The following is a 56,867-nucleotide window of genomic DNA, read 5'->3' on the forward strand; positions in this document are numbered from 1 at the left end:
AACGTCCAGAACTGAGGTTCGACGCCAAGCAGTACCGCGAAGCCCGGCTCACGCCGGGCTTCGTTTTTTCCGGGATGTGGCGATGTTCATGTTTTACATTAAGAATCGCCCGCAAGGCTTGTTCGAATCCGGCGGCGCACCTACACTCGCGGGCACCGAAGAGAGGGTGTCCGACATGCGCAGAACGGTTGTGTCCCTGGTATTGCTGCTGGCCGTGCCCGGCCTCGTGCAGGCAGCGGTGGAATGTCCCGGCACCACCGTGCCGCAGGCGACGCCGGTGCGTCCGACCGTCATTGCGCCGGTATCGAGCGACCTGGCCGCGGCCTCCTACCAGCTCGGCACTCAGGCCAGCGTGCTGACCCAGGCCTACGACGAATCACAGTCGGCCGACCAGGTGCTGCTGCGCCTGCGCATCGAGGGCTGTCAGGACGTCGCCAAGGCGATGCCGGCGCCGAGTGCGATCAATCCCAACGATCCGGCGGCCTACAAGCCGCAGACCGAATTCGACAACACGCCGTGGCGTTTCGACATGAGCCAGGGCGGCAAGCGCATGACCGCCGACGAGTTCAGCGCGTGGATGGAATCGCGCGGCGTGCGCGTGGCGAAGGGCAGCGCGCCGGCACCGGTCGCCGCCATCCCGGTGGCAGTCGACGGCACGGTCGTGCCACCGGCGGCGGTGCCCGCCGGCAGTGAGGTTGTTCCCGTGCAGGCGCCGCCTGCGGAAAGCGCCCAGTCCGAGCCGCAGCCGGCCGAAGGCGCCCAGCCCGAGCCGAAGCCGGCCGCCGAAGTCAGCGAGTCCGGCACTCCCTGAACCGGCTCGCGCCGGTTTCCCGGCGTAGATCCCCGTCCGGCCGGAGCGGCAGTGGCCGCTCCCACGGGTACTCAGCCCTTCAGCACGCCCAGTTCCCGCCCGATGCGGGTGAACGCGTCGATCGCGCGGTCCAGGTGTTCGCGCGTGTGCGCGGCGCTGAGCTGGGTCCGGATGCGTGCCTGGTCCCTGGGCACGACGGGGAAGAAGAAGCCGATCGCATAGATCCCTTCCTCCAGCAGGCGCTGCGCGAACTTCTGCGCCAGCGGCGCGTCGTACAGCATCACCGGGCAGATCGGATGCACGCCGGGCTTCACGTCGAAGCCGGCGACGGTCATCTTTTCGCGGAAGTAGGCCGTGTTGTCCGCGAGCCGTTCGCGCAGGTCGCCGGCGGCATCGAGCATCTCGAACGCCTTGATGCCCGCCGCGACCACGTGCGGCGGCAGCGAGTTGGAGAACAGGTACGGACGCGAGCGCTGGCGCAGCAGTTCGATCACTTCGCCCGACGCGGTCGTGAAGCCGCCCAGCGCGCCGCCCATCGCCTTGCCCAGCGTGCCGGTGATGATGTCGATGCGGTCCAGCACGCCCTTGACCTCGGCCGAACCGCGCCCGGTCGCGCCGAGGAAGCCGGTCGCGTGGCATTCGTCGATGTGCACCAGCGCGCCGTACTTCGCCGCCAGCGCGGTGATCTCGTCGAGCGGGGCGATGAAGCCGTCCATCGAGAACACGCCGTCGGTGGAGATCAGCTTGGTCCGCGCACCCGCGGCGTCGGCGGCGTGCAGCTGCTTCTCCAAGTCGGCCATGTCGCAGTTGGCATAGCGGAAGCGCCTGGCCTTGCACAGGCGCACGCCGTCGATGATCGAGGCATGGTTGAGTGCGTCGGAAATGATCGCGTCTTCCTCGCCCAGCAGCGGCTCGTAGAGGCCGCCGTTGGCGTCGAAGCAGGCAGCGTAGAGGATGGTGTCCTGCTTGCCGAAGAAGTCCGCGATCGTCTTCTCCAGCTGCTTGTGCAGGTCCTGGGTGCCGCAGATGAAGCGCACCGAGGCCATGCCGAAGCCGTGGGTATCGAGTGCCGCCTTGGCCGCCTCGATCATCGCCGGATGGTCGGCCAGGCCGAGGTAATTGTTGGCGCAGAAGTTCAGCACCGTGCGGCCGTCTTCCAGCGTGATCTCCGCCGCCTGCGGACTGGTGATGATGCGTTCGGCCTTGAACAGGCCGGCGTCGCGGATCTCGTCGAGGGTGTCGGCGTAGCGTTGGGTGAGGGTCATTTGGGTGATCGCATGGTTCAGGCGGGCCTGTCCATTCTAGCGCCGCCCCGTCGCCGGCCCGGTGCCGGGCCACCGCCCACGGAACAGGAATCCGAAGATGCGCACCGTTGCCGCCACGCTTGCTGCCATCGCGATCCTCGCCGCTTCGGCGTGCAGGCCGGAGGAAACTCCGGAGCCCCGGGCCGACGCATCGATCGCAGCGAAACCGGGCGTGGAGAAGGAGAAGACGAAGCCGGTTGAAAGCAAGGCCCTGTCAAAACCCGAGGTCCCGGCCGAGGACCAGCGCCAGGCCCTGCGTTTCGACATGACCAGCCAGGGCCAGGCGCAGACCGCCGAGAATTTCGATGCCTGGATGGTGCAGCAGGGCGTCAGCGTGGCGAAGGGAGCGCCACCTGCGGACGCGCCGCCCGACGGCGGCGCGAAATCCGGTGGATCTGCGGGGCAGGGTGCTTCTTCTTCCCGCGAATGACGGCGCGGTACCGCCGGCGCCTCAGTTCCAGCTGAGCACGACCTTGCCCGACTTGCCCGATTCCATCAGGTCGAAGCCCTTCTGGAAGTCGTCCGCCGGCAACTGGTGGCTGAGCACCTTGCCCAGCGGGAAGCCGTCGAGCACCAGCTGGGTCATCTTGTACCAGGTCTCGTACATGCGCCGGCCGTAGATGCCGTGCAGGGTCAGGCCCTTGAAGATGATCCGGTCCCAGTCCACGCCCGCGCCCTTGGGCAGCAGGCCGAGCAGGGCGACCTTGCCGCCGTTGTACATGCAGTCGAGCATGTCGTTGAACGCGCGCGGGTTGCCGCTCATCTCCAGGCCCACGTCGAAGCCTTCCATGTGCAGGTCGGCCATCACGTCCCTGACCGACTGGTTGGCGACGTTGACCACGCGCGTGGCGCCCATGTCGGCGGCAAGCTTGAGGCGGTAGTCGTTGACGTCGGTGACCACCACGTTGCGCGCGCCGACGTGCTTGCAGATGCCGGCGGCCATCACCCCGATCGGGCCGGCGCCGGTGATCAGCACGTCCTCGCCGACCACGTCGAACTCCAGCGCGCAGTGCGCGGCGTTGCCGTAAGGGTCGAAGAACGCGGCCAGCTCCGACGGGATCTGGTCGGGGATCGGCCACAGGTTGCTGGACGGCATCACGATGTACTCGGCAAACGCCCCGTCGCGGTTGACGCCGATGCCGACGGTGTTCGGGCACAGGTGCTGCTTGCCGGCGCGGCAGTTGCGGCAGTGGCCGCAGACGATGTGGCCTTCGGCCGAGACGCGCTGGCCGATCGCGTAGCCGCTCACGCCCGGGCCGATCTCGACGATGCGGCCGACGAACTCATGGCCCACGACCAGGCCCTGGCGGATGGTGCGCTGCGCCCACTCGTCCCACAGGTAGATGTGCAGGTCGGTGCCGCAGATGGCGGTCTTCTCGACCCGGATCAGGACCTCGTTCGGCCCCGGCTGCGGGACCGGGACTTCCTCCATCCACATGCCCTTGGCGGTTTCGCGCTTGACCAGCGCCTTCATGGTCGAGGGGATCTGCGGGCTGGCGGTGGACATGGACGGGCCTGGGTGCGGACGGGATGTGCGATTGTACCGTCCGGCCCGCCACCGGACCGCGCCCTGGCCATCGGCATTTGCCAACGTGGCGGGGTCTTGCCTATGGTCACAGGGTTTGCCCGCCACCATCCCGATCCGAGGAGTCCCCGTGTCCCTGCGCCTGTTGCCCGCGGCCCTGGCCGTCGCCCTGTTGTCCTCCGCCGCCAGTGCCGACGAGGGCATGTGGGAACCCCGCCAGATGCCGGAGCTTGCCGACCAGCTCAAGGCCCGCGGCCTGGAAATGGACCCGGCGTCGCTGTCCAACCTGGCCGGCAAGCCGCTCGATGCGGTGATCAGCCTCGGCGGCTGCACAGCCAGCTTCGTTTCCCCCAAGGGCCTGGTGATCACCAACCATCACTGCGTCTACGGTGCGGTCGCCTACAACTCCACGCCCGAGAACGACCTGCTGGCCAACGGGTTCGTCGCCGACGGCTTCGCCGCCGAGCTGCCGGCGCAGCCGAACGCCCGCGTCTACGTGACCCAGGCGATCACCGACGCCACCGACCGCATCGTCGATGGCCTCGATGGCATGGACGGCAAGGGCCGGTACGACGCGATCGAGGCGCGCAGCAAGGCGCTGGTTGCCGAGTGCGAGGCGCCGGGCGGGCTGCGCTGCAACGTCTACAACTTCAATGGCGGGCTGCAGTTCTCGCTGATCCGCCAGCTCGAGATCCAGGACGTGCGGCTGGTGTACGCGCCGGCCGCGTCGATCGGCAAGTACGGCGGCGACGAGGACAATTTCGAGTGGCCGCGCCACACCGGCGACTGGGGGTTCCTGCGTGCCTACGTGGACAAGGACGGCAAGCCGGCGCCGTATTCGAAGGACAACGTCCCCTACCAGCCCGAAAGCTGGCTCACCGTGTCGCAAACGCCGCTGGAGGCGGGCGACTACGTGATGGTCACCGGATACCCGGGCCGCACCAACCGCTATCGCCTGGCGTCCGAGGTCAGGGACACGATCGAGTGGGGCTATCCGGAGTCGGTCGCCTATTTCAAGGATTCACTGGCCACGATCGAGCGCACCACCCGCGGCGACAAGGCGGCGGCGCTGAAGTACGCATCGACCGTGGCCGGGATCAACAATGCGCTCAAGCTGTACCAGGGCCAGCTCGACGGCTTCGCGCAGATGGACGACCCGGTCGGCATGAAGCGCGCGCGCGAGGACGCGCTGAAGGCGTGGCTGGCCGGCCGCGGCGCGGAAGGCAAGGCGCAGGTCGAGGCGCTGGCCGAACTGGAGCGCGAGCTGGCCGCGACCGAAGCGACCCGCGAGCGCAACCGCTGGTTCCCGGGCGTGGCCTCCGGCGGCCTCGCCGGCACGGCGGTGCAGCTGTACCGCAACGCCATCGAGCAGGCCAAGCCCGATGCCGAGCGCGAGAGCGGCTATCAGGCGCGTGACGCCGCGCGCCTGCAGGGCAACATGAAGTCGATGGACAAGCATTACGACGCCGGGGTCGACAAGGCGCTGATGAAACTGCGCATCGAGCGCTACCTGGCGCAGGTGCCGGCCGGACAGCGGGTGCCGGAACTCGACCGCTGGCTCGGCATAGACGCCGGCGACAAGGCTGTGCCCGGCCTCGACGCGAAGCTCGACGCGCTCTACGCCGGCAGCAAGCTCGGCGACGAGACCGTGCGCCTGCAGCTGCTCGACGCCGACCGCGCCGCGATCGAAGCCTCCGACGACCCTGCGCTGCAGTTCGTGGTGCAGGTGATGCCGGCGCTGCTGCGGCTGGAGGACGAGGGCGAGGCGCGCAGTGGCCGTATCTCGGCGCTGCGCCCGAAGTTCATGCAGGCGATGATCGATTTCAACGCCTCGCAGGGAAAGCCGGTGTACCCGGACGCGAACTCGTCGCTGCGCATCACCTTCGGCACCGTGCGCGGCTACTCGCCGCGCGACGGCGAGCAGATGACGCCGTTCACCACGCTGGCCGGCATCGTCCAGAAGGACACCGGCGTCGAGCCGTTCGACGCGCCGAAGGCCGAGCTCGATGCGATCGCGGCCGGCCAGGGCGCGCAGTACCGGATGGCGTCGCTCGGCGACGTGCCGGTGAACTTCCTCAGCGACGTCGACACCACCGGCGGCAATTCCGGTTCGCCCACGCTCAACGCGAAGGGCGAGCTGGTCGGCCTGCTGTTCGACGGCAACTACGAGAGCCTGAGCGCCGACTGGATCTTCAACCCCGAACTGACCCGCTCGATCCACGTCGATACGCGCTACATGCGCTGGGCGATGGACGAGGTCGACCACGCCGAGCGCCTGCTCGAGGAAATGGGACTGCCGCATGACTGATCGCAAGGGAGCAACGACCATGGCACTGCGCAACGCGCTGCTGGTATCGATCGCCGGGCTGTCGCTCGGTGCACACGCCGACGAGGGGATGTGGATGCCCTCGCAACTGCCGGAAATCGCCGCGCAGCTCAAGGCCGCTGGCTTCAAGGGCGATCCGAAGGACCTGGCCGACCTGACGAAACCGCCGATGAGCGCGGTCGTCTCGCTCGGCGGCTGCACCGCGAGCTTCGTTTCGCCGCAGGGCCTGGTGGTCACCAACCACCACTGCGCGTACGGCGCGATCCAGCTCAACTCCACGCCCGACAACAACCTGATGGCGAACGGCTTCAACGCCGCCACGCGCGAACAGGAAGTCTCCGCCGGCCCCGCAGCGCGGGTGCTGGTGACCGAGTCCTTCGATCGCATCACCGACCGCATCCTCGAAGGCGCGCGCGGCAAGACCGGGCGCGACTACTACGACGCGGTCGATGCGGCGAGCAAGGCCGCCGTGGCCGAGTGCGAGCAGGACGCGGGCTACCGCTGCTCGGTCGCCAACATGTACTACGGCACCGATTTCTACCTGGTCAAGCAGCTGGAGCTGAAGGACATCCGCCTCGTCTACGCGCCGCCGGAGGCGATCGGCAACTACGGCGACGAGATCGACAATTTCATGTGGCCGCGCCACAGCGGCGACTTCGCGTTCTACCGCGCCTACGTCGGCAAGGACGGCAAGCCGGCGCCGTTCTCGGCCGACAACGTGCCCTACAAGCCCAGGGCCTTCCTCGAAGTGTCGACCGACCCGGTCGCCGAGGGCGATTTCGCGATGCTGGCCGGTTATCCGGGCCGCACCTACCGCCACCGCAGCGCGGCCGAGTTCGCCGACCAGGTGCAGGTGGCGCTGCCCGGGCGGATCGACCTGTACGGCGCGTTGATCGACACCGTCGAGGGCGCGGCGAAGGGCGACGCCGAGGCCGGGGTGCGCTACGCCTCGCAGCTGGCGGGCCTGAAGAACAACCTCAAGCGCGCGCAGGGCGAGCTCGACGGCCTGCGCCGCAGCGACGCGGTCGGGGTGAAGGCCAGGGACGAGGCGGCGATGCTGTCCTGGCTCGACGCGCAGCCCGACGCCGCCGGCAGCCGCGCCGACATCGACGCGGCGGGCGCGGTGATCGCGCAGTCGCACGCCACCCGCGAGCGCGACACGCTGTTCGCGACCATGCGTTCGCAGACCCAGCTGCTCAAGTCCGCGCTGCAGCTGCAGCGACTGGCCGCCGAACGCGGCAAGCCCGACGCGCAGCGCGAGCGCGGCTACCAGCAGCGCGACGAAGCGCTGATCGAAGCCTCGCTGAAGCAGGTGCAGCGCCGCTATTCGCCGGCGGTGGAGAAGGCCGTGCTGGGCGAACTGCTGTCGCGCTACTACAAGCTGCCGGCCGACCAGCGCATCGCCGAGGTAGACGCCGTGTTCGGTGGCGACATCGCGCAGGCGAAGGCGGCGCTCGACACGCTGTACACGGGCACGACACTGGGCGACGAGGCCGAGCGCCTGCGCCTGCTGGCCGCCGCGCCCGCGGACGTGTCCGCATCGACCGATCCGCTGATGCAGGCCGCGGCGAAACTGCTGCCGGCCGAGCTGCGCATCGAGGACGCGGACAAGACGCAGGAGGGCGAACTGCTGCGCCTGCGCCCGGCCTACATGCGCGCGCTGGTCGGCTACCGCGAGTCGCAGGGCCAGGCGGTGTATCCCGATGCCAACTCCACGCTGCGCGTGAGCTACGGCAAGGTGAGCTCGCTCGATCCGCGCGACGGCGTGCACTACACGCCGCTGACCACGGTCCAGGGCATCGTCGAGAAGCACACCGGCGAGGCGCCGTTCGACGCGCCGAAGCCGCTGCGCGACGCGATCGCCAAGGGCGACTTCGGCAGCACCGCCGACCCCGCGCTGGGCACGCAGACGGTCAACCTGATGACCAACCTCGACACCACCGGCGGCAACTCCGGCTCGCCGGTGATGGACGCCAACGGCCGCCTGATCGGGCTCAACTTCGACAGCAACTGGGAGGCGGTCAGCGCCAGCTGGATGTACGACCCGCGCTACAAGCGCGCGATCCACGTCGACGTGCGCTACCTGCGCTGGCTGCTGGCCAAGGTCTATCCCGCGCCGCAGCTGCTGCAGGAAATGCGGCTGCCGGCCGAATAGGCGCGCCCGCCGGGCCGCCGATCGATTCGAACGACATGATTTTGCAACGCAGGAAAACAACATGCGAATGACGATTCTGGCCGCGGCGACCGCCGCGGTGGCGACGCTGGCGGCGACCGCGCCGGGCACGGCCCGCGCGGGCGAGGGCATGTGGGTGCCGCAGCAGCTGCCGGAGATTTCCAGGACCCTGAAGAAGGCCGGGCTGAAGCTTGATCCCGACGACCTGGCCGACCTGACCGGCGACCCGATGGGCGCGGTCGTGTCGCTCGGCGGCTGCACCGCGAGCTTCGTCTCGCCCGAAGGCCTGGTGATCACGAACCACCACTGCGCCTACGGCGCGATCCAGCTCAACTCCACGCCCGACCGCAACCTGATGAGCGATGGCTTCAACGCCGCCAAGCGCGGCGACGAACTGTCCGCCGGCCCCAACGCGCGCATCTATGCGCTCGAGTCGATCGAGGACGTCACCGGCAAGGTCAACGCGGCGATCACCGCCGCGCCGGACGCACTCGGTCGCGCCAAGGCCCTGGACGACGTCGAGAAGCAGCTGGTCGCGGCCTGCGAAGCAGGCGGCGGCTACCGCTGCCAGCTCTACAGTTTCTCCGGCGGCAACACCTACCGCCTGTTCAAGAACCTGGAGATCAGCGACGTGCGCCTGGTCTACGCGCCGCCGGGCAGCGTCGGCGCCTTCGGCGGCGACATCGACAACTGGATGTGGCCGCGCCACACCGGCGATTTCTCTTTCTACCGCGCCTACGTCGGCAAGGACGGCAAGCCGGCCGCCTATGCCGAGGACAACGTGCCCTACAAGCCGAAGCACTGGCTGAAGTTTGCCGACAAGCCGCTGGGCGCGGGCGACTTCGTCATGGTCGCCGGCTATCCTGGCCGCACCGCCCGCTACGCCTTGGCCGACGAGTTCGACAACGCCGCCGGCTGGAGCTATCCCGCCATCGCGAAGCACTACCGCGAGCTGGCGGCGCTGGTCGATGCGGCGGGCATCAAGGACCCGGACATCGCGGTCAAGTACGCCAGCACCGTGCGCGGCTGGGAAAACACGATGAAGAACTACACCGGCCAGGTGGAGGGCTTCGAGCGCATCCATGCCGCGCAGCGCAAGCGCGAGGAAGAAGCGGCCGTGCTCGACTGGCTGCGCAAGCAGGGCAGCAAGGGCCAGCCCGCGCTGGAGGCGCACGACAAACTCGTCGCGCTGGCCGCCGACGCGCGTGCCACGCGCGAACGCGACCTGGTGGTCTCGCGCTTCAACGACACCGGCGTGATCGATGCCGCGATCACGCTCTACCGCCGCGCGATCGAGCACGAAAAACCGGACGCCGGGCGCGAGGCCGGCTACCAGGACCGCGACGACGCCCGCATCGAAGGCGGGATGAAGCAGATGGAGCGCCGCTACGTGCCGGAGATGGACCGGCAGCTGCAGCGCTACTGGCTGGAGCAGTACATCGCGCTGCCCGAGGGGCAGCGGATGGAGGCCGTCGACGCCTGGCTGGGCGGCGATGACGAGAGCCACGTCGAACGCGCCATCCAGTCGCTGGCGAAGACCAGGCTCGGCGACACCGACGAACGCCTGCGCTGGATGCAGGCCTCGCCGAAGGACTTCGAGGCGAGCAAGGATCCGGCGATCCAGTACGCGGTGGCGATGATGCCATCGCTGCTCGAGCGCGAAGCCGAGCGCAAGGCGCAGGCCGGCGACGCGCTGCTCGCGCGCCCGGTGTACCTGCAGGCCGTGGCCGACTACCGCAAGAGCAAGGGCGAGGCGGTGTACCCGGATGCCAACAGCTCGCTGCGCATCACCTTCGGCCACGTGCAGCCGTACACCAAGCTCAATGGCGCGAAGCAGCTGCCGTTCACCACGCTCGAACAGGTTGCGGCCAAGACCACCGGCAGGGAACCGTTCGATTCGCCGCAGGTGCTGGTCGACGCGATCAAGGCCAAGCGCTACGGCGGCCTCGCCGACAAGCGCCTGGGCACGGTGCCGGTGAACTTCCTCTCCGACCTGGACATCACCGGCGGCAACTCCGGCTCGCCGGTGATGGACGCGCGCGGGCGACTGGTGGGCCTGGCGTTCGACATGAACTGGGAGGCGGTGGTGTCGAACTGGGTGTTCGACCCGGACATGACGCGGATGATCGCGGTCGACGGCCGCTACGTGCGCTGGATCATGCAGGAGGTCTACCCGGCGCCGCAGGTGCTGGCGGAACTCGGGCTGGCGCCGGCCGCGAAGAAGTAGGCGGCGTCGTCATCGCGAAGCGAAAAGCGGCGGCCCTCCGGTCGCCGCTTTTTTATGCGCTGCCGCCCAGCGCCAGCCGCTGCCTTGGCGAGGGCAGCTTGAACCCGCAGGCGATCCACTTGTCGAACATGGCCTGGCTGTTCAAACAAACGGGGCCAGTTCTTTTCGTGCGTATACGCATGGGAGTTTCCCGTGGTTGGTGTAGAAGGCGCGAGCCGGGCGTGCCCCGTCGCTCCCGCACCGGTAACGCACCACCCGCGCTTGGCTTGCCCGGTCACGATGCGATGCGAACTTCCGGCCAGTCACGGCGATGCCGGCACGCCGTGCGCCAGTGCGTGCGCGAGTGCCTGCAGCGACGCCGTGATCTCCTCTGCATCGATCGTGCCGTAGCCGAATGCCAGCGCCGGAACGCGCTCCAGCGATGCGAAACATCCGATGTCCACCGCGCCGGGTGCGTGCCGCTGCACCAGTGCGGCTACGCGCGGCGCCCTGTCCGCATCGCGGATGCGCGCCGCCAGGTGCAGGCCGGCCTCGGAGGGAATCGGCTCGAACCACGCCGTCATCGCCTCGAGTCCGTCGAGCAGCGTCAGGCGCCGCGTGGCGTACACCGGGTGCATGCGCCGCACGTGGCGCGCGAGGTGGCCGTCATGGATGAAGGCGGCCAGCGTTGCCTGCGCGACCATGTCGCCGTGCGGATCGGCCACCTGCTTGACGTCGAGCAGCCCGTCGCGCGCCCACGCCGGCGCGACCACGAAGCCCTTGCGGATCGACGGAAACAGGCTCTTGGAGAACGTGCCGACGTAGAACACGCGGCCTTCGCCGTCGAGCGTCTGCAGGGCGTCCAGCGGGCGGCCGCCGAAGCGGAACTCGCCGTCATAGTCGTCCTCGACTACCACCGCGCCGCACCGGTCGGCGAATTCCAGCAGCGCGCGGCGGCGTGGCATCGACATCGCCGCGCCGGTGGGTGACTGGTGCGAGGGGGTGACGCAGACGATCCCCACGTCGCCGGGCAGCAGGTCCACGCGCAGGCCTTCGTCGTCGACCGGCACCGGGACCAGCTGCGCCCCGGCGGCGATGAAGGCCGCGCGCGTGGGCGGATAGCCGGGATCTTCCACCGCCACGCGCGTGCGTCCGGGCGTGACCAGCAACTGCGCCAGCAGGTGGTGCGCCTGCTGCGCGCCGGAGGTCACCAGCACGTCGCCCGCACCACAGGCCACCGCGCGCGAGAACGCGGCGTGCCCGGCGATCGCCTCGCGCAGTGCCGGCAGGCCGTCGGCGGGTGGATAGCGGAACGGCGACCGCGCGAACTCGCGCAATGCCCGCGCCGACAGCCGCCGCCAGGCATCGTGCGGGAAGCCGCGGCTCTCCGGCATGCCGAGGCGGAAGCTGCGCGTCGGCAGCGCGCGCGGTTGTTCGCGCGCCAGCGCCGGCTGCAGCCAGCGCCGCGGGATCTTCCCGGGCACGGCCGCGCCGCGCGTCGCATGCGCCAGCCGCCGGGTCGCGACGTCGGCGACCACCGCGCGCGCCGCTGTACGAGGCAGCACGTAGCCCTCGGCGACCAGCAGGTCGAACGCGGTGACCACGGTGTTGCGGGCGACGCCAAGCGCGGCGGCGACCCGTCGCGTGGAGGGAAGCACCGTGCCGGCAGCCAGGCGGCCATCGAGGATCGCCGCCCGCAGCTGCTGGTGCAGGGCACCGGCGAGCGTGCCGGTGGCGCGACGGGAGAGGTCGAGATCGAACGGGAAAACTGGCTCCATTTCATCTCCATGAACTGGCTCAATCGGTGGGCCAGATTCGAGAGAGCATAGCGCCACCCCAGCAGCCGCCGTCACCGGCAAAGAGGCCCCCATGTCCCATCCCATCTGCGAAACCTGCGGCACCCAGTTCGAGGCTGCCGACCCTCCCCCGGAGCGCTGCCCGATCTGCGAGGACGAGCGCCAGTACGTCGGCTGGCAGGGCCAGCGCTGGACCGACATGGCCGCGCTGCGCGCCGGCAAGCGGCTGCGCATCGAAGAGGACGCAGGGCTGCTCGGCATCGGCGTGGTCGACTTCGCGATCCCGCAGCGCGCGCTGCTGCTGGCCACCGACGCCGGCAACCTGCTCTGGGAATGCGTGCCCCTGGTCACCGACGCGGCCGTGGAGGCGCTGCGCGCCCGCGGCGGCGTGGACGCGATCGCGATCTCGCACCCGCACTTCTACTCGTCGATGGTCGAGTGGAGCGAGGCGCTGGGTGGCGTGCCGATCCTGCTGCACGCGGCCGACCGCGGCTGGGTGCAACGTGCCTCGTCGCGGATCGAATTCTGGGAAGGCGACATCAACCGCCTGTCCGACGACGTGACCCTGGTGCGCACCGGCGGCCACTTCGACGGCAGTACCGCGCTGCACTGGCGCAGCGGGCCGCACGGCGGCGGCGCGCTGTTCCCGGGCGATGCGCCGCTGGTGGCGATGGACCGTCGCCACGTGAGCTTCATCTACAGCTTCCCCAACCACGTGCCGATGCGCAGCAGCGACGTGCGCGCGATGCAGGCGCGGCTGCACGGCTTCGAGTTCGAGGACGTGTACGGCTTCACCTGGGGCCGCAACATCCGCGGCGGCGGCCGAGCCGTGGTCGATGCCTCGTTCGCGCGCCATCTGGCGCGGGTGGCGTCGTGACATCCCTTTCGCCTCGCCCGTGGAGATCCCCGTGATGCAAACCATGACGACGCGCGGCCGTCCGCGCACCAGCGTTCCCGACATCGATGCGCTGCCCTGGGTGCCGGCCGGCACGCCCGGGAAGTGGTCGCGGCCGCTGCGCTTCCTGCCCGGCGACCGCGGTTTCGTCGAGCTGCTGCGCATGGAGCCCGGCGTGCTGATGCCACCGCACCGCCACACCGGCGACGTGCATGCGTGGAACCTGTCCGGCTCGCGCCAGCTCGACACCGGCGAAGTGATCGGTCCCGGTGGCTACACCTACGAACCACCGGGCAACGTCGACTGGTGGCGGGCGGTCGGCGACGAACCACTGGTGGCGCTGGTGGTGGTGATGGGCACGGTGGAATTCATCGGCACGCACCAGACGGTGATCGCGCGCGTCGACGCCCGCTCGCAGCGCGAGGCGCTGCGCGCCTGGTGCAGTGCGCAGGGCATCGCCGTGCCCGACCCCGACCGCTGATGGACCTGCGCAGGATATGGTTGTCGGCGCTGCTGCTGTCCGCGCTGTCGCTGCCCAGCCCCGCTGCGGAAGACACCGGGCAGACGCTGGCCCGCAGCGCCGCCGCGCCGCTGCAGGGCAGGACGATCCCGCCGCTGGTGTTGACCACCATCGACGGCGATGCCCTGGATCTCGGCGCGGTGCGCGGACGCAAGGCGCTGTACCTGGAATTCTGGGCGACCTGGTGCACGCCGTGTCGCGAACAGATGCCGCACCTCAAGGCGGTACAGCGCAGTGCCGGCCACGACCTGCAGGTGGTCGCGGTCAACATCGGCTTCGATGACACGCCCGCTCAGGTTGCCGCGTACCGTGCCGAGCACGGACTGCGGATGCCGGTGGTGCGCGATGGCGACGGTCGCCTCGGTGCGCTGTTCGGGCTGCGGGTGACGCCGCAGCACGTGGTCGTCGGCAAGGACGGGCGGATCCTGCACGTCGGTCATCGCGCCGATTCGAAGTTGGACGACGCGCTCGCGAGCGCGCGCAGCCAGCCGGCCGTGCCGGCCGGTGGCAGCGTCGGCAAGGTGATCGGGACCGGCGACGACCGGCTGCGCGCGGGCGATCGCGCGCCGGCGCGGCGGCTGCGCACGCTGGAGGGCTTCGAGGTCGCGCTCGCCGACCCGACGCACCGACGCGACACCGTGCTGGTGTTCCTGTCGCCGTGGTGCGAAAGCTATTTCGCCGTCACGCGCCCGGCGTCGGCCCGGCGCTGTCGCCGGGTGCGCGAGCTGATGGTCGGCCACGGACGCGAACGCCGCGTCCGCTGGCTGGGTATCGCTTCCGGGCTGTGGGCAACGCAGGACGATCTGCGCGACTACCGCAATGCATGGCGCGTCCCGGTGCCGCTGACGTTGGACGCGGACGGTTCGCTGTTCCGCCGTTTCGGCGTGCGCAGCCTGCCGGCAGTGGTGGTCCTGGGTGCGGACGGGCGCGTCGCGCGGCGGATGGAAGGCGAGACGCTGGATGGCGGCGCGCTTGAAGCGCTGCCGACCTTGGAACAGCGCGCCGCGCGCTGAACGGCCCTTGCGTTCCATGCATCCCGGCAGGCCAGGGGAGTCGGTCTCCGGGCCTGAACGCGATGCGGGATGTCGTCTGGCGTCTGCTACGCTGCCGCGACTCGCGCGGAGTTGTCGGACACCATGAAGATCCTGCTCGCCCGCCACGGCGAAACGCCGTGGAACGCCGAAGGCCGCTATCAGGGCCAGGAGGATATCGCGCTGTCGCCGGTGGGGGAGGCGCAGGCGCGTGCGCTGGGCGAACGCCTGCGCGAGGTGCGCATCGACCGTGCCGTCGCCTCGCCGCTGTCGCGCGCGCGGCGCACCGCGGCGCTGGCGCTCGGCGAAGCGCGCGCGGGCATGCTTGCCCTCGACCCGGGGCTGATGGAAATCGCGCACGGGACCTGGGAAGGCCTGCTGGCCGCCGACATTCACGAACGCGATCCCGCGCGCCTGGCCGCCTGGCGCGACGCCCCGCACGAGGTGCTGATGCCGGAAGGCGAATCGCTGCAGCACGTCGTCGACCGCGCCTGGCCGGCGCTGGCGCGCGCGGTCGACGGGCTTGGCGTCGACGACACCGTGCTGATCGTCGCCCACGACGCCGTCAACCGCGTGCTGCTGTGTCGCGTGCTCGGCATCCCGCTCGCGCGCCTGTGGACCTTCCGCCAGGCGCCGACCACGCTCAACCTGCTCGAAGGCCGCGACGTCGACCATCTCGACGTGGTGCGCCTCAACGACTGCGCGCATCACACGCCGTTCTTCGGTGAAGCGGTGCATCGGGCGTTGTAAGGCTGGACGGATTCCGGCGCAGGGAAGGAAGGCACCACGTGATCCCGACGCGGTTATTCCCGCGAAAGCGGAAATCCGGTGTCCCGACTGGCAGGCGCGTGGCGTGTCGCCTCGGTTTGCGGTCCAGGCCACTGGATTCCCGCCTTCGCGGGAATGACGGCATAAAGTGATCAGGATTCCGATCCCGAACCCCGAACCCCGAACCCCGAGTCCCGAGTCCCGAGTCCCGAGTCCCCAGCCCCGAGTCTTCAGCCCCCATGCCCCGCCCCCTCACCGACTGGCTCGCCCACATCGAGCGCCAGCACCCGCGCGCCATCGCGCTGGGCCTGGACCGCGTGCGCGAGGTTGCCGCGCGCATGCAGCTGGTGCGTCCGGCGCGGCAGGTCATCACCGTCGGCGGCACCAACGGCAAGGGCTCGACCGTCGCCTTCGTCGAGGCGATCGCGCGCGCGGCCGGCTGGAAGGTGGGCGCCTACACCTCGCCGCACCTGCTCGCCTACAACGAGCGCGTGCGCATCGACGGCCGCGACGCGGACGACGCCGCGCTCGTGGCCGGCTTCGAGGCGGTCGAGGCCGCGCGTACCGCCGGCGAGGCCGTGCCGCTGACCTACTTCGAATACGGCACGCTCGCCGCGCTGTGGCTGTTCGAACGCGAGGCGCTGGACCTGGCGATCCTCGAGGTCGGCCTCGGCGGGCGCCTGGACGCGGTCAACGTGGTCGATGCGGACGTGGCCGTGGTCACCACCGTCGACCTCGACCACCAGGATTGGCTGGGCGCCGACCGCGAGGCGATCGGCCTGGAGAAGGCCGGCATCGCGCGGGCGTGGAAGCCGCTGGTGCTGGGCGAAGCCGACCCGCCATCGAGCGTGCTCGGCCACGCCTATGCCATCGGCGCCGCGACCTGGCGCGCCGACAACGACTTCTTCTTCGAACGCTTGGGCAACGACCGCTGGCGCTGGCGCGAGGTGGGCTTCGAACTGGACCTGCCGCTGCCCGCGCTGGCCGCACCGGTGCAGCTGCGCAACGCGGCCACCGCGATCGCCGCGCTGCGCGCGCTCGACGTGGAGGTGCCCGAAGCCGCCTGGGCCGAAGGCGTGGCCGCCGCGCGGCTGCCCGGACGCCTGCAGCGTTTCGAGTGCGACGGCGTCGAAGTCCTGGTCGACGTCGGCCACAACCCGCAGGCGGCGGGCGCGCTGGCGGCGTGGCTGGAGGCGGCGCCGCCGGCCGGCCGGACGTTCGCGGTCTACGCAGCGCTGGGCGACAAGGACGCGGCCGGCGTGGTGGCCGCGCTGGCCGCGGAGGTCGACGACTGGTGCCTGGCCGGGCTGGAGTCGGCCGGGCCGCGCGGCACGTCGGTCGATGCGCTGGCCGCGCGCCTGGCCGGCACCGCGGCCGGGCAGGGCGACCGCCATCCGGACGTGGCCGCGGCCCTGTCGGCGACGCTGGCGCGGGCGCGGGCAGGCGACCGCATCCTTGCCTTCGGTTCGTTCCATACCGCGGCCGAAGCGTTGCAGTGGCTGGCAGCCCGCGATTCATGAGTGTGCGTGCAGCCCGCGTATAATTCGACGGCCCGCCGAGTCGCGGCTGCGATGGAAACCGGACTGTGGAACCTCAACTCAAGCAGCGCCTGATCGGCGCCGCCGTGCTGGTCGCGCTCGCGGTGATCTTCCTGCCGATGCTGGTCAAGGGCCCGGCGCCCGACAGCGGCGTCTCCGACGTGCCGCTGAAAGTGCCCGAAGCGCCGCAGGGCGAATACGAAACCCGCGACCTGCCGCTGGTCGTGCCCGAGGAAGTGCCCGAGGGTGGCGTGACCGGCATGCTGCCGGCCCCCGCCGGCGACGACCAGCCGCTGCCGACCGTCGACACCACCACGACGCCTTCCGCGAATCGCGACCAGACCGCGGATGGCAGCGGAAAGATGCTGCCGCCGACCGTGGCAGGCGGTGACTACGCCGTGCATTTCGCCGCGTACGACAGCAGCGTCAACGCCGATACCGTGGTTTCGCGCCTGCGCGATGCCGGGCTGCCCGCCTACCGCGAGGCCGCCGACATGGGTGGCAAGCAGGCCTGGCGCGTGCGCATCGGCCCGTACGGCACCCGCGCCAACGCGGAGATCGCGCGCATCGAGGCGCAGCGCGTGGGCAAGTACGACGGCGCGCGGGTGATCGCGCTCGACGCCGCCGAACCGGCCGAACCGGTCGCGGCCAAACCCGCACCCAAGCCCGAGCCGACACCCGCGCCCGCGGCAAAGCCGGTGACCGAGACCGCCGCCGCCAAGCCGGCCGACAAGCCCGTCGAGGCGCCCAGGCCCGAGGCCAAGCCGGCCGAGGCGCCGAAGCCCGCCGCCAGTGGCGTCGGCTTCGCGGTCCAGATCGGTGCTTTCAGCCACGCCGAACAGGCCACGGCCAAGCGCGACCAGCTGCGCGGCGCCGGCTTCAATGCGTTCACCGAGACGGTCAACACCGACAAGGGCACGCTGACCCGCGTACTGGCCGGGCCCGTCTCCAGCCGCGCCGAGGCCGAGCAGCTCAACAGCCGGATCAAGGCCAGGCTCGGCGCCGGTGGCCTGGTCCGCTCGCATCCCTGATTCCACCACGGCCATCGCCCCGGCGATGGCCGCAACCTTCCAGGCAACGGCAGGACTCCCATGTGCGGCATCGTCGGCATCGTCGGAACCACTGAAGTCGCGGCAGCGCTGTACGACGGCCTGACCGTCCTGCAGCACCGCGGCCAGGACGCGGCGGGCATCGCCACCGTCAGCGGCACCCAGCTGCGCGTGCACAAGGGCAACGGCCTGGTGCGCGACGTGTTCGACGCGCGCGCGATGGCGCTGCTGGAAGGGCGCGTGGGCATCGGCCACTGTCGCTACCCCACCGCCGGCAGCGAGGGCTCGGACGAGGCGCAGCCGTTCTACGTCAACTCGCCCTACGGCATCGCGCTGGCGCACAACGGCAACCTGATCAACACCGATGCGCTGCGGCGCGAGGTGTTCGAGCAGGACCGCCGCAACGTCAATACCGAGTCGGATTCGGAAGTGCTGCTCAACGTGTTCGCGCACGAACTCGACCGCCGCAGCGTGCTCGGTCCCGACGCCGCGTTCCGCGCCATCGAAGGCGTCAACCGGCGCGCGCGCGGCGGCTATGCGGTGATCGCGACCGTGCTGGGCCTGGGCCTGGTGGCGTTCCGCGACCCGCACGGCATCCGTCCGCTGGTGCTGGGCAAGCGCGAGGCCGAGGGCGGCACCGAATACGCGGTGGCGTCGGAGTCGGTTGCGCTCGACATCCTCGGCTTCGAGCGCATGCGCGACGTGGCGCCGGGCGAGGGCGTGGTCATCACCGCGCGCGGCGAACTGTTCGTGCAGCAGTGCGCGGAGCCGGTGGAAAGCGCGCCGTGCATCTTCGAATACGTGTACTTCGCGCGCCCGGACTCGATGATCGAGAACATCTCGGTGCACAAGGCGCGCATGCGCATGGGCGTAACCCTGGGCGAAAAGATCCTGCGCGAGCTCCCGGACCACGACATCGACGTGGTGATCCCGATCCCCGATACCTCGCGCGATTCGGCGATGGAAATCGCCAACGCGCTGGGGGTGAAGTACCGCGAGGGTTTCGTCAAGAACCGCTACGTCGGCCGCACCTTCATCATGCCGGGGCAGGGCGAGCGCGCGAAGTCGGTCAAGCGCAAGCTCAATGCGATCCCGCTGGAGTTCCGCAACCGCGTGGTGCTGCTGGTCGACGACTCGATCGTGCGTGGCACCACGTCCAAGCAGATCGTGCAGATGGCGCGCGACGCCGGCGCGCGCAAGGTCTACCTGGCATCGGCCGCACCGCCGGTGCGCTACCCGAACATCTACGGCATCGACATGCCGTCGGCCGACGAGCTGGTCGCCAACGGTCGCAGCGAGAAGGAGATCGAGCAGATCCTGGGTTGCGACTGGCTGGTCTACCAGGACCTGCCCGACCTGGAAGCCGCGGTGGCCGGGCCGAAGTTCCCCGGCATGCGCTTCGACAGCTCCTGCTTCAGCGGCGAGTACGTGACCGGCATCGAGTCGGACTATTTCGAGCGCATCCGCCAGCTGCGTTCGGACGAGGCCAAGCGCAAGCGCCGCCTGGCGTCGTGAAGCAACCGCCTGCTTTTGTAGGAGCGGCTTCAGCCGCGAGCTCTTCGGGCCTCTTGGCCGCCGGCAAAAAGCTCGCGGCTGAAGCCGCTCCTACAGGGGCAAGAGGGTGACCGCCTCCCTCTTCACCGCCGCCCGCGCCTGCCTCGACGCCGCTTCGCCCGACGACAAGGTCACCGCCACCTTCGCCGCCGCCGAAGCCTTCGCCCGCGGCGGGCTGGCCATCGACGGCGACGCACCCGGGCCCGGACCCATCGCCATGCCCGGCCGTCCGTCGCGCCCGCGGCTGGTGCATCCGCGCGAACTGCCGCGGCGCGGCTTCGGCACGGACGAGGGCCGCGCGGCCTTCATCCACGCCATCGCCCACATCGAGTTCAACGCCATCGACCTGGGCTGGGATGCGGTGTACCGCTTCCGCGGCCTGCCGGCGGAGTTCTATGCCGACTGGGTGTCGGTCGCCAGCGACGAAGCCCGGCACTTCACGCTGCTGCGCGAACGCCTGCGCGCGCTCGGCCACGACTACGGTGACTTCGACGCCCACAACGGCCTGTGGGAAATGGCCGAAAAAACCGCGCACGACGGCCTGGCGCGGATGGCGCTGGTGCCGCGCGTGCTGGAAGCGCGCGGACTCGACGTCACGCCCGGCATGATCGTGAAGCTACGCGCGCTGGGCGACGAGGAGACAGCGGCCATCCTCGAAGTGATCCTGCGCGAGGAAGTCGCGCACGTGGCAGCCGGTTCGCGCTGGTTCCGCTGGTACTGCGGGCGCGCGGGCATCGAACCGGAGCCGAAGTTTCGCGAACTGCTGGCGCAGTACGCGCGTGCCGTGCTGCACGGGCCGTTCAACGTCGAGGCGCGCGCGGCGGCGGGATTCGGCGAGGACGAGCTGGCGGCGCTGCGGCAGCTCTCGGCCGGAAGCTGAACAGCATCTACAGCGATCCGCCGTCATCACCCGGGCTTGAACGGCCTGCCGCTAGCTTGCGCGCGTGACCGGAGGGAACGCCCGCATGACCCGATACCACTGCCTGCCCCTGATCCTGCTGCTGGCCAGCGCCGCCGCGTGCACCGCGCCCGACCGCGGCAGCGAACCCGCGGCGGATGCGCCGACCGGCGCAGGCGCTGCCGACGCCATGGAAACGGACGCACCCGATGCGGCCGATGACGCCACCGATACGGAGACGGCTGCCGTCGATCACCTGCGCGCGCGCGGCAACGAGCCCTTCTGGGCGATCGACGTCGAGGGCAACGTGCTGCACTTCGTGACCCCCGAGATGCCCGAAGGTCGCACGCTGGAGAGCGAGCGCATCGAGCACGACAGGGGTGTGGCGTTCACTGGCGAGGACGAGGGGCGGCCCTACAGCCTCGACATTACGGACACCGCGTGTACCGATTCGATGTCCGGCGAGGCGTTCGAGTCGACTGCCACCTGGGACTATGACGGCCAGCGCATGCACGGCTGCGCCTACCGCGGCAACCGGCCGCCTTCGCGCCTGTAACGCACGCGAGGTCAGGCGGCCGCGTCCAGCGAAGACAGTTCGAATCCGTCCGCGGTCGCCCGCAACACCGAACCCTGCTCGTACCAGTCGCCGAGCACGATCCGCCGGCGCGGCCTGCCATCGACGACCAGGTCGTGGATCGCCGGCCGGTGCGTGTGCCCGTGGATGATCGTGCCCACATCGTGTTCGGCGAACGCGGCATCCACCGCGGCAGGTGACACGTCGGTGATGGTCTCCATGGTCCCTGCCTCGCGCAGCTCACCCTGCCGCGCCTGGCTGGCCGCGCGTGCCTGCTGCGCGAACGCCAGCCGCGCGGCCAGCGGTTGCGACAGGAACTGCGCCTGCCACGCCGGGTCGCGCGTCTGCGCGCGGAACTGCTGGTAGGCCACGTCGTCCGTGCACAGCGTGTCGCCGTGCATCAGCAGCACCGGTTTGCCGTGCAGGTCGATGCGCGTGGGGTCGGCGAGCAGCACCATGCCCGCGCGCCGCGCGTAGTCCTCGCCGAGCAGGAAATCACGGTTGCCGTGCATGAACGACACCGGCACCCCGCCGTCGGCCAGTGCCTTGATCTTTTCCGCCACGAAGGCGCCGGTGTCTGAGGGGTCGTCGTCGCCCACCCAGGCCTCGAACAGGTCGCCGAGGATGTAAAGCGCCGCCGCGCTGCGCGCCTCGCCGTCGAGGAACTGGCCGAACAGGCGCGTGATTTCCGGACGCGCCGGGTCCAGGTGCAGGTCGGAAATGAAGAGGGTCGCCATGCGCGCATTGTAGATGCGTTGGCCTGCCCGGCGTCCCCGCCGCATCGACACCCCGGGCAACGGGCGGCGCAGGGCCCGCGCTACGGTAAAATCGCGCGTTTCCTGCAATCTGGCGCACTCCATGACCTGCCGCACCCGCTTCGCCCCCAGTCCCACCGGCTACCTGCACATCGGCGGTGCGCGCACCGCGCTGTACTGCTGGCTGGAGGCGCGCCGCCGCGGCGGGCAGTTCGTCCTGCGCATCGAGGACACCGACCGCGAGCGCAGCACGCAGGGCGCGATCGACGCGATCATGGAGGCGATGGACTGGCTTGGCCTCGACTACGACGAAGGCCCGATCTACCAGACGCAGCGCGTCGACCGTTACCGCGAAATCGCGGAGCAACTGGTTGCGTCCGGCCATGCCTACTACGCCTACGAGTCGAAGGAAGAGCTCGACGCGATGCGCGAGGCGGCGATGGCCAACGGCGAAAAGCCGCGCTACAACGGCGCCTATCGCGAGCAGGGCGCGCCGCGCCGCGACGATCCCAACCGCGTCATCCGCCTGAAGAACCCGCAGGACGGCGTCGTCACCTGGGACGACAAGGTCAAGGGCCGGATCGAAATCGCCAACAGCGAACTCGACGACCTCGTCATCTTTCGCCCGGACGGCTACCCGACCTACAACTTCGCGGTGGTCGTCGACGACCTCGACATGAAGATCACCGATGTCGTCCGCGGCGACGACCACGTCAACAACACGCCGCGCCAGATCAACATCTACAAGGCGCTGGGCGCCGAAGTGCCGGCGTTCGCGCACCTGCCGATGATCCTCGACGAGCAGGGCGCAAAGCTCTCCAAGCGCACCGGCGCGGCCGACGTGATGCAGTACCGCGACGCCGGCTACCTGCCGCACGCGCTGCTCAACTACCTGGTGCGGCTGGGCTGGTCGCACGGGGACCAGGAAATCTTCTCGATCAGCGAGATGCAGTCGCTGTTCGACCTGCGCGACGTCAATGCCAAGGCATCGCGGCTGGACCCGGCCAAGCTCGGCTGGCTCAACCAGCAGTACCTGAAGAACGACGATCCGGCCGCGGTCGCCAAACACCTGGAATGGCACCTGCGTGCCGCCGGCTGCGACCTTGCCGCCGGCCCCGCACCGGCGGACGTGGTGGTCGCGCTGCGCGACCGCGTGCAGACGCTCAAGGACATGGCCGAGCGCGCGGCGGTCTGGTACCGGCCGCTCACCCAGTACGACGACAAGGCGGTGGCCAAGCACCTCAAGCCCGCGGCCGCCGCGCCGCTGCGCGACATGCGCGGGCGCCTGGCCGCGCTGCCGGAGTGGACGGCCGAGGCCATCGACGCCGCGTTCCACGCCACGGTGGAAAGCCTCGAACTGGGCATGGGCAAGGTCGCCCAGCCGCTGCGGGTGGCGATCACCGGCACCCAGGTCAGCCCGGACATCGCGCACACGGTGTACCTGGCCGGCCGCGACGAGGCGCTCAGGCGCATCGATGCGGCGATTGCGATGATTCCCGCCGAAGCCGGATAGCTGGCCCCGGCCCTGCAGGAGCGGGGGAAGCCGCAAGTTTTTGTCTTGCCTGCAAAGGATCAAACGCTCGCGGCTTCCGCCGCTCCTGCGGGTGCGGTTTTGCCGCTGGCTTGAGTCCCGCCGCCAACGCCACCATCATCAGGCTATGCCCAAGCACGCCTGCATCGACCCCAAGCACCATGTCCACGATGCCGAAGGCTTCGTGGCCGCGGTCGAGCGCGCCTGCCACGAGCGCGGGCTGCGCCTGACGCCGATCCGGGCCCGCGTGCTCGGCCTGGTCGCCGAGGCCGGCCAGCCGATCAAGGCCTACGACCTGCTCGAACAGATCCGCGTCGGCAACGATGCCGAAGGCGCCGGAGCAGGCGCCGCCGCCCCGCCCACGGTCTACCGCGCGCTCGACTTCCTGCTCGCCAACGGCTTCATCCACAAGCTCGAATCGGTCAACGCCTTCGTCGCCTGCCACCACCCGAGCACGGCGCAGCACTCGGTGCCGTTCCTGATCTGCGACCGCTGCCATTCGGCGGTCGAACTCGAGGACCTCGACGTCGTCGCGCAGCTCGAACAGCGGGCGAAGTCGCTCGGTTTCCAGCCGCAGGCGCAGACGCTGGAAGTGCACGGCCTCTGCGCGCGCTGCGCGGACTGACCGGCGCGGTCAGCGCGACGAGATATATCCGGGATCGAACACCGGGCGTCGCCAGGCTGCGTAGGCGCGCCAACGCCGCTGCGGCGCAGCGGTGCCGAGGCCCGGCGCCGCTGCATCACAGGGCCGACTGTCAGAAGAACGCCCGCACGCCGAAGCCTACGCCGCGGCCCGGCAGCGGCGCCACGTCCTTGAGGAAGGAGGTGTGCACTCGCGCCTCCTCGTCGAGCAGGTTACTGCCGTCCAGGAAGACCTCCCAGGCGTTGCCGCCGGCGGTGTCCGTATGCCAGGCCAAGTGCGCGTCGACCAGCGTGTAGCCGGGCGTTTCGCTTTCGAGTTCTGCTACCCGGTCCTGGCGTGCGTATCGGACCGCGCCCAGCGAGGCGCGCAACGGGCCGCGCTCCCAGCGCAGCTCGCCCCCCACGCGCCAGGGTGCGATCCGCGGCAGGTTACCTTCGCGCGACAGTTCGACGGAGTTGTCGTGCGTGTGATCGCCGTGCGGAACTGAAAAGTCCAGCGTACGGGTGCCGCTGCCGGCCAGCTTCGCGCGCACCACATCGCCGAACACGCGCAGCGACCAGTCCCCGCTTGCGTTGTCGGCGAAGTTCCAGTCGGCCTCGGCCTCGGCACCGTTGAAGCGGGCGTCGTCCTGTGTCCAGGCGTGGACAGGGCCGTCGTGTTCCTGCACGCCGGTCTGTGCCAGGTAGATGAAGTCGGCGTAGCGCACGTGGTACAGCGAGGCAGCAAGCTTGAGCGGGCCGGCGTGCCAGTGCATCCCGAGCTCGGCGCGGTTGGCGGTTTCCGGGTCCAGATGCGGGGCACCCAGCTCGATGCTGCCCGTCGCCACGTGCAGACCGTTGGAGTACAGCTCCTCGGCGGTGGGTGAACGCTGCGCGCGATCGAGGCCGAACGAGAAGTGCAGGGCGTCGGTGGCATCCCACTTCAGAGCCGCCGACAGGCTGCTGGTACCGAAGTCGCGATCACCGCCGATCGCCGAAGGCTCGTCCACATCGATGCGGTTGCGGTCGTGGCGGGCGCCCAGCTCCAGCTGCAGCGCGTCGAACTTCCGCCGGCCGATCCAGAACAGTCCGGCGTCGCGTGAATCGGACTTCGGCACGAACGCCTCGTCGCCAACCGCGCGGAATTCGCGCTGCGCCCACTGCAGGCCGAAGGCACCGTCCCAGCCGCCCCAGGGTTTGTGGACCAGCTCCACGCGGCCCTCGCTTCCGTCGTTGTCGAATACGGTGCCGACTTCCTGGCCTTCGTACTCGGTGTGCGTGTACTGGGTGCGTGCCAGCTTGACCCGCAGCGAGGCGAAGGGGCCGAGGTCGTCGAGGCCGCCACGGACTTCGCTGCGGCGCTGGTCCATCACGATGCGCACGCCGCCTTCGCCTTCTTCGTCGGCGTGGTCATCGTCGTGATCATGGGCGTGGCCGTGGTCGTGGTCGTGTTCGTCCTCGCCGTGCTCGTGTTCGTGCCCGGGAACGCCATAGCGGGTGTTGAACAGGCTCACGCTGGCGCCGAGGAAGCCGCGATCACCCACCCACGACATGCCCAGCGCGCCGCTGTCCGTGCGCACCGCGCTGTTGGCCTGAGTGCCGCGGGTGGGCGGATCCGGCTCTTCGCCTTCCTCGGCCATGTGCGCTGCGCTCTCGGCGTAGCCGGGGATGTCGTAGTCCCCGGTCTCGCGGTGCAGGGCGTCGAAGTGGAACACCATGTTGCCGGACGCGGAGGTGCCGTCCAGCCGGGCCATGCCGGTCTTGCCGTCGTTGACGCTGTCGAAGCGCAGTTCGGCGCGGCCCTGGAGCGGCTGGTCGGTCGCGGCCTGTGGCACGCGGCCATCGACCACGTTGACGGCGCCGCCGATGGCGCCACTGCCGTAGAGCAGGGTGGAGGGGCCCTTGAGCACCTCGATCTGGTCGGCGAGGAAGGGTTCGATGCTCACCGCATGGTCGACGCTGACGGTTGATACGTCGCCCGAGCCGAGGCCGTCGCTGAGCACCTGCACGCGCGCACCGTCGAAGCCGCGCACGATCGGGCGGCCGACGCCGGGACCAAAATAGGACGACTGCACGCCAGGCAGCTTGCCGACGGTTTCGCCAAGTGAACTGGCCTTGGCCTCGTCCAGTCGTGCGCCGGCCAGTACTTCGACGGGGCGGATCAGGTTTTCCGCATCGTCGGCAAGCGGGGTGGCGGTGACCACCACCGAACCCAGGTCCTTGATGTGCGGGTCAGTCGTACTGGTGCCGTCCTCCGGGGCGCCCTCCGTCGCCGCCGGCGTGCCCGCCGGGGGAGGGGCGGCGAACGCGACGGGGGAGAGAGCGACGGCGAGCGCCACGGAGAGTACGGCGGGGACGGGAAGACGAGGGGAGGAGACAGGCATGTGAGGCGTGATCCTTTATCGACACGGTGTTTGAAAATGTTATAACATAACGTTTCTGGACAGGACCCCTGCCGCAAGTCACGATGCCCCCCGCATGAGCCCCCGCCTCCACACCCTGATCGACCGCTTCGGTGCCACCGGGTCGCTCGTCTGCGCCGTGCACTGCGCACTGCTGCCCCTGCTGCTGGCCGCCATTCCCACGCTTGGCGTATCGGCGTGGCTGGGGGACCGGTTCGAGATGGCGTTCGTGCTGTTCGCCAGCTTCATCGGCATTTTCAGCCTGGTCTACGGCTACCGCCGCCACCGCCACATCCGCGCGCTGGGCGTGCTGCTGGCCGGGCTGGCGCTGCTCTGGACGGGGCTGCTCTACACGCCCTGGCACCACGGATCACTGGCGCTGCACGCGGCGGTGATGACCCTCGGCGGGACGCTGATCGGCCTTGCCCACCTGCTGAACCTGCGCCACGTGCACGACGCGAGCTGCGCGCATTGACCCAATGCGCAGCATTGGGTCAATGCCAGAATCCGCTCCGCGTATTTTGGTCCCCCTTCGTGCCTCCATACCCCGCCCCTTTGGGGGCGCCCCCTGACTCAGGGGGCTGGGGTGCGTCGGGCAGGTTGGAGTCCCGGCGCATGGTAGAATCGCCGCCCTCGCGCGCGTCGCGATCCGTTATTTTTCAAGACACGATTCCAGGAGCAGGACATGGGCAAGGGCGACCGCAAGACCGCCAAGGGCAAGCGCTACAACGCCAGCTACGGCAATGCCCGCAGCAAGGCAACCACCAAGTCGGCCGGCACCGCTGCCGCCCCGGTGGCGAAGAAGGCCGCGACCAAGACCGTCGCCAAGGCGCCGGCGAAGAAGGTCGCCAAGAAGACCGTCGTCAAGGAATAACGCCCGCATTGCAGCCGCACTGCAGACGTGTACGAAAAGCCCCGCAGATGCGGGGCTTTTTCATGCGCGGCGCGGCGGCCCTGCGGGCCTGCCCCGGGATTCGCGCAACCGATTGGCCCGCCCGGACAGCGCGAAAATCATGACCAATGGTGCTGCAGGCCGGCACGCGATGGGGTTAACGTCGGCAGTGAACGAATGCCGATCCGGGGGAAGACCCATGGCCAGTACCGCGCAGAAGTTCCTCGTCGCCTATTCGGGCGTGCTCACCCTTGCGTTTGCCGCGGTCGTGCTGACCGGCGCGACATCCACGCGCAGCGCGAAGTTCGACACCATCGACGTGCAGCGCATCAACGTGCGCGAAGCCGACGGCACGCTGCGGTTGGTGGTCTCCAACAACGGACGCATGCCCGGCGGCATCTTCCACGGCAAGGAGTACCCGCATCCGCACCAGGGCGAGCGCGGCGCCGGATTGATGTTCTACAACGACGAAGGTTCGGAAACTGGCGGCCTGACGTTCCGGGGCGCAAAGGGCCCGGATGGCAAGGGTCGCGGCTCGGTCCACATGAGCTTCGACCAGTACGAACAGGACCAGACGCTGGTGCTCGAACAGGCGGATGGCGACGGAAAGCACCGGGCCGGCATGAAAATCCTTGACCGTCCGGAGGAATCGCTGGTCGGCATCATGTCCGAATATGCCCGGATCAGTTCGCTACCCGCGCAAGAGCGCGAGCGGCGCTGGAAGGAAGTCGTCGCCGGGCAGACGAAGAACTACCAGGGTGGTCCGCGCCTGTTCGTCGGCAAGGACGAGACCCGGGCAGCCGTCCTCGACCTGAAGGACGTGGACAACCGGACGCGCCTGCGGCTGCGGGTCGAGGCCGACGGGGAGGCAAGGATCGAGTTTCTCGATGCCGACGGCAAGGTGCAGCGCACGCTCGGTCCCGGGGACCTCCAGCAGCAATGAATCCGCCGCCGCGTGCGCGCCGTCTGCTGTTCGTCTGCAGCCGCAATCGCCTGCGCAGTCCGACCGCCGAGCAGGTGTTTGCCGACTGGCCGGGCGTGGAAACCGCATCGGCCGGCCTCGACCACGACGCGGAGGTGCCGCTCACCCCGGAGCTGCTGGTCTGGGCGGACACGGTATTCGTGATGGAACGTGCGCACCGCGGCCGGCTGTCGCGCCGCTTCCGCGCGCACCTGGACGGCAAGCGCGTGATATGTCTCGACGTGCCGGACCGCTACGCCTACATGGAACCGGCGCTGGTGGACCTGCTGAGGCGCCGGATGGCGGCCCACCTGCCGTCCGGGTGAGTCACCCGGGGCACGGGCCGCGGCTTACCAGCCCGGCGGCGGCGCTCAGTGCGCCGCGCCGGCCTCGATCGCCGCCCACGTGCGCAGCAGGTTGCCGCCGAGGATCTTGGCGATGTCCTCGTCCTTGTAGCCGCGCGCCTGCAGGCCGGCGACCAGGTTCGGGAAATCGGCGGTCGTGCGCAGGCCGTCGGGCAGCTCGCCGTCGACGCCGTCGAAGTCGGAACCGATGCCGATGTGGTCGATGCCGATCAGCTTCACGCCGTAGTCGATCTGGTCGAGCACCGCCTCGATCGGCGTCTGCCGCGCCGGATGCGACTCCTCCCAGTCCTTTTCGAATGCGGCGCGGTCCTGCAGCGGCTCGCCGGCCGCCTTCAGCTCCGCATTGCGCTTGTTGAAGTCGTTGATCGCGCGGAAGTGCGCCTGGGTGTCGGCCGCCGACTCCGGGTTGACGAATGCCGTGCCGAACGGCACCTGCACCACGCCGCCCTTGTCGGCGATCGCCTTCGCCAGCTCGTCGCTGATGTTGCGCTCGAAGTCCGGCGTGAAGTGGCGGAACGCCGAATGGCTGGCGATCACCGGCACCGTGCTCAGCTTGATCGCCTCGGCCGCGGACTCGTCGGAGATGTGCGAGACGTCGACCATGATGCCGAGCCGGTTCATCTCGGCCACCACCTTGCGGCCGAACGGGCTGAGGCCGTGCCACTTGCGCTCGACCGCGTAGGACGAGTCGGCGATGCGATTGGGCGCGCTGTGGGCGAGGGTGATGTAGCGCACGCCGCGGTCGAAGAAGAACTGCACGTTGGCCAGGTCGTCGACGAGCGGCGCGCCGTTCTCCATGCCCAGCGGCAGCAGCACGCGGTCGCCCTTGCGCAGCGTGTCGACGTCGCCTGGCGAGCGCAGCAGCGCAAACTTGTCCGGGTGGCGCTGCGCCAGCGCCTCGACCGCGTCGATCATCTCGTTCGCCGCCTGCCATGCGTTGCCTTCGTCGTCCTGCCGCGGCGAGGTGTAGATCGACATGAACGCCACGTCCAGGCCGCCGGCGTGCGCCTTCGGGTAATCGAACTCGCGGCCTTCGGCTTCTTCGCCCAGGTCCTTCCAGCCGTCCATCAGCATGCCGGGGGCGTCGATGTGGGTGTCGACGATCACCGCGTCCTGCGCCAGCGCGCGCGCGGCGTCGGTGGCCTGCGCGGATGCGAGCGCGGGAACAAGGGCGAGCAGCAGGACGGGCAGGGTGCGGTGCATGGTGGCCTCCGGCGTGGGTTGAACTGCAGGGTTCTTGTAGGAGCGGCTGAAGTCGCTCCTACACGGAATCGGGTCGGGCTTGGACGATTCGACGGCCGCCAGCGTACACCGCTTCGCCCAGCCTGCCGCCGAGCCAGTAGCACAGCTCCGCCGGCTGGCGCACGCGCCAGCGCACGAAATCGGCGCGCATGCCGGCCCGCAGCGCGCCGCGGTCGTCGAGGCCGAGCGCGCGCGCGCCGTTGACCGTCGCGCCGCGCAGGGCTTCCTCGGGCGTGAGGCGGAAGTGGGTGCAGGCCAGCTGCATCGCCTGGCGCAGCGACAGCAGCGGCGAGGTGCCGGGATTGCAGTCGGTGGCCACCGCCATCGGCACGTTGCGCGCGCGGAACTCGGCCAGTGGCGGCAACTGCGTCTCGCGCAGCACGTGGAAGGCGCCCGGCAGCAGCACTGCCACCGTGCCCGCCGCGGCCATCGCCGCGACGCCGTCGACGGAGGTGTGCTCGACGTGGTCCGCGGACAGGCCTCCGAACTCCGCCACCAGTGCCGCCCCCTGGCCGTCGCTGAGCTGGTCGGCATGCAGCTTTACCGGCAGCCCCAGCGCGCGCGCGGTTTCGAACACGCGCCGCGTCTGCGCCAGGTCGAAGCCGATGCGCTCGCAGAACGCATCCACCGCGTCCACCAGCCCCTCGGCGTGCAGCCGCGGCAGCCAGTCGACCACCGCGTCGATGTAGCCGTCGGCGTTGCCGGCGAACTCCGGCGGCAGCGCGTGCGCGCCGAGAAACGTGGTGCGCACGCCGATGCCGAGTTCATCGCCGATGCGGCGCGCGACGCGCAGCATCTTGCGCTCGCCGTCGAAGTCCAGGCCATAGCCGGACTTGATTTCCAGCGTGGTCGCGCCGTCGGCGAGCAGGGCGCGGGCGCGCGGCAGGGACTGCGCCAGCAGTGCGTCCTCGCTCGCGTCGCGGACGTGGCGCACGGTGGAGACGATGCCGCCGCCGGCGCGGGCGATCTGCTCGTAACCGGCGCCCTGCAGGCGCTGCTCGAACTCACCGGCGCGGTCGCCGGCGAACACCAGGTGGGTGTGGCAGTCAACCAGTCCCGGGGTGATGCAGTCGCCGCCGGCATCGACCGCGTCGCCGGACAGTTCGGCCGGCAACCCGGCGCGCGGGCCGGCGAAGCGGATGACGCCATCGCGCCAGGCCAGCGCGCCGTCCTCGACCAGCCCGTAGCCGGCGTCGCCGTCGAGCGTGACCAGCGTCGCATTGGTAAGCAGGCCGCTGGCGGCCGCGTGCACAGGGGCGTTCATCCGCCCGATTGTAGCCACGGTCGCGCCCGGCGCGCCGGCGGGAGAGAATGGCCGCCATGTCGACCCCTGCCCATTCCGTCCAGCGCACGCCCGAGGGCTGGCGCACGCCCGGCATCGCCAACCTGCACTCGCATGCCTTCCAGCGCGCCATGGCCGGCATGGCCGAGCGCCAGAGTCATCCGGAGGACTCGTTCTGGACCTGGCGCGAGACCATGTACGCGATGGCCGCGCGCTTCGATCCGGACACGCTGCACGCCGTGGCGCTGCAGCTCTACGCCGAGATGCTGGAAGCCGGCTACACCGGCGTATGCGAGTTCCATTACCTGCACCACGCGCCGGACGGTCGTCCGTACGAGGATCCCGCGGCGATGTCGAAGGCGCTCATCGCCGCGGCGCGCGACACCGGCATCCGGCTCACCCTGCTGCCGGTGCTGTACATGGCCGGCGGCTTCGACGGCCGCCCGCTGGGCGAGCGGCAGAAGCGCTTCGGCCATGACGTCGACGGCTACCTGCGCCTGTTCGACTCGCTGCATGCGATGCAGGACGACGCGCTGCGCGTCGGCTGCGCCCTGCACAGTCTGCGCGCGGTGCCCGCCGACGCGATGCACGCGGTGGTGGACGCGCTGCCGCGCGACGCGCGCCTGCACGTGCACATCGCCGAGCAGGTCGCCGAGGTGGACGAGTGTCTCGCGGTCCGCGGTGCGCGGCCGGTGGAGTGGCTGCTGGACAATGCCGCCGTCGACGCGCGCTGGACGCTGGTGCACGCGACCCACCTGGTCCCGAAGGAAACCGCCGGCATCGCCGCCAGCGGCGCCACCGTGGCGATCTGCCCGACCACCGAGGCCAACCTCGGCGACGGCCTGTTCCCGCTACGCGACTACCTCGCTGCCGGCGGTGGCTGGGGCATCGGTTCGGATTCGCACATCTCGGTGTCGCCGGTCGAGGAACTGCGCTGGCTGGAGTACGGCCAGCGCCTGGCGACCCACCACCGCAACATCGCCGTGCGCGCGGATTCGCCGAGCGTGGGCACGACGCTGCTGCAGGGCGTGGCCGCGAGCCGCGCGCAGGCGACCGGCTTCGACGATGTCGACGACCACGTCCTGCTCGATGCCGCCGCGCCCATCCTCGCCGGTGCCACCGACGACGACGTCGCCGACCGCTGGCTGTTCAGCGGCAACCGCAACCTCGTACGCGAGGTGGTGGTCGGCGGCGACCGCGTGGTCATCGACGGCCACCATCGCGACCGCGACGCGATCGCCCTGCGCTACGCAAAAGCGATCAACCAGCTCTTGTAGGAGCGGCTTCAGCCGCGAGCTCTTTTCTTTGCAATGCCAGAACAAAAGCTCGCGGCTGAAGCCGCTCCTACAGGGTTCGCGGGGACCAGCTGCCGGCTAGGCGAACAGGTCGCCGCCGGCCGGCAGCGCGCCCTCCAGCGCCAGCAGGAACTGCTTGGTCGGCAGGCCGCCGCCGAAACCGGTCAGCGAACCATCGGCGCCGATCACCCGGTGGCAGGGCACGACGATCGGGATCGGGTTGCGGCCGTTCGCCGCGCCCACCGCGCGCACCGCCTGCGGCCTGCCGAGGCGGCGGGCCACGTCGCCGTAGCTCCAGGTCTCGCCGTACGGGATCTTCTCGAGCATCGACCAGACTTCGCACTGGAACGCCGTGCCGACCGGTCGCAGCGGCAGGTCGAACGTGCGTCGCGAACCGCCGAAGTATTCGTCGAGCTGCGAGCGCGTCTCGCGGATGACGTCGTTCTCGCCCTCGTTCAACGCGATGTCGCGCGGCAACGGATGCCGCGGCGTGCTGAACCAGATCGCGCGCAGATGCGTTTCGCTGGCGACCAGCAGCAGCGGGCCCACCGGGCTGGGGACATGGGTGGACAGCAGGGTCATCGGGCCACCTTTGCGTCGTCGCGTTTCCTGCGCGCGCGTGCCGCTGGACGCCCGGATCCTGTCGCCGGCGGTTCGCCACGCCCCGGCGCGTTCGCGCGGGAAGCGCGCGCGGCCGGTGCGGCCATCGCTTCGCGCCACAGTTGCAGGGTCGCGTAGCCGCGCCACGGCCGCCATGCCTCCGCGCGCGCGGTCAGCGCCCTGGCGGTCATGCGCGTGCCATCGGTCGGCACCGCCTTCTGCAGCACCAGGTCGTCGGCGGGGAAGGCGTCCGGATGGCCGAGTGCGCGCAGTGCGATGTAGTGCGCGGTCCACGGGCCAATGCCGGGCAGGGCAGTCCAGCGGGCGACAAAATCGTCGAGCGTGCGTTCGACGCGGAAGTCGACGCGACCGTCGAGCAGGGCGCCCGCAATCGTGCGTACCGTCTCCGCGCGCGTGCGGGTGATGCCGATGTCGGCCAGGTCCGCGTTCGCCAGCGCCTCGGGCGTCGGGAACAGGTGCGAAAGCCCGTGCATGGCATGCGCGTCCGGCAGCGGCGCGCCGAAGCGCTCGGCGATGCGCGAGGCAAACGTGCGCGCCGCGGCGACACTCACCTGTTGGCCGAGGATCGCCCGCACCGCGATCTCGAAGCCGTCCCAGCCGCTGGGCAGCCGCAGCCCCGGGCGCTTGCGCAGCAGGGGTTTCAGGACCGGGTCGGTGGACAGCGCCGCGGCGATCGCGCGCGGATCGGCATCGAGGTCGAACATCCGTCGCAACCGGCCGGAGATATCCAGCAGCCGCGGCGCCAGCGCTGCGTGCAGTTCCAGTTTCAATGCATGCTCGCCCCCGGGCCAGCGGCTCACGCGCAGCCAGCCGGGCGTGGGGTGGGCCGGATCGCCGGCGACCACGCGCGCGTAGCCGTGCCCGTCGACGTGTTCGACTCCCGGCAGTGCGCGTCCGCGCAGGAACGCGAGCATCGATTCGAAGTCGTACGGCGGGCGATAGCCCAGCCGCAGTACGAGGTGGTCGCCCGACTGCGCGCCGCGCGCGGCCGCCGGACGCCGGCGCAGTTCGCGCGGCGCCATCCGGTAGGCCTCCTTGAACGCCGCGTTGAACCTGCGCAGGCTGCCGAAGCCCGCGGCGAGCGCGACGTCCGTGACCGGCAGGGTGGTTTCGGTCAGGAGTTGCTTGGCGAACAGCAGGCGCCGGGTGCAATGCACCCCGGTCGGCGAAGCACCCAGGCGCTCGACGAACAGCCGCCGCAGCTGCCGTTCGCCCAGGTTGACGCGTTCGGCCAGCGCCGACAGCGGCTGTCCGGCCAGCGCGCCCTGCTCGATCAGCTTCAACGCGCGCGCCACCGCCGCGTCCCCGCGTCGCCAGGTGCCATCGGCGGGGGACAGTTCCGGGCGACAGCGCAGGCACGGCCGGAAGCCCGCGGTCTCGGCCGCGGCGGCATTGCGGAAATAGGTGACGTTGGCCGGCTTCGGGGTCGGTGCCGGGCAGACCGGCCGGCAGTAGATGCGGGTGCTGGTGACGGCGGTGAAGAACAGCCCGTCGAAGCGTGGATCACGACTCAGGCGGGCCTGTTCGCAGACCCTGGGTGGGGGCAGTGCGGTGGCGTCATGCGGTGACATGTCGGCAGGCTAGCACCGCGGCGACGGGCGAACTCGCCGGATCCGGACATCAACGTCCGGAGCAATCCGGGAGGGCACGGCGGCGTGCCCGGCCGTGTTCGGGAGGGGGAAGCCGGGGCGGGGACGCGGCCGCTGGCGGCGTCGGTTCAGTGCCCCGCGTCGCGCAAGGCCGGCAGCAGCGGCGTGATGTCGCCGTCGTTCGGCGCCGGCGCGACGTGGAGCAGTCGCGCCAGCAGCGGGTACACGTCGACGTTGTCGAAGGCCGGCACCTGCGCGCCGCTGCGGAACGCGGGGCCGCGCGCAATGAAGAGCGCATGCATCGACGCCAGCGCCGGGTCGTAGCCGTGCGAACCGCGCGGATGCTCGTCCGCGTGCCGGGCCATGAACTCGCGCGATCGCGCGTCCCATCCTTCGTGCATCTGGCACACGATCGGCGGGATGCGCGCATTGGTGCCGTAGTGCCAGCGCGCCGGCAGTTCTTCCTTGCGCCAGCAGTCGTAATGTTCGTGCGCGCCAAGCAGCTTGTCCGCGACGGCCGGCTCGTGCCCCGGTTCGGGCGCGATGCCCACCACCTGTCCGCCCGAGACGATCTTTGCCTCGTCCCTCGCAACCATGTCCTCGAGCGCGACGACGTTGCCGGGCGCCACCGTCGCCATGCCGTGGTCGGACACGACCACCAGGTTCATGCGGTCGAGCAGGCCGCGCGCGGCGAGGCCGTCGAGCAGGTGGCCGATCGCGGCATCCACTTCGCGCACGGCCGCATGTGCCTGCGCGGAATCGGGGCCGTTGCCGTGCGCGGCGGAGTCGACCATGTCGAAGTACAGCGTGACCAGTGCCGGGCGCGTGGCCGCGGGCTGGTCCAGCCACGCCAGCACCTGGTCCACGCGCGCATTGGCGCCCACGTCCTTGTCGAACGGCCGCCACTGCGAGGGCCGCACGCCGCTGATGGCCGCCTCGCTGCCGGGCCAGTACATGGTGGCGCTGCGCAGTCCGGCCTTTTGCGCCGTGATCCAGATCGGCTCGCCGCCCCACCAGCGTCCATCGCCCACGGCGTCGCGGTCGGACAGTGAAAAATCGCCCAGCTCTGCATCGTGCATCTGGTTGTGGACGATGCCGTGGTGGTCCGGGCGCAGGCCGGTGACGATGCTGTAGTGGTTGGGGAAGGTGAGCGACGGATAGGAGGGGATCATCCCCTGCGCCCGCACGCCCGCGGACGCGATGCGCGCCAGGTTGGGAGTGATGCCGAGGTCGAGGTAGTCCGCGCGGAAACCGTCGATGGAGACCAGCAGCACCGGATCGGGCGCATTTGCGGTATCCGGCGGCGGCGTCGAGGCGCAGCCGGCAAGCAGGAGCAGCAGGAAGAGGAGGGGCGGGAAGCCGGCGACCCGGCGACGGACTTGATTGCGCATCGGCCCATCATAAGCGCGGTCGATGACAGCCGGTACAGCAGGCCGGGTGCGCCTGGAGCGGTTCCACGCCCTGCACAGCCTGCGTTCGGGGCAGCGGGCGTATGGTCATCGGCAGGGTCACCAGGGCCCGGCCCTCTCCCCCACGGAGGTATGCCATGAAACGTCTTTCCGTCTTTCTCCTCGCCGCGGGATTCGCATCGCTGGCGTTTGCGCAGTCGCAGTCGCAGCCGGTCGATGAAACCCTCCAGCCCGGCGCCGCCGCCATCGGCACCGAAGCCAGCGACGCCGCGGCCGGTGATCGCAACTGCCTGCGCCAGACCGGCTCGCTCATCACCGCCCAGGCGAACCGCAAGGCCGATCGGGCCGGCAAGTCCGGCAAGTGCGTGAACGCCTTCGGCCGCGCCTACGATCGCGACGACATCGAACGCACCGGTGCCACCAACACCGCGGAGGCGCTGCGGATGCTGGATCCGGCGATCCACTGAGCATTATTGCCAATCCGCGACACCGACGCCCGGCACCGCCGGGCGTCTTCGCATGGGCCGCTCTCCGGCGCGGCGGGAGAGGGCGGTGCACCCGGCAATGCCCGGCCGCGGTGCGATAATCGGCCGGTTCCCGCAATGCAGGCCGCGCCATGTCCAACCGCAACGATCCGTCCCGCAAGATTTCCGCGCCCCGAGGCAGCACGCTCAGCTGCAGGTCCTGGCTGACCGAAGCGCCGTTCCGCATGATCCAGAACAACCTGGACGCGGAAGTGGCGGAAAACCCCGCGGAACTGGTGGTCTACGGCGGCATCGGCCGCGCCGCGCGCGACTGGGAGTGCTATGACGCGATCCTCAAGTCGTTGAAGGCACTCGGCGACGACGAAACCCTGCTGGTGCAGTCCGGCAAGCCGGTCGGCATCTTCCCCACCCACGCCGACGCACCGCGCGTGCTGATCGCCAACTCCAACCTCGTCCCGCACTGGGCCACGTGGGAGCACTTCAACGAGCTCGATCAGAAGGGCCTGATGATGTACGGCCAGATGACCGCCGGCAGCTGGATCTACATCGGCAGCCAGGGCATCGTGCAGGGCACCTACGAGACCTTCGTCGAGATGGGCCGCCAGCATTACGACGGCAACCTCAAGGGGCGATGGATCCTCACCGCGGGCCTGGGCGGCATGGGCGGCGCCCAGCCGCTGGCCGCGAGCCTCGCCGGCGCCTGCAGCCTCAACATCGAATGCCAGCAGTCGCGCATCGACATGCGCCTGCGTACCCGCTACGTCGACGAACAGGCCAGCGACCTGGACGACGCGCTCGCCCGCATCGACAAATACACCAAGGCCGGCGAAGCCAAATCCATCGCCCTGCTCGGCAACGCCGCCGAACTCCTGCCGCAGCTGGTCGAACGCGGCGTGCGCCCCGACGCTGTCACCGACCAGACCAGCGCCCACGACCCCGTGCACGGCTACCTGCCGATCGGCTGGACCGTCGAGCAGTGGCTCACCGAGCAGAAGCAGCATCCCGAGAAAGTCCGCGACGCAGCGAAGCAATCCATGCGCGTGCACGTCGAGGCGATGCTCGCGTTCGAGAAGCAGGGCATTCCGACCTTCGACTACGGCAACAACATCCGCCAGATGGCATTCGACGAAGGCTGCAAGGACGCCTTCGACTTCCCCGGCTTCGTCCCCGCCTACGTGCGCCCGCTGTTCTGCAAGGGCATCGGCCCATTCCGCTGGGTCGCGCTGTCCGGCGACCCCGAGGACATCTACAAGACCGACGCCAAGGTCAAGGAACTGATCCCCGACGACAAGCACCTGCACAACTGGCTCGACATGGCGCGCGAGCGCATCGAGTTCCAGGGCCTGCCCGCGCGCATCTGCTGGGTCGGCCTCGGCCAGCGCCACAAGCTCGGCCTCGCGTTCAACGAGATGGTCCGCAACGGCGAGCTGAAAGCCCCCGTCGTCATCGGCCGCGACCACCTCGATAGTGGCTCCGTCGCCTCACCCAACCGCGAAACCGAAGCGATGATGGACGGCAGCGACGCCGTCAGCGACTGGCCGCTGCTCAACGCCATGCTCAACGTCGCCGGCGGCGCCACCTGGGTGTCACTGCATCACGGCGGCGGCGTGGGAATGGGCTACTCGCAGCACAGCGGCATCGTCATCGTCTGTGACGGCACGGAAGCGGCCGACAAGCGCATCGCCCGGGTGCTGTGGAACGACCCGGGTACCGGCGTGATGCGGCATGCGGATGCGGGATACGAGATTGCGAAGGCTTGTGCGAAGGAGCAGGGGCTCAAGCTGCCAATGGCTTGACCGGCCGCCGCTTGATGGCGGCCCCTTTCTGTGCCATATTTGGCCCTGAATTTGGAGACGAAATATGGAAGCCATCCTCGCCGACGCAAGCATCAGCATCACCGAACTCAAGCGCAATCCGAGCGCAGTGATCGAGGCGGCCGACGGCGAATCGGTGGCCGTCCTGGTGCACAACAAGCCAAGCGCCTATCTGGTGCCGGCCGCCACCTACAAGCGTCTGCTGGATCGGCTGGAAGACCTCGAACTGGCCGAACTCGTGCGTTCGCGCGCCAACGAACGCCGGATCAAGGTCGAGCTTGATGCGCTATAGCCTGGAGTTCGTGGAATCCGCGCTGAAGGAATGGCGCAAGCTCCCGCCCGGCATTCGCGATCAGCTGAAAGGCAAGCTGCGAGAGCGCCTAGACAATCCGCATGTCCCCGCGGCACGCCTGCATGGCCTGCCGAACTGCTACAAGATCAAGCTGCGCACTGTCGGCTACCGGCTCGTCTATCAGGTCGACGACAAGGTGGTCGTCGTCACCGTTGTGGCCGTCGGAAAGCGCGACAAGGGGCTGGTTTATCGTGCCGCGGAGAAGCGCACGCGCAAGTGAATCCGCCAAGACGGTGCGCGCGGCGCTGCATGCGGCTTAAGCCCGTAGGATGGGTAGAGCGTAGCGAAACCCATCGCCGTGCAAGCCCGTGATTGGTTTGCATCCGGTGCGGCGGGTGGGTGATGGGTTGACCAGCTTCGCTGTTGAATGCCGCCTTCGGCTCTACCCATGCTGCGGGCTGGAATCCCGCCGTCCGCATCCGGGCGAGATGGGACAACCGCCATGAAGCGCATCAATCCCGACCAGGCTTCCTTTTGAGGATAATGAGCAAGCGCCGCAGGGACTTCTGGGGGGCTGACAGCAGGCGCATGCCGATGTCGCCAGCATCTGGCATGCTCCGCACTGGGGGCGTGTTGACGGAAGGGGCGAGTGGCGGCGTTCAACGAGGATTCCCGGGTCAAGATTCCGGCTGTGCTGCATCTGACGCGGCTCGGCTATCAGTACCTGTCCCTCAAGAACGCCCGTTGGGACCCGCGCGACAACATCTTCCCGGAGTTGTTCGAATCCGCAGTCCTGCGCCTCAATCCCGGGTTGCGCCGCGAAGATGTGCCGGCACTGCTCGACGAAATCCATCTCAAGCTCGCTGGCGACGACATCGGCCGTGCCTTCCACCAGCGCCTGACCGTGCGCAGCGGCATCCGCCTGTTCGATTTCGATGACCTCGAGAACAACAGCTGGCACGTCGTCACCGAATTGCCGTTCGTCAATGGCGAGGATGAATTCCGGCCAGACATCACGTTGTTGATCAACGGCATGCCGCTGGCGTTCGTCGAGGTCAAGAAGCGGATGAACCCCGGCGGCGTGCTGGAAGAACGCCGGCGCATGGACCGTCGCCACGCCAATCGCCGGTTCTGGCACTTCTTCAACCTGACCCAGTTGATGGTCTTTTCCAACAACATGGAGTACGACGACGGCCAATTCGAGCCAGTGCAGGGTGCGTTCTATGCCGCTTCCACCTATGGCGACGCGCACTTCAACTATTTCCGCGAGGAGCGTGCCAGCGAACTGGCCGGCGTTGCCGCACCTGATGAAGCCATTGAAGACCTGGTCCTCGCCGACACCAACCTTGTCGCGATCAAGGGCACGCCCGAGTTCCAGCGCAACCAGGCGATCGACACGCCAACCCATCGCCTGCTGACGTCGCTGTTCACCCGGCAGCGGTTCGCCTTCCTGCTGCGCTATGCCTTCGCCTGGCTGGACACGGAGCAAGGCGTCGAAAAGCACGTCATGCGCTACCCGCAACTGTTCGCCACCCGGGCCATAGCCGACCACCTGCAAGCGGGCGAGTGCAAGGGCATCATCTGGCATACGCAAGGAAGCGGCAAAACCGCGCTGGCGTACTACAACGTGCGCCACCTCACCGACTGGTTCCAGCAGCGCGGGCAGGTGGCGCGGTTCTATTTCATCGTCGACCGGATCGATCTGCTGGATCAGGCGGTCGCCGAGTTCAAGGCGCGCGGCCTGGCGGTCCGGGTCATCGCCAGCCGCGACGAGTTCTCGCGCGACATGCGTAAGACAGTGGCGATCGACAACGATCGCGGCGACCCGGAAATCACCGTGGTCAACATCCAGCGCTTCGCGAACGACGACGACGTCGCGGCGGCGCGCGACTACGCCCTCAATGTCCAGCGGGTGTACTTTCTCGACGAGGTGCATCGCAGCTACAACCCGAACGGCAGCTTCCTCGCCAACCTGGAACAGTCCGACCGTGACGCCATCAAGATCGGCCTGACCGGCACCCCGCTGATCGGGGAGCAGCTGCAATCCAGGGCACTGTTCGGCGACTACATCCACAAGTACTACTACAACGCCTCCATTGCAGACGGCTACACCCTGCGTTTGATCCGCGAGGAGATCGCCACCCGCTACCGGATGCAGCTGCAGCAGGCGCTGGCCGACATCGAGGTGCAGCAGGGCGGCATCGACCGCAAGGCGCTGTACGCGCACCCGCGCTTCGCCTCCGCCATGCTGGACTACATTCTGGAAGATTTCCGGCAGGCGCGGGTCATGCACGGCGACGACAGTATCGGCGGCATGGTGATCTGCGACAGTGCCGAGCAGGCGCGTGAGTTGCATCGCCAGCTCCGGCAGCGGGTGGAAGCGTCGTCCCCGGCTGTGGCTGCCGAGGCTGGCAACGACGACGAATACCTGCAGCGCCGCGTTGCCCAGGATCGCCCGGACTACAACAAGCCCATGAACGCGGCCCTGATCCTGCATGACGAAGGCGATGTCACCGCCCGCAAGGAGCTGGTCAAGCGCTTCAAGCGATACGACGCAGGCCGCAAGGACAATATCGACCTGCTGTTCGTCTACAACATGCTGCTTACCGGGTTTGACGCGCCACGGCTGAAGAAGCTCTACTTTGGTCGCGTCATCCGCGACCACAACCTGCTGCAGGCGCTGACCCGGGTCAATCGTCGCTACGGCAAGTTCCGCTACGGCTACGTCGTCGATTTCGCCGGCATCCAGCGCGAGTTCGACCAGGCCAACGCCGACTACTACGCCGAATTGACCGCCGAACTCGGCGACGAGATGCAGCACTACAGCAGCATCTTCAAGACCGAAGCCGAGATCCGCGCCGACATCGAGGCCATCCGCGAGGCGCTGTTCGACTACTCGCTGGACGACCGCGAGCTGTTCTCGCAGCAGGTAGGCAGGATCGACGACATCGAGATCCTGCGCGCCATCGTCAAGGCACTTGCCACAGCGCGCGAGCTGCACAACCTGATCCGCCTCGGCGGCTACCGGGAGCTGTCCGGGCTGCTCGACTTTGCCCGGCTGCGCGACCTGCACACCGAGGCACGCAACGCGCTGGCCGCGCTCAACCTCAAGCAGCAGCTCGAAAACGCCCACGACACCTCCGGCCTGCTCAACCAGGCACTGGAGGACGTGATCTTCAAGTTCGAGAAGATCGGCGAAGCCGAACTGAAGCTGGCCGACGAGCTGAAGGACATCCTGCGCCGCACCCGCGAAACCCTGGCCGGCACGCACGACCCGCAGGACCCGAAGTGGGTCGCGCTGAAGACGGAACTCGAACGCCTGTTCAAGGCCCGGAAGCTGAGCGAAGTCAGCCAACAGGAGATGCAGGCCAATATCGCCGCGCTGGGCGACATCGAGCAGCGTGCGCGGGCCCTCGACAATGCCAACGCCAACCTGGCCGCCCGCTACGGCGGCGACGCCAAGCTGATGCGCGTGCACAAGCGCCTGCTCGAATCGCGCCGCTTGGGCGACAGCCAGACCCGCCTGCACGCCGCACTCAGCGGCATCAAGCACGCGCTGGACGATACCGTGCTCGGCAACCGCGAGCTGCTGGGCAACCCGGCCTATTTCGAGCGCAGCGTCATGCCGATCGTGATGCGCAACTTCCAGGGCAGTCCGCCCGAACCCGACGCCGACACCCGTCGCCTGATCCAGCGGCTGCTGGTCAACGAATACCTGGCCGAATCCCAAGGGCGCCTGCCGTTCGAGTGATGCCGATCGCCCGCTTGGCGGGCACGCGCACCCCATGCTACAGTTTGCATCGCAAATGCAACGCATGAGGAGTCGCACCATGAAAACCGCCAACCTGCCGTCGCTGCGCGTCGACCCCGAGTTGCGTCAGGCGGCCGAGGCCGCATTGCGCGAGGGCGAGAGCCTGTCCAGCCTGATGGAGCAATCGCTGCGCGATGAAGTGAACCGCCGTCGCATGCAGGCCGAGTTCATTGCCCGGGGCTTGGCCGCGCGCGACGAAGCCAAGCGCACAGGCGCGTATTTCACGGTGGACGAGTCGTTGGCAGGGCTGGACGCCATCTTGGCCCGGCGCAAGCCCGGCACCCGGTGAGCTTCCACGTCCGAATCACCAAGGCGGCACAGGACGATCTGGAGCGCCTGCTGGACTTTCTTGCACCCGTGGACTATCCCGCGGCCCTGCGTGCCCGCGCGGCGATCGAGCGCGGCTACGGGTTCCTGTCCGAAATGCCGTTCGCCTTTCGCAAGGTCAACGACGCCAACCCGTTTCTGCGCGAACTGGTCATTCCCTTTGGTGGCGCCGGTTACGTCGCCCTGTTCGAAATTGAAGACGAGCACACCATCACCATCCTCGCCGTGCGCCACCAGCGCGAAGACGACTACCACTGAGCCCATGAACCCACCCAGCTACCAGCAACAGACCCGCGACCTGATCGACGGCCTCAAGGCCGTGTGCGCCAGCAATGGCCTGGGCAACGACGGCAACGAATACAAGATCATCGTCCAGACCTTCCTGTACAAGTTGCTGTGCGACAAGTTCGCGCACGAGATCAAGCGGCTGGACCCGAAGCTGGCGCAGGCCGACGACTGGATCGCCGCCTGGCAGAAGCTGCCCAAGGGCAAGCGCCGCGACCTGGAGGACGCGCTGCCGGCCGAAACGCCCATCCTCACCGCGGAACAGCTCATCCCCAGCCTGTTCAACCGCCAGGCCGAACCGGGTTTCGCCAGGCTCTGGGACGACACCCTGATTGCCATTGCCGCCGCCAACAGCGACATCTTCGCCATCAAGACCGACGACGGCGAAAAAGTGCCGCTGTTCGACCGCCTCAGCGAATACGTCACCGGCAGCGCCGACAAGCGCGACGGCTTCGTGCGCGCGCTGTTCAACAAGCTGGCCGCCTTCAGCTTCGAGCGCCTGTTCGCGCAGAAGTACGACTTCTACGCCGCCCTGTTCGAGTACCTGATCAAGGACTACAACAAGGACAACGGCGGCAAGTACGCCGAGTACTACACCCCGCACGCGGTAGCCACCATCATGGCCGACATCCTGGTGCCGGCCGACCAGCGCGGTAAGATCCGGAATGCCGCCTGCTACGACCCGGCCAGCGGCTCGGGCACGCTGCTGATGGCCTTGGCCCACGCCATCGGCGAGAAGCACTGCAGCATCTGGTCGCAGGACATCTCGCAGAAGTCCTCCAGCCTGCTACGCCTGAACCTGGTGCTGAACAAGCTGGTGCACTCCATTCCCAACATCACCCAGGGCAACACCATCGCGCACCCGGTGCATCGCGATCCGCGCTCGCCGAGCAAACTGCGCCAGTTCGACTACATCGTCTCCAATCCGCCGTTCAAGATGGATTTCAGCGACTTCCGCGACGCGCTGGATTCCGACGCCAACGCCAGCCGCTTCTTCGCCGGTATTCCCAAAGTGCCGGCCAAGGCGAAAGACAAGATGGCGATCTACCTCTTGTTCATCCAGCACATCATGGCCAGCCTCAAGCGCGGCGGAAAGGCCGCCGTGGTGGTGCCCACCGGCTTCATTACCGCCGCCAGCGGCATCGAGCTGCGTATCCGCCAGAAACTGGTGGACGAGAAGATGATCGCTGGCGTGGTGTCGATGCCGTCCAACATCTTCGCCACCACCGCACCAACGTCTCCATCCTGTTCATCGACAAGGCCAGCCGCGACGACGTGGTGCTGATCGACGCCTCCGCGCTGGGGCGGAAAGTGAAGGAAGGCAAGAACCAGAAGACCCTGCTCAGCGGCGAGGAAGAGCAGCGCATCGTGGAGACCTTCAACGCGCGCGAAGCGGTGGAGGATTTCTCGGTGGTGGTGGATTACGACGCCATCGCGGCGAAGAACTACTCGCTGAGTGCCGGACAGTATTTCGACGTGCGGATCGAGTACAGCGACCTGACGCCTGAGCAGTTCGCGGAGAAGGTCGAAGGCTTCCAGTCGCGGCTGGAGGCGATGTTTGCGGAGTCGAGGACGCTGGAGAAGGACATCGTGAAGTCGCTTGGAGGCTTGCAGCATGGCTAGGAAGCCGCAAGCCGCCTCACCGTCATTCCCGCGAAAGCGGGAATCCATGGACGTTGCCTTGGCTGGTGAAAAGTCCATGGATTCCCGCCTGCGCGGGAATGACGAGCAGAAGCAGACACCGGTTCCGACACGGCTCGGCGATGTCGTGAACTTCAAACGTGGCTACGACTTGCCGGAATCCGCGCGCCGGCCGGGGCCGTATCCGGTAATAAGTTCCGCCGGCATCTCCGGTTATCACGACGAGTTCAAGGTTCGGGGCGAAGGCGTGGTGACCGGTCGATACGGCACGCTGGGTGAGATGCACTATCACAACGGCGCGTACTGGCCGCACAACACCGCACTGTACGTCACCGACTTCAAGGGCAACGTGCCCAAGTACGTGTACTACCTGCTGTCGTGTCTTGGCCGGATGGATACCGGCGACAAAAGCACAGTGCCGGGCGTCAATCGCAACGATCTGCACGAACTGAAGATTCCGGTGATTGGCAACAAGGCCGATCAACAAAAAATCGCCGCCGTCCTCTCCGCCCTCGACGCCAAGGTCGACCTCAACAACCGTATCAACGCCGAGCTGGAAGCGCAGGCGAAGACGCTCTACGACTACTGGTTCGTGCAGTTCGACTTCCCCGACGCCAACGGCCGCCCCTACAAGACCAGTGGCGGCAGGATGGTCTGGAACGAGGCGCTGAAGCGGGAGATTCCGGCGGGTTGGGCCGACCTTAATATCACCGCTCTCGCGGAGGTGGTAGGCGGTGCGACTCCAAGCAAGGCCAATCCCGAGTACTGGAATGGCGACATCCCCTTCTTTACGCCTACCGACGCTGGCGGCAGTGTCTTCCAGTTGCAAACGGAGGACTCAATCACCCAGTCCGGGCTGGACCGGTGTAGCAGCGACCTGTTCGACAAGGGGACGATACTCATCACGGCCCGGGGCTCTGTCGGCAAGATCGCGATCACGGGCAGGGCCATGGCCATGAACCAGTCGTGCTACGCACTCGTGCCGAAGGTGCCTGCGAGCTACCCGTTTGTCTTTCTTCATGCCAAGACTCTGATTCACCACTTGAAGGTCAAGGCCTCTGGCTCGACCTTCAACTCGATCGTCACCAACGATATCGAGTGGACAAGACTCATCAGTCCCAGGCCGGAAGTGGTTTCCGCATTCTGCAAAGCCGTGACACCGTTGTTCGAACGCATCGAGGCAGCGCAACGCGAAAATCTCGAACTCACCCAACTCCGCGACTGGCTCCTCCCCCTGCTGATGAACGGCCAGGTGCGCGTGGCATGACCGTGCTGCGTTGCACCGCCAAGCTGCTCAAGCGCTTGAAGCAACCAGTCAAGCCGCCGGAGCCGGCGCCGCAGGCCAACCCGCTGGGCGAGTGGTACGCGGACATCGACTTCTGGCACCGAAAGCCCTTCGTGGTGCTGCTCAACGGCGCCACCGGCGCGGTGCTGTTGCTCAACGGCAACGCCAACGGCCTGCGCCAGTTGCACGAGCGCGCGCTGCTGCAGTTCGCCTCGTTGTGCGAGCACTTCGGCCTGCGCGGGCCGCGGGTGGATGCCGAGTTGCTCGGATTCCACGATGGCTTCGCCTTCGCCAACACCCGCGACCGCAGCCTGCTGGCCTCGCTCAACCAGCGCAAGTACGGTGCGTGGATGGGCTTCGAACACAACGGCCGCTCACTGGTGGAAGAGGCGCTGGGCGACTGGGAGCACGGCCTGTTCCAGCATCCGGCCCTGGGCCGCGAGCCGCGCCACAACTCGCACTGGCACCGCCCGCTGGACCTGCTGCGCCAGCGCCTGATGCCGGCGGCAACCGTGCTGCCTTTCGCCACGACGCGGCATTGAGCTGTCGACCGAACGGCGGGGTCAGGTTCACTTCCATAGATGACCCCGGCGTTTTTTTCGGGATTGACGCCGTGACGCGTGCGTGCCCCAATGCAGTGGCCGGACGTGGGATCCGGCAGGGTCGGCCAGGCTTTGGGGAGCCCGCGCCACGGACCGTTGAACGCCGGGGAGAAGCCACATGATCGGGATTCGCTTCGCTTGTCTGCGCAGCCTGTGCTGCGCATCGCTGCTCGCGCTGGCTCTGCCGGCCATGGCGCTGCAGGACTCCGGCAACGCCGGGCAGGAAGGGGGCGGCGGGGAGCAGGCCGAGGCCAGGACCCTGGACGCGGTCACCGTCACCGGTACCCGCATCAAGCGCACCCAGGTGGCGGCCGCGCTGCCGGTCATGGTGCTGCAGAGGGAAGAGATCGATGCGCAGGGCATCACCTCCGCCGAGCAGCTGCTGCAGTTCCTCAACGTCGCCAGCAACAGCGCGGACAGCCTGGCCGCCAACAGCGGCATTGCGCCGCCCGACACCCGCGGCAACAACGGCGTGTCCGGGGCCAACCTGCGCGGGCAGGGCTCGGATGCGACGCTGGTGCTGCTCAACGGGCGCCGCGTCGCCACCCACGGGCTTGCCGGCCAGGTGGTGGACCTGAACTCGATTCCGTTTGCCGCGATCGAGCGCGTCGAGGTGCTGCGCGACGGCGCGTCCGCCGTCTATGGCACCGACGCCATCGGCGGTGTCATCAACTTCATCACCCGCACCGAGTTCCAGGGCCTGTCGGTGACAGCCGGCGCCGACGTCACGCAGGAGGGCGGCGGCGACATCTATCGCGCCAGCGCGTTCGGCGGCTTCGGCGATCTCGACAGCGATCGCTGGAACGTGTGGGGCGCGCTGAGCGTCAAGGAGAACAAGATCCTGCGCGGCGTCGACCGCGACTTCGCCAACAGCTTCCAGCCCGATCGCGGCCTGTCGCCGGACACGCGCGGCCCGCCGTTCGCCACCGTGTTCAACCAGACCGGCGGCATCATCGGCAGCCTGGTCGATCCTGAGGACGGGGAATCGCGCACCGCGGTCAACCTCCTCGACCTGCCGGGCGGGCCCGGCTGCGAGGCCGGCGGCGACCTGATGGGGCCGTACGACCACCAGATCTGGAGCTCCAGCGGTTCGAAGTATGCGTGCGCGTGGGATTACGGCCGGGCGCGCGTGATCCAGCAGCCGGTGGAGTCGTCGCAGGTCATCGGCCGGGCCACGTTCAAGATGGCCGACGAGCACCTGGCCTACCTCGAATTCATGGGCTCGCGCGTCGAGTCCAGGCGCCAGTTCGAGGCGCAGCAGTTTTCTTCCTCGACGACGGTCTCGGCGTCGTCGCTCGATCCGAGCACCTGGTATCCGCTCAACAGCCTGACGCAGGACACCTACGACATGGTGTACGACGGGCTGGCCGCGTACTTCGGCGAGGACAACCTGGCCTACGGCAATCCCATCGCCTACCGCTGGCGCTGCATTGCGTGCGGCCCGCGCGAGATCGAGACCACGACCAAGGCCACGCGCCTGCTGCTCGGCTTCGAGGGCGTGATCGGCAGCTGGGATTACAGCGCCGGCCTGTCGCGCGCGGTGAGCAGGGCGGAGTCCGTGCTGGCCGGCGGCTATTACTTCACGCCGCAGCTGAAGCAGATCCTCGGCAGCGGCCTGCTCAACCCGTTCCTGCTGGCGGGGCAGGAGCAGAGCGCGGAGGCCCTGGCTGCCCTGCAGGCGGCGTCGGCGAGCGGCGTGCAGCTGTACGGCGGCGAGAGTACCAGCACGATCTTCGACGCGAGCTTCTCCGGCGGACTGGGCTTCGAGCTGCCCGGCGGTGAAGTGCAGGCGGCCGTCGGCGTGGACCTGCGCCGCGAGGAGTACGAGTTCACCGGCCCGGAGGACGCTGCGCTGGGCAACGCATGGGTGTTCGGCGCGCCGGGCGACTCGCAGAACTACCTGCCCAAGGTCAGTCGCGACGTGAAGGCGGCCTTCGTCGAACTCTACCTGCCGGTCTTCGATTCGCTGGAGGTGACGCTCGCCGGCCGCCATGACCGCTACGACGGCTTCGGCGGCACGACCAACCCGAAGTACTCGTTCAAGTACCAGCCCGCCGACTGGCTCGCGTTCCGCGGTGCCTACAGCACCGGGTTCAAGGTGCCGTCGTTCGCGCAGCTGTTCCGTGACTCTGCCGAGACGCAGTACACGAACCTCGATCTAGCCGATCCGGCCACTTGCCCTGGCGGGATCTACAACCCGCAGGTTGCCGGCTGCGACGTGCAGATCCAGCCCGACATCCTGATCGGCGGCAACCCCGCGCTCGAACCGGAGGAGTCGAAGCAGAAGAGCTTCGGCGTCGTCATCGCGCCGACGGCGAACTTCAACGTCAGCATCGACTGGTGGGAGATCGAGCGGCTCAACACCATCCGCAGCGGCTTCGATCTCGACGACATGCGCGCCGACTACGACCGGTATGCGGCCAACTTCATCCGCGATGCGAACGGCGACATCCAGCTGATCGACCAGCGGTTCATCAACACCGGCGGCAGCCTGACGCGTGGCATCGAGCTGGACGCCAACCTCACCGGTGAGCTGTGGGGCGGCCACTACCACCTCAACCTCAATGGCAGCTATCTCGATACCTACCGGAAGAAGGACTTCAACGCCGAGCCCTACGGCGACAACCTGGTGGGCAAGTACGAGCCCTACCTGAACCTGCCGCTGGAGTGGAAGCACACGCTGAGCTTCGGCTGGAACAAGGGCGCCTTCACCCACACGCTGACCCAGGTCTATCGCGACGGTTACGAGGACTACCTGCCGCCAGGCATGCGCAATGGCACGTATGTCCCACCGGACTACGATCCGGACGTGGAGGCGTACATCACCTACAACTACAGCCTGGGCTGGGAGGTCTCGGACGCGCTGACGGCGACCTTCGGCATCCGCAACCTGCTCGACACCGATCCGCCGTTCACCCTGCGCTACCTCGACCACGGCGACGGTGCCGCGTGGGAATCGCGCGTGGCCGATCCGCGCGGGCGTTCGTTCACCCTGCAGGTGGAGTACGACTTCCGGTGATGGCCGCCGCGGCCTGCGGCCACGCAAGAACAGGGTCAGAGGGCACTTTCGCGGCCCCTTGTTGGGGTTGCTGACCCCATCGATGGCCTCCCGGACCCCATCGTTGGGGTTGCGGGCCCCGAACCGGCGGCAGCCTGGCCATTCACTCCAGCCGGCGCCGCTTCGAAAAACGGGATTGATCCAGGCATTGGAGGGCCTTTCAGACATGTCGCAACTTGTTGTCCGACGCATCAAGGCGAACTGGCAAGACCGGATGCGCGACTACGTCGTTGTCGTCGACGGGAAAGAGGCGGGGCGGGTCGGGGATGATGCGGAAGCCAGGATCGAGGTCGGGCCGGGGACGCATTCCCTGCACCTGAAAATTGACTGGTGCCGCTCGCCCAAGGTCGAATTCTCTATTGCCGCGGGCGAGGCGGTTCATTTCGAGTGCGGCCCCAATGCAAGCCCCTTCCTCGTGCTCGTCTACATCACGCTCTGGAAGAACAGGTATATCTGGCTGCGCCGGCTTGATCCGGGTATCGGGCCAGGGAAGGCATGAGCGCAGATGACTGGACGCGGAAATCGACAATACGAACGTTCGGGTTCGAAGCGGGATCCCATATTTTCAAGCGACCAGCCGGTTGCCGCGGCGATCGCGGCGCTTGTTGTCGTTGTATTCTTTCTGTACTTCTCCTGGTTGGCACTGGATCGCTTCATTGAATTAATGGGTGCATTTTCCAGCGCCGAGATAGAGGCGCACTTCTTTTTCGCCAGATCGCATTCGTCCTGGACGGAAAAATCAAACTGGCATGATCAGCCCTGGAAATTCATCTTCAGCGTCGCATGGGTGGGTGCAGAGTTGATTGTTCTGACGCTGTTGTCTTGCGGTTGTATCAGTGCGCTGGCAAACCTGACACCCAAGGATTCTTCCGGCAAACGCAGGAATTAGCGTGCGCGCGCCCCACTTGATTGCGCCAGCGCCCGAACGGAAGCCGCAGCGATGCGGCCTTCTGTTTGCCCGGCGACCGGCGACCGGTGGCAGGCGGCGGGCGGCAATGACGGCGCGTAAAGTGCGGCAAACCGCAGGGGCAGGAGAATCGGGCGAGTGGTTCCTCGGGCCTGTGCGCTGATGCGCGGGCAGCGGCGCTGCGCTAACGTCGGCCACGAGGCGGAGGGATGACGATGGGCAAGGGGCGGCTGGAAGCATTCAGCGATGGCGTCATCGCGATCATCATCACCATCATGGTGCTGGAACTGGAGGTGCCGCACGAGGCGGCCTGGGCGGCGCTCGCGCCGTTGCTGCCGGTGCTGCTGAGCTACGTGCTCAGCTTCGTGTACGTGGGCATCTACTGGAACAACCACCACCACATGCTCGCGGCCAGCCGGCACGTGTCGGGCGGTGCGCTGTGGGCGAACCTGCACCTGCTGTTCTGGCTGTCGCTGTTTCCGTTCACCACCGCGTGGATGGGCGAGAACCATTTCGCTGCTGCGCCCACCGCGGCCTACGGCATCGTGCTGCTGATGGCGGCGGTCGCGTACTGGATCCTGCAGCGGCAGCTGATGCGCCTGGACGGCGGGCATTCCGTGCTGCGCCGCGCCGTTGGCCGCGACTGGAAGGGCAAGCTGTCGCCGCTGCTGTACGCGGCGGGCATCGCGACCAGCCTGTGGATGCCGCGCGTCGCGCAGTTGCTGTACGTCGCGGTCGCCGTGATGTGGCTGGTGCCCGACCGCAGGATCGAGGGCGCGCTGCACACCGCGGAATGAAGCGGCGCCGGGGATCGGGAATAATGCGGGCACTTCCCCCGCTGACCCCTCGATGCCGAAGGCGCTGATCGCCCGCTATTACCGACCATTCTTCCTGCTCGCGTTGTATGCGGTGTATGCCGTCGTCCTGTTCTGGGTCGTGGGCATCCGGGATCCCGGTGAGGCGGACCGCAGCGTGGCGCGACTGCTGGCGCCGCTGGTGGAACTGGGGCTGGCAGGCCTGCTGTGCGCGGGCTGCATGCGCATGGCGCTGCGGGGGCGGCGCTGGCCGTGGCTGCTGCTGTCGGCCCTGGTCGCGGCGGTCGTTGCGGTGGTGTACCTCGCGCAGGTCTATTCGCTGTACGTGTCGAGCAATTTCATCAGCGTGCTGGCGATGCAGAACGCGGATTCGGTGGCGTTCATCGAGTCCACGCTGTTGCGGGTGGGCGGCGTGCTCGTCGTTGCCTGGGTGGTGTTGTTCTGGCTGTCGTCGCGCCTGGCCAGCTCGGTGCCGGCGCCGCAGCACGGCCTGGCCGTGCGCTGCCGCGCCCTGTGGTACGTGGCGATGCTGTCGGCCTGCGCGCTGGTGTTCACTTACCTGCTGTTCATCCAAGGCAACAGCCTGCGGCTGGAACCCGGATTCCGCCAGTCGCCGCTGGCCAACCTTGCGGTCAACACTTTCCGCTTTGCATTCCCGGACGCGGCGGGCAGCGCGTTGGCCGATGGCGGCGAGGCGGCGCCCGACCGGCTCTGCTTCGACTACAGCCGGCTGGACGCGGACTACCCGTTCCTGCGTGAGCGTGCTTTCGACAAGCCGCTGCCGTTCCCCGGAACCGAGGCCGCCGGCACGCGCAAGCCCAACATCATCGTCATCTTCGCCGAAGGCCTCTCGGCGCGGCTGGTGGGCGCGTATGGAGGGACGCATCCCGGACTGACGCCCAACCTGGATCGCCTTGCATCGCAATCGATGCGGGTGGATGACTATTTCAACCACACGGCGGCCACGTTCCGGGGACTGGAGGGCCAGCTGTCCTCGGGATTCTCGTTCTCCGGCGGTGGTGGCAAGGAAGGGTGGAACCACGCCGGCAACCGCGCGACGCTGGCCGCCATCCATCGGCAGACGATCCCCCGCATCGTCGGCGGTGCCGGTTACGACAGCTACATGTTCGTGCCGCACCTGCGGCAGCGGCCGATCATCAAGATGCTGTCGACGCTCGGCTTCACGCGGGTGTACGCCCAGCAGGCGATCGAGGGCGAGCTGCTGGATGACAGGGGGCACGTGCGTCCCGGGACCAGCGGCCTGGACGACCAGAGCATTTTCCGGGGACTGGTGGCGTTCCTGCAGCAGCGCGAGGAGGCGGGCGACGAACAGCCGTTCTTCGCGGCGACCTACAACATCGGCACCCATGCATTCCTGCAACATTCGGCCGATGACGTCGCCTACGGGAAAGAGCCGGATCCCATCCTGGACAAAATGCACAACTTCGATGCGGCGTTCGGGGAGTTCCTGCGCTACTTCCTGGCCAGCGGGTACGCGCGCGATACGCTGCTGGTGGTGACCGCCGACCACGCGACCTATCCCGAACCGCCGTACCGGGAGGTGGTAGGCGACGACCTGAAGCCTTATTTCGTCGATCGCATCCCGCTCCTGGTCCACGATCCGTACCACGTGTTGCCGGAGACCTTCGACGCGCGGGGCCGCAATTCGCTGGACCTGGCGCCGACCGTCCTGCAGCTGGCGGGCGTGCAGTCGCAGCGCAATGCATTCCTCGGCGCGTCGCTGTTCGAGCCACGCCGGCTCCCGCTCGGCATCGCCGCGGAGGGCGCCAAGTACTACATGACCGTGCCGGAGGGCGTCTTCGGGATGGGGGAGGAACCGGAGGCCTATCGGGCCATGTTCGAGTGCGAGGTCGCTGTGGTCCGCCGCTACTACGAGGCCGAGCGCGACAATCGCATTTTCCCGGCGCCGGCGGACAGGCGCGGCGCCGCAGCGGCGCGTTCCGGCGTTCCGCCCCACTGACGTCCGGGATTGCGCGGACGCGGACGCGGACGCTGCGGCCTGCGGCGTTCGGGATCGCTGCCTGCCTGCGTGCGCGTAACGCCTGCGAACCTGAAGCGGCATGGGCAGCGTCACGAAACCGGAAACGGGCGCGGAACCGTTCATGACAAGGCAAGATTTGCTGTTACAGGATCTACGGCTGGCGAGAACGGTTTGCGGCCTTTCGGGCCGACGTGCCCGCGAAGGTGTTTCGCGGGCGCGGTTTTTCGCGCGGGCGGCGGTGCATCGCCACGCGCGTGCCGTGCTTCGAGGCGTGCGTTGCGGCGTCACGTGACGGTGCATCCGCCCGCCTCTGCTAGGCTGCGCCGGCCGTCCGACCATGCCCGCGATGTCCGCCGCTCCGATTCCTTTCGCTCCTGCTTTCCGCCGCGCGGCCATTGCCTGCGTGGCCCTGCTGCTGCTTGCCGGCTGCGCGACGCGTCCGCCGGTGCAGCCGCAGCGCACGCCCGCCGAGGTCCGGGCCGAGGTCGTGCGGCGCATGCCTGCCGGCGTGGCCGACCGCGAGGGCTGGGCACGCGATATCCAGGTGACGTTGTCCGCGCTGGGCATCGCGCCTAGCGCTGACAACCTGTGCGCCGTGCTGGCGGTGACCGAACAGGAGTCCACCTTCACCGCCGATCCGCGCGTGCCGGGGCTGGGGAAAATCGCGCGCGCGGAGATCGACCGGCGCGCGGCGTCGATGCACGTGCCGAAGTTCGCGGTCGCCGCGGCGCTGCGCATCCATTCGCCGGATGGCCGCAGCTATGCCGAGCGGATCGACGGTGCGCGCAGCGAGCGCGAACTGAGCGAGGCGTTCGAGGATTTCATCGACATGGTGCCGGCCGGCAAGCGCCTGTTCGGCGGGCTCAACCCGGTGCATACCGGCGGGCCGATGCAGGTGCGGATCGACTTCGCGCAGGCGCACGCGGACGGCTATCCGTATCCGGTGCCGGGGACGATCCGGCACGAGGTGTTCACGCGCCGCGGCGGGATGTATTTCGGCACCCTGCACCTGCTCGGCTACGAGGCGGACTATCCGGAGCCGCTGTACCGCTTCGCCGATTTCAACGCCGGCTGGCATGCGAGCCGCAACGCGGCGTTCCAGGCCGCGGTGTCGGAGGCCACCGGCATCGAACTGGCGCTGGACGGCGACCTGCTGCGCCCCGGCGCGCCGCTGGACGATCCCGGCGCCACCGAGCGCGCGGTGCGCGCGCTGCAGGCAAGGCTCGACATGAGCGACCGGGCGATCCGGCGTGCGCTGGAGAAGGGCGATTCGCCCGCGTTCGCCGGCACGGACCTGTACCGGCGCGTCTTTGCGCTGGCCGATGCCACCGCCGGCCAGCCCCTGCCGCGCGCGGTGCTGCCGGGCATCGACCTGCACAGCCCGAAGATCACGCGCAAACTGACCACGGCGTGGTTCGCCAACCGCGTCAACGAGCGCTGGAAGCGGTGCATGGCGCGGCGCTGAGCGGCGCGCCGGCAAGCAACAGCGCCGCGGTGCGGGTGCGGAGACAAGGCGATGCGGACACAGAAGGACAGGATGCTTGCCGGCGAGCCCTACGATGCGGGCGATCCCGAACTGCAGGCCGGGCAGCGGGCCGCGCAGGCGTGGCTGGCGCGCTACAACGCTTCGCTGGGCCAAGCGCCGGCCGCGCGGCTGGCGCTGCTGCGCGAGGGGCTCGGCGCGGTGGGCGCCGGCGTCGACGTGCGGCCGCCGTTCCACTGCGACTACGGCTGCAACATCCGCCTCGGCGACGGCGTGTTCCTCAACTTCAACTGCGTGATCCTGGACGTGTGCGAGGTGGTGATCGGCGCGCGCACGCAGATCGCGCCGGGCGTGCAGATCCTCACCGCCGAGCATCCGCGCGACCCGCGGCAGCGGGCCACGGGACTGGAGTCGGGGCGTCCGGTGCGGATCGGACGCAACGTGTGGATCGGGGCCGGCGCGCTGATCCTGCCGGGCGTGACCATCGCCGACGACGCGCTGGTCGGCGCCGGCAGCGTGGTCACGCGCGACGTGCCCGCGGGTGCGACGGTGGTCGGCAACCCCGCACGCGTGCTGGTGCGCGACGGCGGGTGACCCCGGCAGGGGCAGTGCGGCGCAAGCGGGCGCGGGTTCCGGCCGCCGCGCGGGATTGCCGCCGCCGCGGCAACACTGCGTCCGCTTGCCCCCGCAGGGCCGCGACCGCATCTTTGGAGGATTCCCCCGCAGGAGCACGACATGGCCGATCTGTCCGGATTCCCCATCGCCAGCCGCTGGCCGGCGCAGCACCCCGACCGCATCCAGCTGTATTCGCTCAACACGCCCAACGGGGTGAAGGCGTCGATCCTGCTGGAGGAAACCGGGCTGCCCTACGAGGCGCACCTGGTGGACATCATGGAAAACGAGAGCCACCTGCCCGAGTTCCTGGCGCTCAATCCCAACGGCAAGATCCCGGCGATCATCGATCCCGACGGCCCGGGCGGGAAGCCGCTGGCGCTGTTCGAGTCCGGCGCGATCCTGCTGTACCTGGCCGACAAGACCGGAAAGTTCATTCCCGACGACGCGGCCGCGCGCTGGGAGACGATCCAGTGGGTGTTCTTCCAGATGGCGTCGATCGGGCCGATGTTCGGGCAGGTGGGGTTCTTCAACAAGTTCGCCGGCAAGGAATACGAGGACAAGCGGCCGCTGCAGCGCTACGTCAAGGAGTCGAAGCGGCTGCTGGGCGTGCTCGACGGGCGGCTCGCCGGCCGCGACTGGATCATGGGCGACGCCTACACCATCGCCGACATCGCCACGCTGGGCTGGGTGGATAACCTGATCACGTTCTACGAGGCGCGCGAGCTGGTCGGGTTCGACGACTTCGGCAACGTCGCGGCGTGGCTCCAACGCGGCCTGGCGCGTCCGGCCGTGCAGCAGGGCTTGAAGATTCCTTCGCGCGGGTAGCGTCGAGGCTGCACACCGCCGCTCCTGCGGAGATTGCGTGGCCTGGCTAGACGAGCAGCCAGCCGAAGGCCCGGCGCAGCTCCGCGGCGCCGTCGCGTTCGTACCAGCGGCCGTGGGCAAGGACGATGCGGTCGGGCTCCCAGGCGAGCATGCGTTCGACAGCCGCCTTCAGCTGCGGCCGCTGGCGGGCGAAGGTGCGGCGCATGTCGCGCGGCATCGAGCCGTGCGGGTCCTGCACGCCGCCCAGGCGGGTGAGCCAGCGCATCCACCAGCTGCCGAGCTTGCCGGCTTCGAAGTTCTCGATGAAATCGGTCAGCACCAGCGTGCGGCTGGGGTGGTGGAAGAACTCGACTTCGGTCATGAAGTCGCCGGCGACCGGCAGGGTGGAGATTGCACCGTCCCACGGGTAGCCGCTTTCGGAGTCCAGTGCATGCGCTTCGAAGTCAATGCGCGCGCCGGCCTGTTCGCGGATGCGCGGGGCCAGCCACACGCCGGCGTCGGGGAAGGCAGTCTTCCACTCCGGAATCCACCAGTAGTGGATGCGATTGGGACCGATGATCCAGCGCGGCGTGCCGAGCGCGGCGATTTCCTCGCGCAGGCCGTCGGTCAGCGGCGTGGGCGAGTGCACGAACAGGTTGCCGTCGCCCAGGCGCAGGAGGGTCATGCGGGTGGGGAAGGGCAGCTTCG

At 68.7% G+C, this 56,867-nt stretch carries 50 protein-coding genes and 1 pseudogene (1 of these 51 running past the window's edge); 40 read left to right on the forward strand and 11 right to left on the reverse strand.

The features are described 5' to 3' along the window. Window positions 1-175: 175 nt before the first annotated feature. Window positions 176-634: pseudogene (locus ABD679_RS06470) on the forward strand (hypothetical protein); the annotation flags it as partial. Window positions 635-882: 248 nt separating this feature from the next. On the opposite strand, the gene kbl reads toward ABD679_RS06470, so the two are convergent. Further along, window positions 883-2,076 carry a glycine C-acetyltransferase gene (gene kbl, locus ABD679_RS06475; RefSeq protein WP_344759152.1) on the reverse strand — a complete coding sequence of 398 codons (1,194 nt, stop codon included), beginning with the start codon at window positions 2,074-2,076 and terminating at the stop codon, window positions 883-885. Window positions 2,077-2,173: 97 nt separating this feature from the next. Here kbl and ABD679_RS06480 point away from each other — a divergent pair, with 97 nt between their 5' ends. Then, on the forward strand, window positions 2,174-2,545 hold the full coding sequence (locus ABD679_RS06480) for a hypothetical protein (RefSeq protein ID WP_344759153.1): 372 nt from the start codon (window positions 2,174-2,176) through the stop codon (window positions 2,543-2,545). A gap of 21 nt (window positions 2,546-2,566) precedes the next feature. On the opposite strand, the gene tdh is transcribed toward ABD679_RS06480, so the two are convergent. Next, entirely contained in the window at window positions 2,567-3,601 is a 1,035-nt protein-coding gene (gene tdh, locus ABD679_RS06485; RefSeq protein ID WP_344759544.1) for an L-threonine 3-dehydrogenase, read from the reverse strand. A 169-nt stretch (window positions 3,602-3,770) separates the two neighbouring features. On the opposite strand from tdh, the gene ABD679_RS06490 reads away from it, so the two are divergent. The 3 genes from ABD679_RS06490 (at window position 3,771) to ABD679_RS06500 (ending at window position 10,366) form a co-directional block, all read left to right on the forward strand. Beyond that, window positions 3,771-5,948, forward strand: coding sequence for a S46 family peptidase (locus tag ABD679_RS06490; RefSeq protein WP_344759154.1), 2,178 nt, complete (start codon window positions 3,771-3,773; stop codon window positions 5,946-5,948). A 19-nt stretch (window positions 5,949-5,967) separates the two neighbouring features. Then, window positions 5,968-8,121 carry a S46 family peptidase gene (locus ABD679_RS06495; RefSeq protein WP_344759545.1) on the forward strand — a complete coding sequence of 718 codons (2,154 nt, stop codon included), beginning with the start codon at window positions 5,968-5,970 and terminating at the stop codon, window positions 8,119-8,121. A 61-nt stretch (window positions 8,122-8,182) separates the two neighbouring features. Beyond that, on the forward strand, window positions 8,183-10,366 hold the full coding sequence (locus ABD679_RS06500) for a S46 family peptidase (RefSeq protein WP_344759155.1): 2,184 nt from the start codon (window positions 8,183-8,185) through the stop codon (window positions 10,364-10,366). 302 nt (window positions 10,367-10,668) lie between these two features. On the opposite strand, the gene pdxR is transcribed toward ABD679_RS06500, so the two are convergent. Next, window positions 10,669-12,123, reverse strand: a complete 1,455-nt coding sequence (gene pdxR / locus ABD679_RS06505; protein ID WP_344759156.1) for a MocR-like pyridoxine biosynthesis transcription factor PdxR — start codon at window positions 12,121-12,123, stop codon at window positions 10,669-10,671. Window positions 12,124-12,214: 91 nt separating this feature from the next. Between pdxR and ABD679_RS06510 the strand changes: the two genes are divergently transcribed. The 9 genes from ABD679_RS06510 (at window position 12,215) to ABD679_RS06550 (ending at window position 20,950) form a co-directional block, all read left to right on the forward strand. After that, entirely contained in the window at window positions 12,215-13,018 is an 804-nt protein-coding gene (locus ABD679_RS06510) for an MBL fold metallo-hydrolase (protein WP_344759157.1), read from the forward strand. A 34-nt stretch (window positions 13,019-13,052) separates the two neighbouring features. Beyond that, a complete protein-coding gene (locus ABD679_RS06515; protein ID WP_344759158.1) occupies window positions 13,053-13,517 on the forward strand; it encodes a cupin domain-containing protein in 465 nt (154 codons plus the stop codon). Next, entirely contained in the window at window positions 13,517-14,569 is a 1,053-nt protein-coding gene (locus tag ABD679_RS06520; protein WP_344759159.1) for a redoxin family protein, read from the forward strand. Before ABD679_RS06515 ends, ABD679_RS06520 begins: the two co-directional genes overlap by 1 nt. Before the next feature lie 123 nt (window positions 14,570-14,692). Further along, the gene (locus ABD679_RS06525; RefSeq protein WP_344759160.1) at window positions 14,693-15,337 is read left to right on the forward strand and encodes a histidine phosphatase family protein; all 645 of its coding nucleotides are present in this window, start codon (window positions 14,693-14,695) and stop codon (window positions 15,335-15,337) included. A 257-nt stretch (window positions 15,338-15,594) separates the two neighbouring features. Beyond that, window positions 15,595-16,875 carry a bifunctional tetrahydrofolate synthase/dihydrofolate synthase gene (gene folC / locus ABD679_RS06530; RefSeq protein WP_344759161.1) on the forward strand — a complete coding sequence of 427 codons (1,281 nt, stop codon included), beginning with the start codon at window positions 15,595-15,597 and terminating at the stop codon, window positions 16,873-16,875. 65 nt (window positions 16,876-16,940) lie between these two features. Continuing rightward, window positions 16,941-17,924 (forward strand): SPOR domain-containing protein, encoded by a 984-nt coding sequence (locus ABD679_RS06535; protein WP_344759162.1) that lies wholly within the window; start codon window positions 16,941-16,943, stop codon window positions 17,922-17,924. 60 nt (window positions 17,925-17,984) lie between these two features. Then, window positions 17,985-19,457, forward strand: a complete 1,473-nt coding sequence (purF, locus tag ABD679_RS06540; protein ID WP_344759163.1) for an amidophosphoribosyltransferase — start codon at window positions 17,985-17,987, stop codon at window positions 19,455-19,457. A gap of 106 nt (window positions 19,458-19,563) precedes the next feature. Next, window positions 19,564-20,376, forward strand: coding sequence for a ferritin-like domain-containing protein (locus tag ABD679_RS06545; protein ID WP_344759164.1), 813 nt, complete (start codon window positions 19,564-19,566; stop codon window positions 20,374-20,376). A gap of 85 nt (window positions 20,377-20,461) precedes the next feature. Further along, on the forward strand, window positions 20,462-20,950 hold the full coding sequence (locus tag ABD679_RS06550; RefSeq protein ID WP_344759165.1) for a hypothetical protein: 489 nt from the start codon (window positions 20,462-20,464) through the stop codon (window positions 20,948-20,950). An 11-nt stretch (window positions 20,951-20,961) separates the two neighbouring features. On the opposite strand, the gene lpxH is transcribed toward ABD679_RS06550, so the two are convergent. Then, window positions 20,962-21,705: a UDP-2,3-diacylglucosamine diphosphatase gene (lpxH, locus tag ABD679_RS06555; RefSeq protein WP_344759166.1), complete on the reverse strand. Its 744-nt coding sequence runs from the start codon at window positions 21,703-21,705 to the stop codon at window positions 20,962-20,964. A gap of 121 nt (window positions 21,706-21,826) precedes the next feature. Between lpxH and gltX the strand changes: the two genes are divergently transcribed. Both gltX and ABD679_RS06565 read left to right on the forward strand, forming a co-directional pair. Beyond that, window positions 21,827-23,236, forward strand: a complete 1,410-nt coding sequence (gltX, locus tag ABD679_RS06560; RefSeq protein ID WP_344759167.1) for a glutamate--tRNA ligase — start codon at window positions 21,827-21,829, stop codon at window positions 23,234-23,236. 145 nt (window positions 23,237-23,381) lie between these two features. Continuing rightward, window positions 23,382-23,879 carry a transcriptional repressor gene (locus tag ABD679_RS06565; RefSeq protein ID WP_344759168.1) on the forward strand — a complete coding sequence of 166 codons (498 nt, stop codon included), beginning with the start codon at window positions 23,382-23,384 and terminating at the stop codon, window positions 23,877-23,879. Window positions 23,880-24,009: 130 nt separating this feature from the next. Here the strand turns inward: ABD679_RS06565 and ABD679_RS06570 are convergent, their stop codons facing one another. Then, window positions 24,010-26,259 (reverse strand): TonB-dependent receptor, encoded by a 2,250-nt coding sequence (locus ABD679_RS06570; protein WP_344759169.1) that lies wholly within the window; start codon window positions 26,257-26,259, stop codon window positions 24,010-24,012. A 94-nt stretch (window positions 26,260-26,353) separates the two neighbouring features. On the opposite strand from ABD679_RS06570, the gene ABD679_RS06575 reads away from it, so the two are divergent. From ABD679_RS06575 to ABD679_RS06590, 4 genes are all read left to right on the forward strand, one after another. Further along, entirely contained in the window at window positions 26,354-26,752 is a 399-nt protein-coding gene (locus ABD679_RS06575) for a MerC domain-containing protein (protein ID WP_344759170.1), read from the forward strand. 210 nt (window positions 26,753-26,962) lie between these two features. Next, window positions 26,963-27,151 carry a 30S ribosomal protein THX gene (locus ABD679_RS06580; protein ID WP_344759171.1) on the forward strand — a complete coding sequence of 63 codons (189 nt, stop codon included), beginning with the start codon at window positions 26,963-26,965 and terminating at the stop codon, window positions 27,149-27,151. A 217-nt stretch (window positions 27,152-27,368) separates the two neighbouring features. Continuing rightward, on the forward strand, window positions 27,369-28,112 hold the full coding sequence (locus ABD679_RS06585) for a hypothetical protein (RefSeq protein ID WP_344759172.1): 744 nt from the start codon (window positions 27,369-27,371) through the stop codon (window positions 28,110-28,112). Further along, the gene (locus tag ABD679_RS06590) at window positions 28,109-28,456 is read left to right on the forward strand and encodes a low molecular weight protein tyrosine phosphatase family protein (protein WP_344759173.1); all 348 of its coding nucleotides are present in this window, start codon (window positions 28,109-28,111) and stop codon (window positions 28,454-28,456) included. The genes ABD679_RS06585 and ABD679_RS06590 overlap by 4 nt, the downstream gene beginning before the upstream one ends. Window positions 28,457-28,501: 45 nt before the next feature. On the opposite strand, the gene ABD679_RS06595 is transcribed toward ABD679_RS06590, so the two are convergent. Both ABD679_RS06595 and hutI read right to left on the reverse strand, forming a co-directional pair. Then, on the reverse strand, window positions 28,502-29,698 hold the full coding sequence (locus tag ABD679_RS06595) for a dipeptidase (RefSeq protein ID WP_344759174.1): 1,197 nt from the start codon (window positions 29,696-29,698) through the stop codon (window positions 28,502-28,504). A gap of 58 nt (window positions 29,699-29,756) precedes the next feature. Further along, window positions 29,757-31,001 carry an imidazolonepropionase gene (hutI, locus tag ABD679_RS06600; protein ID WP_344759175.1) on the reverse strand — a complete coding sequence of 415 codons (1,245 nt, stop codon included), beginning with the start codon at window positions 30,999-31,001 and terminating at the stop codon, window positions 29,757-29,759. Between the two features lie 47 nt (window positions 31,002-31,048). On the opposite strand from hutI, the gene ABD679_RS06605 reads away from it, so the two are divergent. Next, the gene (locus ABD679_RS06605; protein ID WP_344759176.1) at window positions 31,049-32,296 is read left to right on the forward strand and encodes a formimidoylglutamate deiminase; all 1,248 of its coding nucleotides are present in this window, start codon (window positions 31,049-31,051) and stop codon (window positions 32,294-32,296) included. 96 nt (window positions 32,297-32,392) lie between these two features. Here the strand turns inward: ABD679_RS06605 and ABD679_RS06610 are convergent, their stop codons facing one another. The 3 genes from ABD679_RS06610 to ABD679_RS06620 all read right to left on the reverse strand — a co-directional run bounded on the left by ABD679_RS06610 (window position 32,393) and on the right by ABD679_RS06620 (window position 35,915). After that, on the reverse strand, window positions 32,393-32,896 hold the full coding sequence (locus ABD679_RS06610; RefSeq protein ID WP_344759177.1) for a methylated-DNA--[protein]-cysteine S-methyltransferase: 504 nt from the start codon (window positions 32,894-32,896) through the stop codon (window positions 32,393-32,395). Beyond that, window positions 32,893-34,506: a DNA-3-methyladenine glycosylase 2 family protein gene (locus ABD679_RS06615; protein WP_344759178.1), complete on the reverse strand. Its 1,614-nt coding sequence runs from the start codon at window positions 34,504-34,506 to the stop codon at window positions 32,893-32,895. The genes ABD679_RS06610 and ABD679_RS06615 overlap by 4 nt, the downstream gene beginning before the upstream one ends. Before the next feature lie 146 nt (window positions 34,507-34,652). Then, window positions 34,653-35,915, reverse strand: coding sequence for an alkaline phosphatase family protein (locus ABD679_RS06620; RefSeq protein ID WP_344759179.1), 1,263 nt, complete (start codon window positions 35,913-35,915; stop codon window positions 34,653-34,655). A 155-nt stretch (window positions 35,916-36,070) separates the two neighbouring features. Between ABD679_RS06620 and ABD679_RS06625 the strand changes: the two genes are divergently transcribed. The 19 genes from ABD679_RS06625 (at window position 36,071) to ABD679_RS06715 (ending at window position 56,180) form a co-directional block, all read left to right on the forward strand. Continuing rightward, window positions 36,071-36,400, forward strand: a complete 330-nt coding sequence (locus tag ABD679_RS06625; RefSeq protein ID WP_344759180.1) for a hypothetical protein — start codon at window positions 36,071-36,073, stop codon at window positions 36,398-36,400. Window positions 36,401-36,549: 149 nt separating this feature from the next. Next, the gene (gene hutU, locus ABD679_RS06630) at window positions 36,550-38,214 is read left to right on the forward strand and encodes a urocanate hydratase (protein ID WP_344759181.1); all 1,665 of its coding nucleotides are present in this window, start codon (window positions 36,550-36,552) and stop codon (window positions 38,212-38,214) included. A gap of 64 nt (window positions 38,215-38,278) precedes the next feature. Beyond that, entirely contained in the window at window positions 38,279-38,524 is a 246-nt protein-coding gene (locus tag ABD679_RS06635; protein WP_344759182.1) for a type II toxin-antitoxin system prevent-host-death family antitoxin, read from the forward strand. After that, window positions 38,514-38,804 (forward strand): type II toxin-antitoxin system RelE family toxin, encoded by a 291-nt coding sequence (locus ABD679_RS06640; RefSeq protein WP_344759183.1) that lies wholly within the window; start codon window positions 38,514-38,516, stop codon window positions 38,802-38,804. The genes ABD679_RS06635 and ABD679_RS06640 overlap by 11 nt, the downstream gene beginning before the upstream one ends. 411 nt (window positions 38,805-39,215) lie before the next feature. Beyond that, window positions 39,216-42,275 carry a type I restriction endonuclease subunit R gene (locus ABD679_RS06645; RefSeq protein WP_344759184.1) on the forward strand — a complete coding sequence of 1,020 codons (3,060 nt, stop codon included), beginning with the start codon at window positions 39,216-39,218 and terminating at the stop codon, window positions 42,273-42,275. A gap of 79 nt (window positions 42,276-42,354) precedes the next feature. After that, window positions 42,355-42,624, forward strand: a complete 270-nt coding sequence (locus ABD679_RS06650) for a YlcI/YnfO family protein (protein ID WP_344759185.1) — start codon at window positions 42,355-42,357, stop codon at window positions 42,622-42,624. Continuing rightward, entirely contained in the window at window positions 42,621-42,920 is a 300-nt protein-coding gene (locus tag ABD679_RS06655) for a type II toxin-antitoxin system RelE/ParE family toxin (protein WP_344759186.1), read from the forward strand. The genes ABD679_RS06650 and ABD679_RS06655 overlap by 4 nt, the downstream gene beginning before the upstream one ends. Window positions 42,921-42,924: 4 nt before the next feature. Continuing rightward, on the forward strand, window positions 42,925-44,232 hold the full coding sequence (locus ABD679_RS06660; RefSeq protein WP_344759187.1) for an HsdM family class I SAM-dependent methyltransferase: 1,308 nt from the start codon (window positions 42,925-42,927) through the stop codon (window positions 44,230-44,232). Further along, window positions 44,223-44,570 (forward strand): N-6 DNA methylase, encoded by a 348-nt coding sequence (locus tag ABD679_RS06665; protein WP_344759188.1) that lies wholly within the window; start codon window positions 44,223-44,225, stop codon window positions 44,568-44,570. Before ABD679_RS06660 ends, ABD679_RS06665 begins: the two co-directional genes overlap by 10 nt. Window positions 44,571-44,646: 76 nt before the next feature. Beyond that, window positions 44,647-45,855, forward strand: coding sequence for a restriction endonuclease subunit S (locus ABD679_RS06670; protein WP_344759189.1), 1,209 nt, complete (start codon window positions 44,647-44,649; stop codon window positions 45,853-45,855). Then, window positions 45,852-46,415 carry a DUF6933 domain-containing protein gene (locus ABD679_RS06675; protein WP_344759190.1) on the forward strand — a complete coding sequence of 188 codons (564 nt, stop codon included), beginning with the start codon at window positions 45,852-45,854 and terminating at the stop codon, window positions 46,413-46,415. Before ABD679_RS06670 ends, ABD679_RS06675 begins: the two co-directional genes overlap by 4 nt. Before the next feature lie 178 nt (window positions 46,416-46,593). Continuing rightward, window positions 46,594-49,494, forward strand: a complete 2,901-nt coding sequence (locus ABD679_RS06680) for a TonB-dependent receptor domain-containing protein (RefSeq protein WP_344759191.1) — start codon at window positions 46,594-46,596, stop codon at window positions 49,492-49,494. A 175-nt stretch (window positions 49,495-49,669) separates the two neighbouring features. Next, window positions 49,670-50,032 (forward strand): hypothetical protein, encoded by a 363-nt coding sequence (locus tag ABD679_RS06685; protein WP_344759192.1) that lies wholly within the window; start codon window positions 49,670-49,672, stop codon window positions 50,030-50,032. 6 nt (window positions 50,033-50,038) lie between these two features. Continuing rightward, window positions 50,039-50,422, forward strand: a complete 384-nt coding sequence (locus tag ABD679_RS06690) for a hypothetical protein (RefSeq protein ID WP_344759193.1) — start codon at window positions 50,039-50,041, stop codon at window positions 50,420-50,422. Between the two features lie 227 nt (window positions 50,423-50,649). After that, window positions 50,650-51,237 (forward strand): TMEM175 family protein, encoded by a 588-nt coding sequence (locus ABD679_RS06695; protein ID WP_344759194.1) that lies wholly within the window; start codon window positions 50,650-50,652, stop codon window positions 51,235-51,237. 52 nt (window positions 51,238-51,289) lie between these two features. Continuing rightward, entirely contained in the window at window positions 51,290-53,236 is a 1,947-nt protein-coding gene (locus ABD679_RS06700; protein ID WP_344759195.1) for an LTA synthase family protein, read from the forward strand. Window positions 53,237-53,603: 367 nt separating this feature from the next. Further along, window positions 53,604-54,722, forward strand: a complete 1,119-nt coding sequence (locus ABD679_RS06705) for a DUF1615 domain-containing protein (RefSeq protein ID WP_344759196.1) — start codon at window positions 53,604-53,606, stop codon at window positions 54,720-54,722. 51 nt (window positions 54,723-54,773) lie between these two features. Then, entirely contained in the window at window positions 54,774-55,334 is a 561-nt protein-coding gene (locus tag ABD679_RS06710) for a sugar O-acetyltransferase (protein ID WP_344759197.1), read from the forward strand. 141 nt (window positions 55,335-55,475) lie between these two features. Then, window positions 55,476-56,180 (forward strand): glutathione S-transferase N-terminal domain-containing protein, encoded by a 705-nt coding sequence (locus tag ABD679_RS06715; RefSeq protein ID WP_344759198.1) that lies wholly within the window; start codon window positions 55,476-55,478, stop codon window positions 56,178-56,180. 46 nt (window positions 56,181-56,226) lie between these two features. Here ABD679_RS06715 and ABD679_RS06720 read toward each other — a convergent pair whose 3' ends face one another. Next, window positions 56,227-56,867, reverse strand: the 3' portion of a protein-coding gene (locus ABD679_RS06720; RefSeq protein ID WP_344759199.1) for a DUF4336 domain-containing protein. 139 nt of this gene lie beyond the right edge of the window; 641 of the gene's 780 nt are visible here — the last part of the coding sequence; its start codon lies beyond the right edge, outside the window; the stop codon is at window positions 56,227-56,229.

Source organism: Luteimonas lutimaris, from assembly GCF_039537065.1.
In the GTDB taxonomy this organism is placed as follows: Bacteria; Pseudomonadota; Gammaproteobacteria; order Xanthomonadales; family Xanthomonadaceae; genus Luteimonas; species Luteimonas lutimaris.

Excerpts from the sequence above, each read along its gene's own strand:
- ABD679_RS06480 (WP_344759153.1), top strand. The coding sequence starts at position 2,174 with ATGCGCACCGTTGCCGCCACGCTTGCTGCCATCGCGATCCTCGCCGCT.
- ABD679_RS06615 (WP_344759178.1), bottom strand. The coding sequence starts at position 34,506 with ATGTCACCGCATGACGCCACCGCACTGCCCCCACCCAGGGTCTGCGAA.
- ABD679_RS06515 (WP_344759158.1), top strand. The coding sequence starts at position 13,053 with ATGCAAACCATGACGACGCGCGGCCGTCCGCGCACCAGCGTTCCCGAC.
- ABD679_RS06595 (WP_344759174.1), bottom strand. The coding sequence starts at position 29,698 with ATGCACCGCACCCTGCCCGTCCTGCTGCTCGCCCTTGTTCCCGCGCTC.
- gltX (WP_344759167.1), top strand. The coding sequence starts at position 21,827 with ATGACCTGCCGCACCCGCTTCGCCCCCAGTCCCACCGGCTACCTGCAC.
- ABD679_RS06710 (WP_344759197.1), top strand. The coding sequence starts at position 54,774 with ATGCGGACACAGAAGGACAGGATGCTTGCCGGCGAGCCCTACGATGCG.
- ABD679_RS06575 (WP_344759170.1), top strand. The coding sequence starts at position 26,354 with ATGAGCCCCCGCCTCCACACCCTGATCGACCGCTTCGGTGCCACCGGG.
- ABD679_RS06570 (WP_344759169.1), bottom strand. The coding sequence starts at position 26,259 with ATGCCTGTCTCCTCCCCTCGTCTTCCCGTCCCCGCCGTACTCTCCGTG.
- ABD679_RS06520 (WP_344759159.1), top strand. The coding sequence starts at position 13,517 with ATGGACCTGCGCAGGATATGGTTGTCGGCGCTGCTGCTGTCCGCGCTG.
- ABD679_RS06610 (WP_344759177.1), bottom strand. The coding sequence starts at position 32,896 with ATGACCCTGCTGTCCACCCATGTCCCCAGCCCGGTGGGCCCGCTGCTG.
- lpxH (WP_344759166.1), bottom strand. The coding sequence starts at position 21,705 with ATGGCGACCCTCTTCATTTCCGACCTGCACCTGGACCCGGCGCGTCCG.
- hutU (WP_344759181.1), top strand. The coding sequence starts at position 36,550 with ATGTCCAACCGCAACGATCCGTCCCGCAAGATTTCCGCGCCCCGAGGC.
- ABD679_RS06690 (WP_344759193.1), top strand. The coding sequence starts at position 50,039 with ATGACTGGACGCGGAAATCGACAATACGAACGTTCGGGTTCGAAGCGG.
- ABD679_RS06585 (WP_344759172.1), top strand. The coding sequence starts at position 27,369 with ATGGCCAGTACCGCGCAGAAGTTCCTCGTCGCCTATTCGGGCGTGCTC.
- ABD679_RS06675 (WP_344759190.1), top strand. The coding sequence starts at position 45,852 with ATGACCGTGCTGCGTTGCACCGCCAAGCTGCTCAAGCGCTTGAAGCAA.
- ABD679_RS06565 (WP_344759168.1), top strand. The coding sequence starts at position 23,382 with ATGCCCAAGCACGCCTGCATCGACCCCAAGCACCATGTCCACGATGCC.
- ABD679_RS06510 (WP_344759157.1), top strand. The coding sequence starts at position 12,215 with ATGTCCCATCCCATCTGCGAAACCTGCGGCACCCAGTTCGAGGCTGCC.
- ABD679_RS06620 (WP_344759179.1), bottom strand. The coding sequence starts at position 35,915 with ATGCGCAATCAAGTCCGTCGCCGGGTCGCCGGCTTCCCGCCCCTCCTC.
- ABD679_RS06715 (WP_344759198.1), top strand. The coding sequence starts at position 55,476 with ATGGCCGATCTGTCCGGATTCCCCATCGCCAGCCGCTGGCCGGCGCAG.
- ABD679_RS06495 (WP_344759545.1), top strand. The coding sequence starts at position 5,968 with ATGGCACTGCGCAACGCGCTGCTGGTATCGATCGCCGGGCTGTCGCTC.
- folC (WP_344759161.1), top strand. The coding sequence starts at position 15,595 with ATGCCCCGCCCCCTCACCGACTGGCTCGCCCACATCGAGCGCCAGCAC.
- ABD679_RS06700 (WP_344759195.1), top strand. The coding sequence starts at position 51,290 with ATGCCGAAGGCGCTGATCGCCCGCTATTACCGACCATTCTTCCTGCTC.
- ABD679_RS06550 (WP_344759165.1), top strand. The coding sequence starts at position 20,462 with ATGACCCGATACCACTGCCTGCCCCTGATCCTGCTGCTGGCCAGCGCC.
- ABD679_RS06670 (WP_344759189.1), top strand. The coding sequence starts at position 44,647 with ATGGATTCCCGCCTGCGCGGGAATGACGAGCAGAAGCAGACACCGGTT.
- ABD679_RS06500 (WP_344759155.1), top strand. The coding sequence starts at position 8,183 with ATGCGAATGACGATTCTGGCCGCGGCGACCGCCGCGGTGGCGACGCTG.
- ABD679_RS06640 (WP_344759183.1), top strand. The coding sequence starts at position 38,514 with ATGCGCTATAGCCTGGAGTTCGTGGAATCCGCGCTGAAGGAATGGCGC.
- pdxR (WP_344759156.1), bottom strand. The coding sequence starts at position 12,123 with ATGGAGCCAGTTTTCCCGTTCGATCTCGACCTCTCCCGTCGCGCCACC.
- hutI (WP_344759175.1), bottom strand. The coding sequence starts at position 31,001 with ATGAACGCCCCTGTGCACGCGGCCGCCAGCGGCCTGCTTACCAATGCG.
- ABD679_RS06695 (WP_344759194.1), top strand. The coding sequence starts at position 50,650 with ATGACGATGGGCAAGGGGCGGCTGGAAGCATTCAGCGATGGCGTCATC.
- ABD679_RS06660 (WP_344759187.1), top strand. The coding sequence starts at position 42,925 with ATGAACCCACCCAGCTACCAGCAACAGACCCGCGACCTGATCGACGGC.
- ABD679_RS06625 (WP_344759180.1), top strand. The coding sequence starts at position 36,071 with ATGAAACGTCTTTCCGTCTTTCTCCTCGCCGCGGGATTCGCATCGCTG.
- ABD679_RS06580 (WP_344759171.1), top strand. The coding sequence starts at position 26,963 with ATGGGCAAGGGCGACCGCAAGACCGCCAAGGGCAAGCGCTACAACGCC.
- ABD679_RS06590 (WP_344759173.1), top strand. The coding sequence starts at position 28,109 with ATGAATCCGCCGCCGCGTGCGCGCCGTCTGCTGTTCGTCTGCAGCCGC.
- ABD679_RS06680 (WP_344759191.1), top strand. The coding sequence starts at position 46,594 with ATGATCGGGATTCGCTTCGCTTGTCTGCGCAGCCTGTGCTGCGCATCG.
- purF (WP_344759163.1), top strand. The coding sequence starts at position 17,985 with ATGTGCGGCATCGTCGGCATCGTCGGAACCACTGAAGTCGCGGCAGCG.
- kbl (WP_344759152.1), bottom strand. The coding sequence starts at position 2,076 with ATGACCCTCACCCAACGCTACGCCGACACCCTCGACGAGATCCGCGAC.
- ABD679_RS06705 (WP_344759196.1), top strand. The coding sequence starts at position 53,604 with ATGTCCGCCGCTCCGATTCCTTTCGCTCCTGCTTTCCGCCGCGCGGCC.
- ABD679_RS06635 (WP_344759182.1), top strand. The coding sequence starts at position 38,279 with ATGGAAGCCATCCTCGCCGACGCAAGCATCAGCATCACCGAACTCAAG.
- ABD679_RS06650 (WP_344759185.1), top strand. The coding sequence starts at position 42,355 with ATGAAAACCGCCAACCTGCCGTCGCTGCGCGTCGACCCCGAGTTGCGT.
- ABD679_RS06605 (WP_344759176.1), top strand. The coding sequence starts at position 31,049 with ATGGCCGCCATGTCGACCCCTGCCCATTCCGTCCAGCGCACGCCCGAG.
- ABD679_RS06525 (WP_344759160.1), top strand. The coding sequence starts at position 14,693 with ATGAAGATCCTGCTCGCCCGCCACGGCGAAACGCCGTGGAACGCCGAA.